Raw genomic sequence first — 57,671 nt, 5'->3', positions numbered from 1 at the left:
ATGGATTTGACTTTTGGTTTAATCTTTTATTAACTCAAAAAAATAGAAAAATGAGTACACACAAATTAGCAACAAACGCATTACATGCAGGGCATGATGTAACACAAAATGGAGGCACAAGAGCAGTCCCTATTTATCAAACATCATCGTATGTTTTTAATAATTCAGAGCATGCTGCAAACCTCTTTTCATTAAAAGAATTAGGTTTTATTTACACACGTTTAAACAATCCAACAAATCAAATTTTACAAGATCGTTTGGCATCTGTAGAAGGTGGTATTGGGGCTGTAGTTTTTGCTTCTGGAACAGCAGCAATTTCAACAGGTTTATTAACGTTATTAAAATATGGAGATCATATTGTAGCTTCTAGTAGTTTATACGGCGGAACGTACAATTTGTTAAGTGTAACTTTATCAAGATTCGGAATTACAACTACGTTTGTAGATGCTTCAAATCCTGATAATTTTGCAGCTGCAGTTCAAGAGAATACAAGAGCATTTTTTGTTGAATCTTTAGGAAATCCTAAATTAGATGTTTTAGATTTAGAAGCAATTGCTGTACATTCTAAAGCAGCAGAAGTTCCTTTTATTGTAGATAATACGGTTGCAACACCAGTTTTATTAAATCCAATAAAGCACGGAGCAGATATTGTAATTCATTCGTTAACAAAATATATTGGCGGACAAGGAACTTCTCTAGGAGGTGCAATTGTAGATGCTGGAACTTTTAATTGGGCAAATGGAAAATTTCCTGAATTTACTGAGCCTTCTGCAGGTTACCATGGTTTAAAATATCATGATGCTTTAGGAGCAGCAGCATTTACTTTTAAACTAATTTTAGAAGGATTACGTGATTTTGGAGGCGCTTTAAGTCCAACAAATGCATTTAACATCATTCAAGGTTTAGAGACTTTACCAATTAGAATAAAGCAACATTCAGAAAATGCATTAGCATTAGCAACTTGGTTAGAAACGCAAGAAGAAGTAACGTGGGTAAATTATCCTGGTTTAAAAAGTAGTAAATACAATGCATTAGCAAAAAAATATTTACTTAAAGGACAAAGTGGAATTGTAACTTTTGGTGCGAAAGGTGGTTTTGAAGCGGCAAAAGTAATTGCAGATACAACAAAAATTTTCTCTTTATTAGCAAACATTGGTGATACAAAATCGTTAATTATTCATCCTGCAAGTACAACACATCAACAATTAGACGAAGCACAACAAGCAAGTGCTGGTGTGAGTCAAGATTTAATTAGATTGTCTGTTGGTATTGAGGATTTAGAAGATTTGAAAGCTGATTTGAAAGCTGCTTTTTTAGAAATATAAATATCATAAAACAGACCTCACAGATTTTTAAAACCTGTGAGGTCTTAAAGAATTAAAGTGAAAAACGAATTACAACATATTAAAATAAAAGATTTTACTACAGAAGCTGATGCATCAATTTCTGAAATGAATTTGAGTTATCAGATTTTTGGAAAAAAATTAGGCACAGCTCCTGTGGTATTAATCAATCATGCATTAACTGGGCATAGTAATGTTGCTGGTAAAGAAGGTTGGTGGCAAGATATTGTTGGTGATAAAAAAACAATAAATACAGAAATTTACACGATTTTATCTTTCAATATTCCAGGAAATGGTTTTGATGGTTTTCTAATTGATAATTATAAAGATTTTATAGCAAGGGATGTTGCCAGAATTTTTTTGGAAGGATTATCAATTTTAAATATAGATAAATTATTTGCATTAATTGGAGGTTCTTTAGGTGGTGGAATTGCTTGGGAAATGGTTGTTTTAAATAATAAAATTACAAAACACTTTTTACCAATTGCAACAGATTGGAAATCTACAGATTGGTTAATTGCAAATTGCCAGATTCAAGAACAGTTTTTGGTAAATTCTAGCAACCCTGTTCATGATGCACGTATGCATGCAATGTTATGTTATAGAACGCCAGAGTCTTTTAAAGAACGTTTTCATCGCTCTAAAAAAGACGATTCAGATATTTTTGATGTGGAAAGTTGGTTGTTGCATCATGGAAAATCATTGCAAGAACGCTATCAATTATCTTCTTATAAATTAATGAATCAATTATTAAAAACGATTGATGTTACTATTGGAGGAAAAAAAGATATTGAAAATCTAGATAAGGTTGATGCTAATATTCACATTATTGGTGTCGATTCAGATTTGTTTTTTACTGCGGAAGAAAACAGAGAAACGCATAAAAAATTGGCGTTAACCAAAGATAACGTTACATATAATGAAATAAATTCGGTTCATGGTCATGATGCTTTTTTAATGGAATATGATCAGTTGCAAAAAATTATTGAACCAATTTTTAATAAAGATTACAGAGAAAAGAAAATGAAAGTATTAAAATTTGGAGGAAAATCTTTAGCCAACGGAAAAGGATTGGAAAATGCAATTGAGATTATTGCAAGTAAATATAAAGCCGGAGAAGAAATTACGGTTGTTGCTTCAGCAAGAGGGAATTCAACAAACGAATTAGAGGCTATTTTAGAAAAGGCAGCATCAAAAAAGGAATATAAATCAGAATTCGAAAAATTTAAAGAATATCAACTAGAACCTAATAAATCAGTTGATTTCTCTCAAGAATTTTTAAAACTAGAAACTATTTTTGAAGGAGTTTCTTTATTGGGTGATTATAGTCAAAAAATTAAAGACAAAGTTTTATCACAAGGAGAATTACTATCTGTAAAATTAGTGGCAAGTTTGTTAGATAAGGGAAATATATCTGCAAATTATGTAGATTCAAGATCTTTAATAATTACTGATGAAAATTTTGGAAATGCACAACCAATTACTGCAGTTTCTAAAGAAAATGTAATTAGTTATTTCAAGAAAAATAACACGACAATAAATATTGTTTCTGGTTTTATTGCATCCAACAAAAAAGGGGAAACAACTACTTTAGGTAGAAATGGAAGTAATTATACAGCTGCTTTATTAGCGAATTATTTAGATGCTGATGAACTACAAAATTATACACATGTTAGTGGAATTTACACTGCAAATCCAGATTTTGTTACAGACGCAAAAAAGATAGAACAATTGTCTTTCTCTGAAGCGAATGAATTGGCAAATTTTGGAGCGACAATTTTACATGCAAAAACAATTATTCCTTTATTAGAGAAGAACATAAATCTTCGAATTTTAAATACATTTAATAAAGAGGATAAAGGAACTTTAATAACATCAGAATCTTCAACAAAAGGAATTAAATCTATTTCTACAATTGATGATGTTGCTTTATTAAATTTTGAAGGTAGAGGTTTGTTTGGGAAGGTAGGAGTAGATGCTAGAATTTTTAAGGCTTTAAGTGATAGAAATATTAGTGTAAGTATTATTGCACAAGGTTCTTCAGAAAGAGGGATTGGGTTGATTATCGATGCTTATAATTCTGAGGAAGCTGTTGCTGCTTTAGAAAAAGAATTTGAAAACGATTTCTATTCACAAGATGTAAATCAGATTTCGGTTGTAAAAAATGTTTCCATAATTTCTATTATTGGCCAAGATTTAAGTGAGTTTCACTTGCCTTATAATGCATTAATCAAAAACCAAATCATACCTATTCTATTCAATAATACTGTTACTGGTAAAAATGTTAGTTTGGTTGTTAAGAGAGATGAATTGCACAAAGCAGTAAATGTAATTCATGGTCAAGTATTTGGAGTAACTAAAAAAATAAATATTGCAATTTTTGGAAAAGGAACTGTTGGAGGAACATTAATTCATCAAATATTAGAAAACACAGCGTCTGTTTTAGAACGTAGAAAAATTCAATTAAATGTTTTTGCAATTGCAGATTCTAAAAAATTATTGCTAAATAAAAACGGAGTTTCAAAGAATTGGGAACAAGATTTAGTAGAAATTGGTAAAGAAAATACGACTATAAATGATATTATTGAGTTTGCAAAATCACATCATTTCGAGAATTTAATTGCTGTAGATAATACAGCAAGTGTGCCTTTTGTTGGAAATTACATTCCGTTAGTAGAAGCGGGTTTCGACTTGGTCTCTTGTAATAAAATTGCCAATACTTTATCTTTCGATTTTTACAAAGAATTAAGAGCAAAGTTAAAAGAATATAAAAAGCAATACTTGTACGAAACTAATGTTGGTGCAGGTTTACCTTTGATAGATACCATTCGTTTATTACATGAATCTGGCGAAAATATTACCAAGATTAGAGGTGTTTTCTCTGGTAGTTTAAGTTATTTATTTAATACTTTTTCTGAAGAAAATAAACTTTTTTCTGAAGTTTTGAAAACTGCAATTGATAATGGTTTAACAGAACCAGATGCAAGAGAAGATTTAGGTGGAAATGATGTTGCTAGAAAATTATTAATTTTAGCAAGAGAATTAGATTTAGAAAATGAGTTTGTAGATGTGAATATTCAGAATTTAATTCCAGCCAATTTAAGAGAAGGTTCAGTTGATAATTTCTTGTCGAATTTAGAATTGATGAACGAAGAATATCAACAGTTAAAAGAAAAACAAGAAGTCAATCATGTTTTAAGATATGTTGGCGAATTAAGTGGAGATTTATCACAAAATAAAGGAAGTTTAGAAGTGAAGTTAGTTTCTATTCCAGAAAGTACACCGCTAGGGTCTTTAAAAAATTCTGATGCTATTTTTGAAATTTATACAGAATCTTATGGGGAACAACCCATTGTAATTCAAGGAGCAGGAGCAGGAGCAAGTGTAACTGCAAGAGGTGTTTTTGGAGATGTTTTAAGATTAGCAAAACATAATAATTAAAAAATAGTATGTAGTTTTCAGCTGGGAGTATTTTTGTCAATAAAAAACTTATAGATAAAAATATAAAAGAGACAATAACTAAGATAAGAACGATGAGTTTTAGCCTTAATTCTCGGTTCTAAAAGCTTTAGCTGCCTTAATTCTAAACAACATATTATGAGCAAACATTTCTAAACACAAGCAATTAGAACACAAACAGAGGGAAGCCAGTTTTCTGAACATTCTACACCTTTATATTTAACATCAAGTTTTGTTTTTGACTATGCAGAAGATATGCGTGCATCCTTCGCAGAAGAAAAAGAACGTAATTTATATAGTCGATTTACAGATCCAAATACAACAGAATTTGTAAATAAAATTATTGCTATGGAAGGAGCAGAAACAGGTTATGCTTTTGTAACTGGAATGTCTGCGATTCTCTCAACGTTTGCAGCTTTGTTAAATGCGGGGGGTCATGTTGTTTCCTGTCGTTCTGTTTTTGGTTCTACACATTCTATGTTTACTAAATTTCTTCCAAAATGGAATATAGAAACGTCTTATTTTAAAGTAAATAAAGTAAATTTGGTAGAGAGTTTAATTCAGCCAAACACAAAGATTTTATATATAGAAACATCAACAAATCCTGCAGCAGATATTTTAGACCTAGAATTGATTGGTGTAATTGCTAAAAAAACATAAATTAATTTTTATTTAGCATATCCAGGTTTCTATGCAGTTTACAGATTAGGTCATCAATTGTTAAAACAAGAAATACCAGTTTTACCAAGAATGATGAGTGAACTTGCTCATTGTGTAACAGGTACAGATATTCCTCCTGAAGCACAAATTGGAAATTATTTTTTTATATATTACGTAACAGGAATTGTTATTGGAGAAACTCCAATGATTAAAGATAATGTAACTATTTTTCAGGTTTTCTAAAAGAACAGAATAAAGACATTAGAATAATTGGTGCATAACCTAAAGATGGTGAAAGAATACCAGGAATTAGAAAATGGCAAGAATAGTATTTACCAGCAATTTTTACTAGAAGTAAAGTAGATGAAGTTTTAGAAGTAAGTAAAGAAGAAGCAAAAGAAATGACTCAAAAATTGGCTTCTGAAGAAGGGAGTTTTGCAGGTATGAGTAGCGGTGGTTCTGTGGCTACAGCTATAAAAGTAGCAGGAAAAATAAATAAAGGCGTAATTGTAGTAATTATTTGAGATAGAGGAGACGATATTTATCATCAACATTATTTGAAAAAGAATAATAAAACAACATTTTAAAAAAGCAATGAAGCATGTTTACTGCTCAAAATATCAACATAATAATTCTGCAAATAAAAAAATAATCCGTTTATTTGCAGTTCAGTTCAGTTCATAATCTTATTGATACGTTATCACGAAAGGCAGAGGGATTAGACCCGTTGAAGCCTTGGCAACCTCTCACTTTTGAGAAAGGTGCTACATTCTACAAGTTTAAAACTTGACAGATAACAGCGAAAAAACACTTTTCCTGATGACATATTGATAATAATATCAAACAATGTCAAAAATTACCAAAGAAATAAAAAATAGAATCCTTGTGCTAGATGGCGCAATGGGAACTATGTTACAAGCTTATAAATTTACTGAAGAAGATTTTAGAGGAGAGCGTTTTAAAGACTATCCAACTCCGTTACAGGGTAATAATGACTTGTTATCAATAACACAACCAGAAGCAATAAAAACCATTCATGGTAAATATTTTGAAGCTGGAGCAGATATTATAGAAACCAATACTTTTTCTGGCACTACGATTGCAATGGCAGATTATCAAATGGAAGGTTTGGTTTATGAACTAAATTATGAATCTGCAAAAATAGCTAAAGAAGTAGCAAATGAATTTACTGAAAAAGAACCGCATAAACCTCGTTTTGTAGCCGGTTCAATCGGGCCAACAAATAGAACAGCAAGTATGTCTCCAGATGTAAATGATCCCGGTTATAGAGCGGTAACTTTTAATGAATTAAGAATTGCTTACAAACAACAAACCGAAGCTTTAATTGATGGAGGCGTAGACTTATTGTTAGTAGAAACAGTATTTGATACTTTAAATGCAAAAGCAGCATTATTCGCTATTGAAGAAGTTAAAGACGAAAGAAAGATTGATATTCCAATAATGTTAAGTGGAACAATTACAGATGCTTCAGGAAGAACATTGTCTGGTCAAACAGCAGAAGCATTTTTAATTTCTGTATCACATATACCTTTATTAACTGTTGGATTTAATTGTGCTTTAGGAGCCAATTTATTACAACCCCATTTAGAAGCAATTGCAAGTAAAACTGACTTTGGAATTTCCGCGCATCCAAATGCTGGGTTGCCAAATGCTTTTGGTGAGTATGATGAAACTCCAGAAGAAATGGGAGAACAAATAGAAGAATATTTAAAAAAAGATTTAATAAATATTATTGGTGGATGTTGTGGTACAAGTCCTGCTCATATTAGCGAGATTGCCAAAATTGCAGCAAAATATAAACCAAGAGCTCATTCTGAAAATGTTTCAGAAATTAATTAGAATGAAAGAAAGAAGATGAAAGTAAAACAAACAAAATACATGAGATTGTCTGGTTTAGAACCATTAATTTTAAACGAAAACAGCAATTTTATAAACGTTGGTGAGCGTACAAACGTAGCAGGTTCTCGGAAGTTTTTACGTCTAATAAAAAACGAGCAATTTGATGAAGCGTTAGATATTGCCAGACATCAAGTAGATGGTGGTGCGCAAATTATTGATATTAATTTTGATGACGGTTTAATTGATGGAAAACAAGCTATGGTTCGTTTTCTAAATTTAATTGCCGCAGAACCAGATATTTGTCGAGTTCCAATTATGATTGATAGCTCTAAATGGGAAATCATAGAAGCAGGTTTACAAGTTGTTCAAGGAAAATGTATTGTAAATTCAATTTCTTTAAAAGAAGGAGTAGCAAAATTTATTTACGAAGCAAAACTTATAAAGCGTTATGGAGCTGCAGTAATTGTAATGGCTTTTGATGAAACCGGGCAAGCAGATAATTACGACCGTCGAATTGAAATAGCAAAACGGTCTTACGATGTTTTAGTAAACAAAGTTGGTTTTGCAAGTGAAGACATTATTTTCGATTTAAATATATTTCCTGTTGCTACTGGAATGGATGAGCATAGAAAAAATGCCGTTGATTTTATTGAAGCAACTCGTTGGGTAAGACAAAATTTGCCAAATGTTTCTGTAAGTGGAGGTGTAAGTAATGTGTCGTTTTCATTTAGAGGAAATGATGGTGTAAGAGAAGCAATGCATTCTGTTTTCTTGTATCATGCAATACAAGCAGGTATGAATATGGGAATTGTAAATCCTGCCTTATTAGAGGTTTATGATGATATTCCTAAAGATTTATTAGAACACGTAGAAGATGTTATTTTAGATAGAAGAGAAGATGCAACAGAACGATTATTAGATTTTGCAGAAAGTGTAAAAGGTTCTAAAAAAGAAAAAGTTGCAGATTTATCTTGGAGAGAAAACCCTTTACAAGATAGAATTACGTATGCATTAGTAAAAGGTATAGATGCTTTTATCATTGAAGATGTAGAAATTGCAAGACAAGAGGCTGCAAAACCAATTGAAGTTATTGAAGGAAATTTAATGGCGGGTATGAATGTAGTTGGAGATTTATTTGGAGCAGGAAAAATGTTTTTGCCACAAGTAGTAAAATCTGCTCGTGTAATGAAAAAAGCGGTAAGCTATTTAAATCCGTTTATTGAAGCCGAAAAAGGTGAAAAACAAAAAGCGTTGGGTAAAGTATTAATGGCAACTGTAAAAGGTGATGTACATGATATTGGTAAAAATATTGTAAGTGTAGTTTTAGGTTGTAATAATTATGAAATTGTTGATTTAGGAGTAATGGTTCCGCCAGAAAAAATTATAGAAACTGCTAAAAAAGAGAACGTAGATATTATAGGTTTAAGTGGTTTAATAACACCATCTTTAGATGAAATGGTGTATTTGGCTAAAGAAATGGAACGTCAAAATTTTGTGGTTCCCTTATTAATTGGAGGAGCAACAACCTCAAAAGCTCATACAGCAGTAAAAATAGATACACAATATAAAAATGCAGTTGTTCATGTAAATGATGCATCGAGAGCAGTTACCGTTGTTAGTGATTTATTAAATCCGAAAACAAGTCATTTATATACAGCAAAATTAAAGAAAGATTATGATGAATTTAGAACCAAGTTTTTAAAACGTGGTAAAGAAAAATCATACATCAGTATCGAAAAAGCGAGGCAAGAAAAATTTAAAATAGATTGGAATACAAGTAATATTGTAAAACCAAAAGAATTAGGTATTCAAACTTTAGAACAAGTTAGTTTAAAAGAAATATTACCATTTATAGATTGGAGCCCTTTTTTTAGAAGTTGGGATTTGCATGGTAAATATCCAAACATTTTAACGGATGAGGTTGTTGGTGAACAAGCTACAATTTTATTTAATGATGCTCAAATAATATTAAAAGATATTATAGCGAAACAACTATTGAAACCAAAAGCAATTTTTGGGTTGTTTGAAGCGAATACAATAAACGATGATGATATTTCGATCCAAAAAAAGGGCGAAGAAATAGTTGTTTTTAGAACACTACGTCAGCAATTAAAAAAACGAGCAGGAAAAACAAGTACTGCATTGTCAGACTTTATTGCGCCTAAAGAAACAGGAATAACCGATTATATGGGTGCTTTTTGTACTGCTATTTTTGGTGCTGATGAATTGGCAAAAAAATATAAAGATAAAGAAGACGATTACAATGCCATTATGGTACAAGCAATTGCAGACCGTTTTGCAGAAGGTCTGGCAGAATATTTACACAAACAAGTAAGAGTAAAGCATTGGGGTTATGGTGTAGATGAAGAATTAACCAATGAAGATTTAATTAAAGAATCGTATAAAGGAATTCGTCCTGCACCAGGTTATCCAGCTTGTCCAGATCATTTAGAAAAAGAAACTATTTGGGATTTGTTAAAAGTTGATGAACAGATAAATGTAGTGCTTACAGAAAGTTTGGCAATGTGGCCAGGAGCTGCAGTTTCTGGATATTATTTTGCAAATGAAGAAGCGAAATATTTTGGTTTGGGTAAAATCACAGATGATCAAGTTACCGATTACTCAAAAAGAAAAGGGATTACAAAAGAGAAAGCAAGGAAATGGTTGCATCCTACTTTAGCAGAAGAGTAAAAATTCCATCTTAATCTTCCTAAAGGGATGAAATATTTTCGGGTAAGTTTGTGCGAGAAATATTAAAGATGAATGAAGTTGCTAAATAAATTGCGTTAGCGATTGAAATGGCATCCTTTTTTGAGGAACGAAAAAAAGATATAAAGGAAAGCGCGACCTTTTTAGGAAACGCCAAAAAAATAAAATATTAACACAAAACAACCCACAACAGTTTCCTTCCTATGGAGGGATTAAGGGAGGCTTATGAAAGTTACAGATCATATTAAAAATGCAAACGGTAAAACGTTATTTTCTTTTGAAGTAATACCACCTCAAAAAGGAAAAAATATTCAAGATTTATATAACAATATAGATCCGTTAATGGAATTTAAACCACCTTTTATAGACGTAACAACTTCGAGAGAAGAGTATGTTTATTTAGATAAAGGAAACGGACTTTTAGATAAGAGAATTACAAGAATGCGTCCAGGAACTGTGGGTATTTGTGCTTCTATTATGCATAAGTATAAAGTAGATGCAATTCCGCATTTATTGTGTGGTGGTTTTACAAAAGAAGAAACCGAATATGTGTTGGTAGATTGTCATTATTTAGGATTAGATAATGTAATGGCGTTGCGTGGGGATTCTATGAAAGATGAAGCTTACTTTAATGCTGCAAAAGGAGGAAATGCTTTTGCGAGTGAGTTAGTAGACCAGATTTCAGATTTAAATAGAGGTAAATATTTACACAATGCTATAAATGTAGAACATCATTCAGATTTTTGTATTGGCGTTGCTGGTTATCCAGAAAAACATATGGAAGCTCCTTCTTTAGTATCCGATTTAAGACGTTTAAAACAAAAGGTAGATGCTGGTGCAGATTATGTAGTAACACAAATGTTTTTTGACAATAACAAATATTTTAATTTTGTAAAAGCAGCCAAAGAAATAGGAATTAATGTGCCAATAATTCCGGGAATTAAACCGCTAGCAGTTAAAAGACATTTACAAGTTTTACCACAAGTTTTTAAAATAGATTTACCCCAAGATTTAATAGATGCGGTAGATGATTGTAAGGATAATAAAGCGGTAAGACAAGTTGGTGTTGAGTTTGCAATACAACAATCTAAAGAATTATTGGCGGCAGGAGTTCCTGTTTTGCATTATTATTCAATGGGTAAAAGTGATAATGTACAAGCAATTGCATCCAAATTATTTTAGTTTATAAAACTTTATGATAACTGTTTTTTTAGTAGAAACTAGAAACTAAAAATAAGAATTCATTAAAAAAGTACATATATAAGCCCCTTACATAATGAATACGTTAATTGTAAGCATAAGTAGTTCTTATAGACTAATAAGAAAAAGTAATTTTTTTAAAATATTGAAAATAAATAAATTGATTACTTTTGTAATTCAAAACTGAAATAACAATTTAAAAATATAGAAAAATGGCATTAGAAATCACAGACGCAAATTTTGAAGAATTAGTATTAAAATCTGACAAACCAGTATTAGTAGACTTTTGGGCTGCTTGGTGTGGACCTTGTAGAATGGTTGGACCAATTGTAGATGAAATTCACACGGAATATGATGGTAAAGCAGTTGTTGGTAAAGTAGATGTTGATGCAAATCAAGAATTTGCAGCAAAATACGGAGTTAGAAATATACCAACTGTTTTAATCTTTAAAAACGGAGAAGTTGTTGATAAGCAAGTAGGAGTTGCTCCTAAAAATGTTTATACAGGTAAAATTGATGCTGCTATATAGTAGCTTTAATATTTTATAATATAGAAAAGGTTTGGCTAACGTCAAACCTTTTTTTATTTTTAGAATCTAAATTTCTGTTCAAAAATGAAGTACTTACATTTAATTATTTTAACGCCATTATTTTTCATCTCTTGTAATAAAAAACAAGAAAAAATAACACTAGAAACAGGAATTTCTTTTGAATTAGCAAAGTACAGAAAACAACAAATTTCTAATGTTGTTTATGAATTAGATTTTAAAATCCCGAAGGAAAAAGCAAAATCAATTTCTTCTAAAATAGTTTTAAATTTTAGTGTAAATAATTTAAAAAATGATGTTTTTCTAGATTTTAATGAGGAAACTTCTAAATTAAAAGGCGTAAAAATAAATGGTGAAAAATCAGCCATTAATCATCAGAAAGAACATGTAATTATTGATAAAACAAAATTGGTTTTAGGTAAAAATTCTATTGAAATATTATTTGACGCTGGTGAAAAATCACTCAATAGAAATGAAGAGTTTTTATATACATTATTAGTGCCAGATAGAGCAAGTACATTATTCCCTTGTTTTGATCAGCCAGATATAAAAGCCAACTATAAATTAAGAATTACTGCGCCAAAAGATTGGGCAGTATTGTGTGGTGCTTTTAAAGAAAGTAGTTTAGAAGTAGATGGTTTTATAGAACATACTTTTAAGGAAACAGATTTAATGAGTACGTATTTGTTTTCTTTTGTTGCTGGTTTGTTTACTGAAGAAACCAAGAATCCAGGAGCGTTTGATATGCGATTCCTGTATAGAGAAAATAATAAAGAGAAGATAACAGAAAGTGTTGATGCCGTATTTGAAATCCATCAAAATTCATTAGATTTTTTAGAAGAATATACACAAGTTAAATTTCCGTTTCAAAAAATGGATTTTGCTGCAATTCCACCTTTTCAATACGGAGGAATGGAACATGTTGGCGCAATTCAATACAGACAATCATCTTTGTTTTTAGATAAAAATGCTACCCAAAGTAGAAAGTTGGGTAGAGCTAAATTAATTGCACATGAAACTTCACACATGTGGTTTGGAGATTTGGTAACTATGAAATGGTTTAATGATGTTTGGATGAAAGAAGTATTTGCTAATTTTATGGCAGATAAGATTATGAACCCTGTTTTTCCTGAAGTAAATCACAATTTGAATTTCATGATGTCTCATTATCCAAGCGCATATTCAGAAGACAGAACAAAAGGCACAAATGCAATTCGTCAATATTTAGGAAATCTTAAAAATGCAGGTTCATTATACGGAAGAATTATTTACAATAAAGCACCAATTATGATGCGTCAGTTAGAATATTTATTAGGCGAAAATGCTTTTAAAGAAGGAATTCGAGAGTATATAAAAACCTATGCAAACTCAAATGCAGATTGGAACGAATTGGTTTCTATTTTAGATAAAAAATCATCTGGCGATATTAAAAATTGGTCTGATGTTTGGGTGAATTCATCTGGAAGACCTGTTTTTACAGAAGAAATTGAATTGAATGAAAAAGGAAATGTAACCAAGTTTATTATTTATCAAAATGCAGAAGACGGTTCTAATAAAATTTGGACTCAATCTTTTAAAATTCAGTTGAAAGACGCAAGAGGTTATGTAAAGAATATCAATATAAAAAATATGGGCAAATCTTTTGATATTACTTCGGCCACAAAAGATTTTAAACCGGGTCAGGTTTTATATAACACAAACGGATTTGGGTATGGCGTTTTTCCTATTTATAAAGATGAAATAAATACGTATAAAAATATAAAGAATGAGGTTTCAAGAGGATATCAATTCATTAATTTATATGAAAATATGCTAAATGATGCTGTACCTCCTTTAGAGGTTTATAAAGTGTATTTAGAAGCTATTAAAGTTGATGAAAATGAACTAATTACTAATTACCTTTCTGGAAGAATTCAAACTATTTTCTGGACTTTTTTAACTGAAGAGCAGCAGAATCAAATTCAAAAGATAACAGAGAGTGAAGTTTTTAATTTGTTAGAAACAGATTTGCCAACAAATATTAAAAAAACCTTGTTTGGCTTATATAAATCAATTTCAATTTCTACGGAAGGAAAAGAAAATTTATATCAAATTTGGAATAAACAGAAATCAATAAAGAATCTCTTTTTAAATGAGAATGACTACACTTCTTTAGCAATTAAATTGGCAATATTTCAACATTCAAAAGTAAAAGAAGTTCTTAAAGAACAACAAACTAGAATATTAAACCCAGATAGATTAGAGCGTTTTAAATGGTTGTTGTCATCTTTATCTTCGGATGAAAACGTGAGAGATAATTTTATGAAATCGCTTTTACAAAAAGAAAACAGAGAAAAAGAATCTTGGGTACAGTCTGCATTGAATAATATTCATCATCCATTAAGACAGAAATCATCAACAAAGCATATAAAATCTATTTTAGAGAAATTAGAAGAGGTTCAATTAACTGGAGATATTTTTTTTCCTAAAGGTTGGTTGGCAAGTTCAATTGGTAACTATTCATCACAAGAAGCGAATGCTGTTTTAAATCAGTTTTTGGAGGATAATCCAGATTATAACCCTATTTTGTTAAAGAAATTATTACAAACTACTGATAATTTAACGAGAGCTCAAAACATTAAAAAGTAGCATGAACTTATCCGAAGTTAAATCATCAGAAATTAAAAATCTAGACATACTTGCAAAACAAGTGGTAGAAGGTTTTATAACTGGAATGCATAAAAGTCCGTTTCATGGTTTTTCTGTAGAATTTTCTGAGCATAAATTATATAATAAAGGAGAAAGTACGCGTCATATCGATTGGAAGCTATTTGCTAAAACAGAAAAGCTATATACCAAAAAATATGAAGAAGAAACTAATTTAAGATGTCATGTTATTATAGATAATTCAGCTTCAATGCATTACCCGATTGTGAAAAATCAATCTGTAAGTAATTTGAATAAAGTTGGGTTTTCTACTGTTGCTGCTGCTTCTTTAATGGAAATTTTAAAAAGACAGAGAGATGCTGTTGGTTTAAGTATTTATTCTGATACATATGAATACTATGCACCAGAAAAAGGAAGTGAACGTCATAGAAAGATGTTATTACATCAATTAGAACAATTGTTAATTTCAGAATCTAAATCTTCTACAGAAACGTATCGGTTTTTACATGAGATAGCAGAAAAGATTCACAGACGTTCTTTAATTTTTCTATTTACAGATATGTTTCAGACTTCAAAAGACGATGAATCACTTTTTGAAGCGTTACATCACCTTAAATTTAACAAGCATGAGGTAGTTTTGTTTCATACTTTTGATGAAAATTCCGAATTAAACTTCAATTTTGACAATGCTCCAAAGAAATTTGTTGATGTAGAAACTGGAGAGGAAATAAATGTATATGCAGAAAATGTACAGCAAAAATACAAGGAAATAGTTGGTGACTACTTTAAAGAATTGAAAAATAAATGTTTACAATATCAAATTGATTATGTTCCTGTAAATATTAACAAAGGATACAATGAAATATTAACAGCTTATTTAATAAGTAGAAAAAAATTTAAATAAAAATTCGTTTTTTGTTTGCAGATACTAAAATGTGTATTATATTTGCAACCGCTAAACGCAACGGTCTGGTAGTTCAGTTGGTTAGAATACCTGCCTGTCACGCAGGGGGTCGCGGGTTCGAGTCCCGTCCAGACCGCAAAAAGCACTTCATTTACGAGGTGCTTTTTTTGGTTTATTACATTATCTTATTTAAATCGATTTAAAAAAGGATATTATAAAATAGAGCTATAAAAGAAATGATAATTTATAGATTTCATAAAACTTTTTAAACTTTTGCAATAATATTTGTTTATTTCAATTAAATCTTTAGATTTGTTGCTCACAACAAAGAGAATACAGATGTTAAGTAACAATTTTACTCGTTTCTTTTTTTACTTTTATTTTTACAATAAAAGGAGAGACTTTGTATCATGTTGTTAAAAAGCATTTAAAATATATAAAGTCTCGAATTTAATTCGAGACTTTTTTTTTGATATAAAATGAAAAATAAAATGATAGCCATACAAGGAGCAGAAGGCTCAAACCACCATAAGGTTGCTCGCGACTTTTATGGAGCTTCAATAGAATTAAAAGAATGCATGTCTTTTGATGTGTTGGTAGATAGTTTATTGGACACATCTACAGATGTAGGTGTTATGGCAATTGAGAATACAATTGCTGGTTCTATTATTCCTAATTATGCTTTAATTGATAATAATAACCTTCATATTATAGGTGAAGAGTATTTAAACATTCATCACCATTTAATGTGTTTAAAAGGTCAAAATATTGAAGATGTAAAAGAAGTTTGGTCGCATCCAATGGCATTATTACAATGTAAAGAATTTTTTAAAAAATATCCTCACATTAAATTAGTTGAAGATGTTGATACTGCAGAAGTTGCTAAAAGAATTTCGAAAGAAAATTTAGTAGGTATTGCAGCAATTGCACCAAAAATTGCAGCAGAAATTTTTGATTTAGCAATTATTGAAGATGAAATTCAGACAATAAAAGAGAATTCAACAAGATTTGTAATTGTACAAACGGAACAACCAAAGTTGAAAGAAAATGTAAATAAAGCATCATTAAAATTTCAGTTAGATCATAAAAGAGGCAGTTTAGCCGCAATTTTAAATGTATTGAGCGATTGTAAAATGAGTTTAACTAAAATACAATCTTTACCAGTTATAGAAACTCCTTGGAAATATTCGTTTTTTGTTGATGCAACTTTTGATGATTATAAAAATTACGAAAAAGCAAAAGTAATTATAGAAATAATGGCAGAAGAATTCAAGGTTTTAGGAACCTATAAAAACGGTAGAAAATGATTAAAGCTGCTAAAAGATTAGATACAGTTAAAGAATACTATTTCTCAAAAAAATTAAGAGAAGTTAGGGCTTTAGCAGCTGCAGGAAAGCCAATTATTAATATGGGAATTGGCTCTCCAGATTTGCTGCCGCCAACAAAAGTGTTGGAAGCAATTCAAGGAAGTTTAAGTGACGCAAGCGCACATAAATATCAATCGTATCAAGGTTTACCAGAATTAAGAAGTGCAATTTCTGACTTTTATAAAAATAAATTTTCTGTAAATTCAAATCCAGAAAATGAAGTTTTGCCTTTAATGGGAAGTAAAGAAGGAATTATGCATATTTCTATGGCTTTTTTAAATGAAGGTGATAAAGTTTTAATTCCAAATCCAGGTTATCCAACATATACTTCAGTTACGAAGTTGGTAGGAGCAGAACCGTTTTTTTATAATTTAAGTGATGAAACTAATTGGCAACCAGATTTTGAAGAATTAGAGAGTCAAGATTTAACAGATGTAAAAATTATGTGGGTGAATTATCCTCATATGCCAACAGGAACAAATGCTACGTTAGAAACGTTTGAAAAACTAGTTGCTTTTGGTGAAAAGTACAATATTTTAATCGTTAATGACAATCCGTATAGCTTTATATTGAATGATAACCCTATCAGTATTTTACAAGTTGAAGGAGCAAAAGACATTGCTTTAGAATTAAACTCGTTAAGTAAAACTTTTAATATGGCAGGTTGGCGAGTAGGTATGGTTCTAGGAAACGCCACGTATATTAATGAAATATTAAAAGTAAAATCTAATATGGATTCTGGTATGTTTTACGGAATTCAAAAAGGAGCAATAGAAGCATTACAATTATCTGATGATTGGTTTCTAGCACAGAATAAAATTTATGAAGAACGTAGAAATCTAATTTGGCAATTAGCAGATAAATTAGATGCTACTTATAATAAAAATTCAACAGGCTTATTTGTTTGGGCAAAAATACCTGAAGGAAAAAAATCTGAAGAAGTTACAGATTCAGTTTTATACGATAATGATATTTTTATCACACCGGGAACTATTTTTGGTTCTCAAGGAGAAGGATACATTCGTTTTTCATTATGTGTAACAACAGATGTAATTAAAGAAGCAATATCAAGATTATAGATTATGAAGAATATATACATGATTGGTATTGGTTTAATTGGAGGTAGTTTTGCTATCGACATTAAAAAGAACAATCCAGAAGTTTTTATTTACGGAATTGATAAAAATGAAAAACATTTAGAGGAAGCTTTAGAATTAGGTGTTATTCAGAAAAAAGCAACTATAGACGATATTGAAAATGCAGACTTGGTAATTGTATCAATTCCGGTAGATGCAACCGTTAAAATGTTGCCAACAATTTTAGACAAAGTTTCAGAAAATGGTTTGGTAGTAGATGCAGGGTCAACAAAAGAAGCAATTTGTAAAGTTGTTGAACATCATCCCAAGAGAAGAAATTTTTTAGCATGTCATCCAATTGCAGGAACAGAAAACTCTGGGCCAACAGCAGCAATTTCTGGCTTATACGTTGGAAAAACGAACATTATTTGCGAAGTAGAAAAGACAACTTTTAAGCTTCAAGAGAAAGCTTTAGAACTTTTTACAGATATTGGAATGCGTATTCGTTACATGGATCCCGTTTCTCATGACAAGCATATTGCGTATGTTTCGCACTTGTCTCACATAAGCGCATTTATGTTGGGTAAAACGGTTATTGATAAAGAGAGAAACGAGCGTGATATTTTCGATATGGCAGGTTCAGGTTTTGCATCAACTGTTCGTTTGGCAAAAAGTTCGCCAGCAATGTGGACACCAATTTTTAAGCAGAATAAAGAAAACGTAATTGAAACATTAGAAGAGTACATCAATAATTTACAGAAATTTAAAGAGTTGATGCAAGATGATAATTTCTCCGAAATTTTTAACGAAATGGAGAATACAAATCACATAAAGCAAATTTTAAACGGCATAAAATAATAAGCCAAAACAAGTAGAAAAATGAAGAATACAAAAGAATTAAGAACATGGTTGGATGATATGAATTTAGATCATCCTCTAGTAATAGCAGGGCCTTGTAGTGCAGAAACCGAAGAACAGGTTTTAAAAATTGCACACGAACTAAAAGATTCTGATGTAAATTACTATCGAGCAGGAATTTGGAAACCAAGAACAAGACCAGGGAATTTTGAAGGTGTTGGAGCTTTAGGTTTAAAATGGTTACAAAAAGTAAAAGAAGAAACAGGTATGAAAACCTGTACAGAAGTTGCCAATGCAGCACATGTAAAACTAGCTTTAGAATATGATGTAGATTTATTATGGATTGGTGCACGTACTGCAGTATCTCCTTTTATTATGCAAGAATTAGCTGATGCGTTGCATGGTACAGATAAAATTGTGTTAGTAAAAAACCCAATAAATCCAGATTTAGCTTTATGGTTAGGTGGAATTGAAAGATTATATACAGCAGATATTAAAAATTTAGGTGCAATTCATAGAGGTTTTTCTACATATGAAAAATCAAAATATAGAAACGTTCCAGAATGGCAAATCGCTATTGAATTTAAAAATAGATTTCCAGATTTACCTTTAATCTGCGACCCATCACATATTACAGGTAACAGAGAAATGATTTTTGACGTTTCACAAACTGCTTTAGATTTAAATTTCGATGGATTAATGATAGAAACTCACTTCGATCCAGATAACGCTTGGAGTGATGCTGCACAGCAAGTTACGCCAACAAAATTGAAGCAAATCATGGAGGACTTAAAAATCAGAAAAGTGACAAACACAGAAGCAGAATACCAAAGTTCTTTAGATAATTTAAGAGCTCAAATAAATGTTGCTGATGACCAATTAGTTGAGTTGTTGGGTAAAAGAATGAAAGTATCTGATCAAATTGGTGCTTTAAAGAAAGATAAAAACGTTGCCGTTTTGCAATCTAAACGTTGGAACGAAATTCTTGGAAACATGATTTTAGAAGGTGAGCAAAAAGGTTTAAGTGAAGAATTTATTTTAAAAATGTTTAAAGCAATTCACCAAGAATCTATCAATCATCAAGAAAAAGTGATTAAGGGGTAGTGTTTGGACGTTTCCTTTCAGGTCAGGCTTTCCACTGTAGTTTTTTATTTTTTTTAAAAAAAATAAAAAAGCTGTCGTTGCAATCCTTAACGTGTAGTGCAATCCTAAAAAGGAAGTTCTTAAAAATTATTATTTGATTTATTACAGACCTCACAGGTTTTTAAAACTGTGAGGTCTTTTTATACGCTGTCACTTCTAGTGAAATTTCATTTTCAGAAATTTTATATCAAGAAATTTTCAGAAAAACACTCGAACTGACATTCTCATATTCAACTAAAATTCTGCATCTTTGTATTAATGAAAGGAATCGTATACAAATCTACTGGAAGTTGGTATCATGTAAAAGCTGATAACGGAGAATTTTACAAATGTAGAATCAAAGGGAAATTCAGAATAAAAGGTATTAAAAGCACCAATCCAATTGCAGTTGGCGATAAAGTTGAATTTGATTTAGAAAAAAAGAACGATGAAGAAACAGGTGTTATAAAAACGATTTTTGATAGAGATAATTTTATTGTTCGTAAATCTGTAAACCTGTCTAAACAAATACATATTATTGCTTCTAATATAGATCAAGTTTTTTTACTCATTACAATTAATAATCCGCCAACGTTTACAACATTTATAGATCGTTTTTTAGTTTCTACAAGAGCATATAGAATAGATACAATTCTTGTTTTTAATAAAATTGATTCTTACGAAATAGAAGAAAGAGCAGGAATTATGTATCTAAAAGATATCTACGAAGCTATTGGTTATAGATGTGTAGAAGTTTCTTCAACTCAAAATAAAAATGTAGACAAAGTCAAAGAAATTATGACTGGTAAAACATCTATGTTTGTTGGTCATTCTGGGGTTGGTAAATCTACTTTAGTAAATGCAATTGAGCCTTCTCTAAATCTAAAGACCAAAGAAATTTCAGACCAGCACAATCAAGGAAAACACACAACTACATTTGCAGAAATGTTCGATTTAAGTTTCGATGCAAGAATTATAGACACACCTGGTATTAAGGGGTTTGGCGTTGTAGATATCGATAAATATGAATTAGGAGATTATTTCCCAGAGTTTTTTGCTTTAAAACAAGATTGTAAGTTCAATAATTGTTTGCATACAAAAGAACCACAATGCGCTGTAAAAGACGCTTTAGAAGAAGGGAAAATTTCTTGGTCTCGTTATAAAAGTTACCTTCAAATTTTAAGTGGAGACGAAGAAAAAGAACATTTTAGAACAGATATCTGGGACGAAGAAGATAATGAGTAAGTAATGAAAATCGTAATTCAAAGAGTATCAAAAGCAAGTGTAACAATCAACCAAAATAAAGTTGCAGAGATTAAAATAGGGCTTTTAGTTTTGTTAGGTATTGTAGCAGAAGATGCCCAAGAAGATATTGATTATTTAGTTCGTAAAATTGCAAACCTTCGCATTTTTAATGATGAAAAGGATGTGATGAACAATTCGCTTTTAGATATTAATGGAGAAGTAATTGTTGTAAGTCAATTTACATTACAAGCATCCACAAAAAAAGGAAACAGACCAAGTTATATAAAAGCAGCAAAACCAGAAATTGCAATTCCTTTGTATAAGAACTTTGTACAGATTTTAGAAAAAGAAATCGGCAAAAAAATACAAACTGGTGAGTTTGGCGCAGATATGAAACTTGAACTTTTAAATGATGGGCCTGTAACTATTATTATCGATTCTAAAAATAAAGAATAATTTAAAAATGCAATATTTTGATGTTCATACACATAAAAATTGTGCAAATGAAAACGTGTTTTCTATCGAAAATAAATACCCAAATTCAACCAATTTTTCAAACACATTTTCAATAGGAATTCATCCTTGGTTTATCAATAAAAAAAGTTTAGAAAACGAATTTTTAATTGTTGAAAATCAGCTTCAAAATAAAAACTGTTTTGCAATTGGAGAATGTGGTTTAGATAAATTAACAGAAACAAATTTTGAACTGCAAAAAGAAGTTTTCATAAAACAAATTAAGCTTTCAGAAAAATACAAGAAACCACTAATTGTACATTGTGTAAAATCGTATCAAGAAATTATTGAAATAAAAAAAGAGTTAAAACCAAATCAAACTTGGGTTTTACATGGTTTCAATAAGAATTTACAAGTTGCTGAAAGTCTATTGAAAAACGGAATTTTAATGTCAATTGGAGCAGCAATCATCAACAATAAAAAATTACAAGAAGTAGTTTCTAAATTAGAATTATCAACAATTTTAATTGAAACGGACGATTCTGAAATAGATACTCAAGAAGTTTATCAGAAAATTGCTGTAATAAAAAGTATTGAAGTTGTTGAACTTCAACAAATAATAAAACAAAATTTTACAAACATATTTGAATTATGAGTTGGTTAGAACGTACAGAGTTATTAGTACAGAAAGAGGGAGTTGACAAACTTAAAAAGGCTAATATTTTAGTTGTAGGATTAGGAGGTGTTGGTTCTTATGCAGCAGAATTTATTGCAAGAGCTGGTGTACATAAAATGACAATTGTAGACGGAGATGTATTTGATGAAACCAATAAAAACAGACAATTACCAGCGTTAGACTCCACTATTGGATTGTCTAAGGCTAAAGTTTTAGCGGCAAGATTAAAAGATATAAATTCAGAAATAGATTTAACTGTTGTAGAAGAGTTTTTATCACCAGACAGTGCTTTTGAAATTGTTTCTAAAGAATATGACTATGTGTTAGATTGTATCGATAGTATTACGCCAAAAGTGAATCTAATAGTTGCAGCAAGAAGAAAGAAAGTTAAAATTATTTCTTCAATGGGTGCTGGAGGAAAACTAGACGCTACAAAAATTAAAGTAAAAGATATTAGTAAAACAAAAAACTGTACCATGGCAAGAGTTTTACGCAAACGACTTAAAGAACGCAAGGTAAATAAAGGTGTTAGAGCGGTATATTCAGATGAAATGCAGATTGCAAAAAGTGTAAAAATGACTGATGGTACTAATTTCAAGAAGTCTTTTTATGGTACAATTAGTTATATGCCGGCTGCTTTCGGGCTTCAAGCAGCTGCTTATGTGATTAATGAAATAATAAAAGATAAAAAAAATAGTTTCCAGGGAAAATAAAAACATATATTTGCACTATAAAAATATTAACTATTAAAAATAATAAAAAATGAAGAAAATAATTTTATCATTAGCTATAGTAGCTTCAGTTTTAACTTCTTGTAAAGAGACTAAAAAAGAAAAAATCGAAGTAAAAGAAGCTGTAGAAGTTGAAGTAAATGTTGCAGAATTAAACAATGTAGATGTTGCTGCCTCTGTTTTAAATTGGAAAGGAAATAAACCAACAGGTTCTCATAACGGTACTGTCGCTTTAAAAAGTGGAGGTTTACTGATTGAAGATGGTAAATTAACACAAGGTCAGTTTATTATTGATATGAATACAATTACCAATTTAGACATGAAAGGTAGTGAAGGAACTGAAAAAATTGTAGGCCATTTAAATTCTGCAGACTTTTTTGATGTAGCTGTGTATCCTTTATCAAAATTTGTAATTACTAAAGTAGAGACAGTAGAAGGTAAGCTTGTTGTAACTGGTAATTTAAATATTAAAGATGTAACCAAAAGTGTAACAATTCCTGCAACTTTATCAACAGAAAATGGAGTTTCAACTTTTAAAAGTGAAGCTTTTAATATCAACAGAGCAGATTTTAATATAAAATATAAATCTAAATCTTTCTTTAAAGACTTAAAAGATAAGTTTGTAGATGATTTAGTTGAAATTTCTTTTGAGGTTAAAACGAAATAAATACTCTAAATAATGAGTAATTAATTAATTAATTAATAAGGTTCAAATTTTATATTTGAACCTTATTTCATACAATTGTTTGCTATCAAACAATTGTATGAAAAAGACACTTCAACTCCTAGTTATTACCCTATTTTTTTACGTTTCTGTAACATCTGCTCAAAAGGTAAATTACGCTGCCTTGCTAATTCCTGCTGAATTAAGAGAAAACGCAAATGCCGTTGTTAGAAATCAATCTATTGAAATTACAATAGAAGATGTAAATAAAATGGTGGTTAAAGAAAGAAGAACAGTAACTGTTTTAAATAAGCTAGGTAACAGGCATGTTGCTATGTATGAAAGTTATGATAATGATACTAGAATAACTAAACTCTTCGCTTTTATTTATGATGGTTTAGGTAAGCAAATAAAAAAGTATAAACAACGAGATTTTACAGATGTAAGTGCTGTAGATGGAGGAACTTTGTATTCGGATTCTAGAGTTAAATACATAGATTATACACCAATTTCTTACCCATATACTGTTGTTTTTGAATCGGAATATAAAACATCTACTACTGGTTTTATTCCTTGGTGGTTTCCTGTAAATGGATATTATGTTTCTGTTGAAAAAGGAAAATATGTAATAAAAAACCCGAAAGGAATTTCATTAAGAAAAAAAGAAACAAACTTTGATGGTTTTCAAATAGAGAGCACAAATTTAGATACCGAAATCTCTTATGTCATTGCAAATCAAAAAGCTTATAAATACGAAAATAATGCAGTTTCTTACCGAGATATTTTACCAAAGGCAATCATCACTTTAGATAAATTTAACCTAAAAGGTGTTTATGGTGAATCTACTAATTGGAATGAGTTCGGTAAATGGATGCATGAAAAACTACTAATTGGAAGAGATGTTTTAGATGCAGCTACAAGAGCTAAAGTACAAGAGTTGGTAAAAGGTGTTAATGAACCTCTAGAAAAGGCGAAATTAGTGTATGAATTTATGCAAAATAAAACGCGTTATATAAGTGTGCAAGTTGGTATTGGTGGTTGGGAGCCAATAGCTGCAAACCAAGTTGATAAAGTAGGATATGGAGATTGTAAAGGATTAACAAACTACACAAAAGCACTATTAGATGCTGTTGGCGTTACTTCTTATTACACAATTGTTTATGCTGATGAAAAAAGAGATATAGATAAAGATTTTTCTTCGATTCAAGGAAATCATGTTATCTTAAACCTACCAAATGAAGGAGATGATGTTTGGCTAGAATGTACAAGTCAAACTATGCCTTTTGGGTTTTTAGGTGATTTTACAGATGATAGAAATGTTTTAGTTGTAAGACCAGAAGGCGGGATTATAAAAAGAACTGCTATTTATAAAAATGAAGTGAATCTTCAAACTACTAAAGGAAGTGTTCAACTAAAAGAAGATGGAAGTTTAAATGCAACGTTAAATATTGTTTCTAAAGGGTTGCAATATGATGATAAGTATAACAATGAATCTTATACAGAAGATGAGTTAACAAAGTATTATAAGTCTAGTGTTTGGAGTTATAATAATAATTTAGAATTACAATCTGTAAAACTAAATAACGACAAAGAAAATATTGTTTTTACTGAAGATTTAAGTGTTTCTATTAAAAGTTATGCAAGTATAAATGCACAAGAGTATTTATTTAGAGTAAATATTTTTAATAAAAACAGTTATGTACCAAAGAGGTACAGAAAAAGGAAGTTACCTCTTAAAATAACCAGAGGTTATAAAGATGTAGACGAATATGAAATTAAAATCCCTGAAGGTTATATCTTAACAGTTTTACCACCAGTAAAAGAGCTTACCACCAAATTTGGAACTTATAAAGTAAGCCTTAAAAAAATAGACGATACTACTTTTACGTATCAGAGATTTATTGCTATTAAAGAAGGAGTATATCCTAAAGAAGACTATAAATTATATAGAAGTTTTAGAAGAAGTATTGCTAAATATGAAAGTTTAAGAATTGCTATTATCAAAAAATAATTAGAAAAATTAATATGAAGAAAATTGTTATTGTACTATTATTGATAAGTCAGATTTCGTTATTTGCACAAGATTATAAATTTGGTAAAGTATCTAAAGAAGAGCTTGAAGAAAAAATGCATCCTTTAGATTCTACCGCAGATGCTGCGTATTTGTATAGGTATAGAAGAACTTATTATAATTATAATGCATCTACAGGTTGGTTTGATGTTGTTACAGAAATACATAATAGAATTAAAATTTATACCAAAGAAGGCTTTAATAAAGCAACCCAAAGTATTGTGTATTATAGACCAGATACAGGGAATAAAGAAAAAATTACATCAATAAAAGGATATACTTTTAATATCGAAAATGGTAAAATAGATAAAGAAAAATTGTCTAAAAAAAGTATTTATGACGAGAAAAAAAATAAGTTTAGAAGTATTAAAAAAATTACAATGCCAAATATTAAAAAAGGTTCTGTAATTGATTTAGAGTATAAAATAATTTCTCCTTATTATACATATGTAGATGATTTACAATTCCAATATGACATACCAGTTAATAATTTAGATTATAAAATAGAAATACCAGAATATTATAAATTTAAAATTGCGACTAAAGGTTAATATTTTATTAACCCTTTAAAGACAACTAAAAATAAAAGTTTTTCTTACATCCAAAAATATAGAGTAGAAAATGGTGGTTATACAGGTCATACAAGTACTGTAAATCATACTTCAAAAGTAGATTATAAAGTAGAATATAATAAATATAACGCTACAAATATTCCGGCATTAAAAGGAAATGAACCTTTTGTTTTTAATATCAATAATCATAGAGGAGGCATGAAATACGAGCTTTCTTCAATAGATTTTGTTGGTAGAAGAACAAAGTATTATACAACTACTTGGCGAGATGTAAGTAAACAAATTTTTAAATCACCCAATTTTGGTTCAGAGATTAATAGAACAAGTTATTATAAAAATGATTTAACTACAATTTTAGCAAATACAACTTCAGATATAGATAAAGTTGGAGCCATTTTTCAATATGTAAAATCTAAAGTAAAGTGGAATGGTAATTATAATAAGTATGTAGATAAAGGTGTTAGAAAAGCTTATAAAGAAGGTGTTGGAAATGTTGCAGATATTAATTTAATGTTAACTTCAATGTTGCGTTCTGCTGGTTTAAATTCAAACCCTGTAATTGTAAGTACTAAAGCAAATGGTGTTCCGTTATTCCCTACTTTAGATGGTTTTAATTATGTGATTTCTATGGTAGAATTTACAGACAATACCTATGTTTTGTTAGATGCTTCAGAGCCATTTAGTTTACCAAATATTTTACCTGTTAGAGCTTTAAATTGGAATGGAAGAAAAGTTACTAAAGATGGGAATTCTTCTTGGGTTAAATTAACTACTTCTAAACTGTCTAAAGAAGATAACAATGTAATGATAAAAATTACAGAAGATTTAAACGTGGCTGGCTTAATTAGAACTAAATATAGCAATTTAAAGGCTTTAAGTTTTAGAAGAGATAATAATCAGATTAAAGAAGAGAGCTTAATTTCTAAATTAGAGAATAATTATGGTATAGAAATAGATAACTATAAATTGAATAATGCCATTAAAATAAACAAACCCATAAGTAGAACTATTAAGTTTAATAGTGAAGATCTAGTAGAAGGTATTAATGAGAAATTATACATAGAGCCTTTGTTATTTTTTACAAAAAAAACAAACCCTTTTAAATTAAAAGAAAGAAAATTCCCTGTAGAATTTGATGCTCCTTTTGTTACAAAAAATACAGTTTCTATTCAAATTCCTGAAGGATATAAAGTAGAAACATTACCAGAATCTTTAGCAATTGGTTTGCCAGAGAATTTAGGTGTATTTAAATATCAAGTAAGTCAAAGAGGTAGTAAAATAAACACCGTTGCAATTTTACAATTTAACAATGCAATTATTGCACCTGTTTATTATGAAGCTTTAAAGGAGTTTTACGGTCAAATGGTAAAAAAACAATCAGAGAAAATTGTTTTAGTAAAAATGTAGCACTAAAATCCAACACAAAACTTTAGAACTGCTATCAAAAGAAAATATTAAATGAAAAAGATTACAATTGTATTACTATTATTTAGTCAGTTATCAATATTTGCACAAAATTATAAGTTTGGTAAAGTATCTAAGGAAGAATTAGAAGAAAAAATGCATCCACTAGATTCTACTGCAAATGCAGCTTATTTGTACAAGAGTAAAGAGGTTTTTATAGAATACTCTGCAAGTGAAGGTTGGTTATTAGTAACTCTCGTTCATGAACGTATTAAGATTTATAAAAAAGAAGCTGCAAATTATGCCTCTGAAGAGATTAGATTATTTAAAAGAGGAGGAACAGATGAAATTATTAATGGATTAAAAGCATACACTTATAATTTAGAAGGGAAAAAAATTAAGAAGGATAAATTACAGAAAAATCAAATATTTGAAAACGAAGTTTCAAAAAACTGGTTTTCTAAAAAATTTACAATGCCAAAAATAAAAGACGGAAGCATTGTAGAATATAAATACAGAAAAACATCTCCATATTTTCAATATGTAGATAAAATTGAACTCCAACATAGTATCCCTATTAAGAAACTAACTGTTTTAGTTAAAATACCAGAATATTATGTTTACAAAACACATAGTAAAGGGTATTTGCAGATGTACTTTAATGAATCTGTAAAAAATAAAAAAATAAATTTCACTTATAGATCTAATGGAGGTAATGTAGGTACAAAGACTACCAAGTATGAAAAGTCAATAGATTTAAAATATAAATACTATGAAATGGATAAAAAAAACATCCCTGCTATTGACATAAGGGAACCATATATTTCTTCCATAAATCAATATAAAAGTAGTGTTAGTTTTGAATTAAGTTCAATATTAATACCTGAATCTAGACCGCAATATTTTGCTAACTCTTGGGAAGGAGTAGCTAAGCGAATCTATAAAACTTCTTCTTTTGGAGAAGAATTAAAAAAATCAAGTTATTATAGAAACGATTTAGAAGGAATCATAAGTGGTAAAACTTCAGAGTCTGAAAAAATGATTGCCATATTTCAATTCGTTAAAAATAAAATGAAGTGGAATGGAATTGAAGGTAAATACACACGTGATGGTGTAAGAAAGGCTTATAAAGAGGAAGTTGGTAATGTTTCAGAAATAAATCTAATACTAACATCAATGTTACGTTTTGCTGGTTTAAATGCAAATCCGGTTTTAGTAAGTACAAGAGATAATGGAGTGCCTATTTTTCCAACAATAACTGGTTTTAATTATGTTATTTCTATGGTTGATTTTGAAGATGGAAGTTATGTTTTATTAGATGCTTCAGAAATTTATAGCTTGCCTAATATATTACCAACAAGGGCTTTAAATTGGAATGGTAGAAAAATAACTAAAAACGGAACTTCTTCATGGGTAAAACTAACGCCCAACATACATGCATTTGAGGAAAATAATATGATGGTAAATATTTCAAAAAATTTAATTGCAGAAGGTTTTATTAGAACAAAGTTCGATAATTCCAAAGCCTTAAATTTTCGAAAAAACTACAATCATATAAAAGAAGAAAGTTTAAAAAGTCTGTTAGAAGAAGAAAGAAATATAGAAATTGTTGACTTTAAAATTCTTAATAAGTACAAAATAGGAAAACCTGTTCTTAGGAATGTAAAATTTAATATCGAAGATTTAATAGAACAAATTAGTGGTAAAATATATATTGAACCTTTATTGTTCTTAACCGAAAATACTAATCCATTTAAATTAGAAGATCGAAAATTTCCTGTGAATTTTACGGCACCCTGGAAAGACAAAAATACAGTTTCTATACAAATTCCAGAAGGCTATAAAGTTGAAACATTACCAGCTCCTTTGGCTATTGGTTTGCCAGATAATATTGGGGTATTTAGATATCAAGTAAAACAAGTTGGAAATAAAATTAGTACTACTTCTATTTTGCAGTTTAATTCTGCAATTATAACTCCAGAATATTATGAAGCATTAAAAGGTTTTTATGGAGAACTTGTAAAAAAACAATCAGAGAAAATAGTTTTAGTAAAAATGTAAATTTATAAGCCCAAAGCGAAAGTTTTGGGTTTTTTTAAGTTTTACGATGGAAACCCAAGCATATTGCCCATACCAACAGTAAATAACCAGCAACCATAAATTGCATGCTCAACAGAAACTAAAAGTGTTGATTTTGTTTTTTTATAAGTAATAGTAAATAGAATTCCGCCTATAAATGTAAGAATCATTACCAAAGTATTCTTGAAAAACAGATGCGCTAATGAAAATAGAATTGCATTGATAATTATGAAAATATTTACATTTTTAAATAGGTTTTTATATCGTTGAAAGAAGAAGGTTCTGTACAAAAGTTCTTGAGGATATACTGAAAAAACAGAATAAAAGAGTAAAATTAAAATCCACATTAATGGTTTGTTCAAGACTACATTAAAGAGGTTTTCTTTTTCAGTATACCAAACAAAGACAGTTGTTATTAACCCTATTACTAGTAGTTTAATCAATGTTGTTTTCCAGAATTCCTTCCAATTAATGTTTTTTTGAATTTGAAGTTTTATCTTTTCAACCTTAAATAAAACATACAAAATATAGGTAAAGCCTAAAACACCAATAATCAATTTTAGTATTGACGAGTATTCAAAAACAAAACTTAAAGGAATTACTATAAATAGTAGTATTAATTCAACGAACTTATAACGTACAGTTTGCATATTTTAAAGATTTATGGCAGTTGTGTTTTTAACTTTTTCTATAGTAAAAATACTATGTGTACTTCCAATATATTTTATAGCGGTTAATTTAGTAACCATAAAATCTCTATATGCGTCCATATCTTTTACGTATATTTTTAGAATATAATCATAATCTCCACTTACATGAAAACATTCAGAAACTTCTTCTAGTTTTAAAATTTCACGTTCAAAAGTAGTAACATATTCTTTAGAGTGTTGTACCAGTTTTATATGACAAAAAACTAAAAAAGATTTCTCTATTTTGTTTTTATTGATGATAGCCACATATTTTTCAATTACATCCTGGTTTTCCAATTTTTTAATACGTTCATAAACGGCCGTAACAGACAAATTTAACTGAAGAGAAAGTTGTTTAGTTGTTTGTTTGCTGTCGTTTTGTAATAAATTGATGAGTTTTTTATCTGTTTTGTCTAACATCTTGCTTGAATATAATCTAAAAAACCATTTATTAAAGAGCTGTTTTAGATTTTAAAATTAATAAATTAATCAAATTTAGAATATTAATCTATAATAGGTAATTTTTGTTGATAAATTTTCTTAATTATTGTTTTTTTGTGATAACTTAAACTTAACTATTATGAAATTTAATCCAGCAGATAATATTCAAGATTTACAATACTTTGGTGAATTCGGAGGTGTAAATCCATCAATTTCAGATTCATCAACCTATACGTTTATTTCGGCAAAAACAATGTTCGATACTTTTGAAGGAAATGCAGATGGTTGTTATTTATATTCACGTCATTCTACGCCAAGTAACTTGTATTTAGGTGAAGCTTTAGCAGCAATGGAAGGTACAGAAACTGCAAATGTTTCAGCTTCAGGAATGGGTGCAATTACACCAGTTTTATTACAATTAGTTGGTGCAGGAGAACATATTGTTTCTAGTAGAACTATTTATGGAGGAACGTATGCTTTCTTAAAAAATTTCACTCCAAGATTAGGAATTGAAACAACGTTTGTAGACATCACAAAATTAGATATTGTAGAAGCTTCAATTACAGAAAAAACCAAGGTTTTGTATTGTGAATCTGTTAGTAATCCACTTTTAGAAGTTGCAGATATTGTTGGTTTATCCGCTTTAGCGAAAAAACACAATTTAAAATTAGTTGTAGATAATACGTTTTCTCCATTGTCAATTTCACCAGCAAAATTAGGTGCAGATGTTGTAATTCATAGTTTAACAAAATTTATAAATGGTTCTTCAGATACCGTTGGTGGCGTCGTTTGTGGAACGCAAGAATTTATAAACGATTTACGAAATGTAAATAGTGGTGCAAGTATGTTGTTGGGTTCTACAATGGATTCTTTAAGAGCATCTTCTGTTTTAAAAAACATGAGAACTTTGCATATTAGAATGAAACAACATAGTTATAATGCAGCTTTTTTAGCTGATAAATTTGAAGCAGATGGATTAAAAACAGTTTACCCAGGTTTAGAATCTCACCCTTCACACAAACTTTTTAAAAGTATGATGAATGCAGAATATGGTTTTGGAGGAATGTTAACAGTAGATGCTGGTTCTATTGAAAAAGCCAACGAATTAATGGAGTTAATGCAGCACAAAAATTTAGGTTATTTGGCTGTAAGTTTAGGTTTTTATAAAACATTATTTTCTGCTCCAGGAAGTTCTACTTCATCGGAAATACCAGAAGATGAGCAGAGAGAAATGGGACTTTCAGATGGATTAATTCGTTTTTCTATAGGTTTAGATAATAATATTGAAAGAACTTATGAAGTAATGAAATCTTGTATGAAAGAAGTTGGGGTTTTGTAGAACAGTATTTTGGGCGTTACCTTTCAGGCCAGGCTTTCGCACTCGCTTTTTTTGTTGAAAAAACAAAAAAGAGCTCAAACAATTGCTCAATCCTTAACGCGTATCGCAAACTCAAAAAAGGAATTTCTTTACAATTTCCAAAATGATTTTCAGACCTCACAGGTTTTAAAAACCTGTGAGGTCTTTTTAAATTCCTTTTAAACGCTCTATAAACTTTCCAAAATCTTCTTTGCTTGGCGGATTTCCATTAAAAGGTAAAATATCCCATTTATCATTTTCAAAGAAGATTGTAAAGTTAAAAACAGAAGTATTTATATCATCAGGATTTAACATCGGATAACGTAAATCTACATATTTGTAAGTGCCAATTTTTTCTCTTTTGGTAATGTTATAATAATCGTTACTAAACCAAGCTAAAGTTTGCAGGTTTTTATCATTCATGTCAATTAAATCATGGTTCTTTTCAACGGTAATTATTTTATCTGCAGTAGCGCTTTTATCAAATAATGAGTAAAAAGTTAGATAATATTTGTCTTTTGTTTCTGCAACAGCATACCAAAGAATATTATTCAAAAGAGAAGGTTGAGCAGAAAATCTGGTATAAGAAATTCCTGCTTTTTCAAAAGATTTCTTAAAAACGGAATCTATATAAATTTTATTTCCAATAGTAAAAAGCATATAAAAAGAACTGATGTAAATTCCAATTTTAGTCCATTTTAATCTTTTAGTATTTGTTCTTTTGAAGAACATAACTACAATTAAACAAATTAAAAAAGGCAAGGTATATAAAGGGTCTACAACAGAAATATTATTGAAAGCCACTCTGTAATCAGAAAAAGGAGCAAATAATTGTGTTCCATAAGGTGTAAAACAATCTAATAGAGGATGCGTAAAAATAGCCCAAAAGAATAACCAAATCCAGTTTTTATTTGTTGTTGGAATTTCATTAATGTATTTAGTATAAATTTTTAATAGAAATTTATTCCAACTGAAAATTTTCTCAATAGATTTAATTTTTTTAGAATTTTCATAAAATTGATGGGTCAACCACCCAAAAACAAAACAACCCAAAATTGCAAACAAAACAGAATGCATAAAACCTCTGTGAAAAGCCATTGCTTGTATTTCATTAGAATATAAAAAGCGTCCTATAAAAACATCTAAATCTGGTATTGTACCTCCAATTGCACCAAAGAGTAAAGCTTTGTTTCCAATCTTTTTACCAAGCACAATTTCGCCACAAGCTGCACCTAAAATAATTTGTGTTAATGAATCCATGAAGGCAAAAGTAAGTGAACATATTCAATTTGCATAACTTCTTCTAAAATCGTAACATTACAAGACCAAAATTTATAGAATGCAAGACGAAAAAAACATATCAGAAATAAAAATTGAAGATCAAAAAATTATAGAAAACAAAGAGTTGAATATTTGGGAAGCATTATTTCCTGTTTTAGCTTTGGTTATAATGTTAGCGTATAATGTTTCTGTATTTGGTGATGATGCTTTAAGTGGTAGTAATCAATTTATATTATTGTTAGGTGGTGCTGTTGCGGCATTTGTTGGTTTTAGAAATAAAGTTTCTTATAAACGCATGATTGAAGAAGTTGCTGAAAATATAAAATCTACAGTAGGTGCAATTTTAATATTATTAATGGTTGGTGCTTTAGCAGGAACTTGGTTAATAAGTGGGATAATTCCTTCGATGATCTATTATGGTTTGCAAGTTTTAAACCCAACAATTTTTCTAGCAGCATGTTTAATAATTTGTGCCGTTATTTCTATTGCAACAGGTAGTTCTTGGACTACATCTGCAACCGTTGGTATTGCGTTAATAGGTATTGGTGAGGCTTTGGGAATATCTCTAGGAATGACCGCAGGAGCTGTTTTATCTGGAGCTTATTTTGGAGATAAAATGTCGCCAATGTCAGATACTACAAATTTAGCACCAGCAATGGCGGGTACTGATTTGTTTACACATATTAAGTACATGGCATATACAACTGTACCAACAATTATTATTACGTTAATTATTTTTATTATTCTTGGATTTACACAAAATTCTACTGGTGAGGCAGATACTAGTGTTTTGTTAGCAGATATAAATAAAGCTTTTAATATTTCTCCTTGGTTATTTCTAGTACCAGTAATTGTTATTGCTTTAATTGTAAAGAAAACACCACCATTAGCAGCATTGTTAGCCGGAACTATTTTAGGTGGAATTTTTGCATTAATCTTTCAACCTGAAGTGGTTGCTCAAGTTGCGGGTGTAGAAAAACTAGATTTTAAATCGGCATACAAAGGAATTTTACAAGCAATTACTGTAAAAACTGCTGTAGCTACAGAAAATGTAGCATTAGCAGATTTATTTACAGCAGGTGGAATGTCAAAAATGTTAGGTACAATTTGGTTGATATTATGTGCAATGGTTTTTGGAGGAATTATGGATGCAATAGGGGCTTTAGCAAGAATTAGTAGTTTTATGTTAAACTTATTCGATTCTGTTTTTGGCTTATTTGCAAGTACGGTTTTTACATGTATAGGTTTAAATTTTACAGCTTCAGATCAGTATTTAGCAATTGTTGTTCCTGGTAAAATGTATGCGAAAGCATATAGAGATAAAGGTTTAGCGCCAGAAAATTTAAGTAGAACTTTAGAGGATTCAGGTACAGTAACCTCTGTTTTAATTCCTTGGAATACTTGTGGAGCATATCATTCTGGAGTATTAGGAGTTTCCGTTTTTGATTATGCTTTTTATGCTATTTTTAACTGGTTAAGTCCTTTTATGACATTAATTTTTGCTGCTTTTAGTATTAAAATTAAGCAATTGGCAACGAAGTAAGTTGGACCTTTTTTTATGGACTTATTAAATATTATTGAAAATAAAATAACTTATTCAGGAACAGAAAAAAATAAAGGTGCATTTTCAAGTTGTAAACCTTTTCAAATTAGAATATCTGATATGAAATATATTGCGATGTCTCCTAGAATGGCTTTAGACGATGAAGAATGTTTTTTAATTTTTGTTGATAAAAAACATAATTTATTTAAATTACCACTTTTTCATACTGAGAACATTTCCGAAGTTGTTAAATATTTTCAGTTAAAAATTATTGGTGAAAATTATAATAAATATTTTAGTTATGAAAGCCATTATGGCAAAGTTGATAAGATAATTTATCCTAATAGATTATTTTTAGAAGATCTGTTTTATAATGATTGGAAGATATTTATAAGAGGTTTGTATTCTTGGATTTTACCAAAATCATTTTTTGGAAATATTATTGATTATGATAATTAGAGCAACGGTTTCTGATGCAAAAGAACTCACGGAAATTGCTTTAAAATCAAAAGCTTTTTGGGGTTATTCTGATGAATTGATAGAAAGTTGGAGAGAAGACTTAACGATTACTTCTAAAATGTTTGATGACTGGAATGTGTATAAATATCTTGTAGATAATGAAATTTCTGGATTCTACATTTTAAACAGAGCAAATATTAGAACTAGTTTTTTAGAGTTTTTATTTGTTTCACCAAAATATATGAAACAAGGAATCGGAACAAAATTACTAAATCACGCAATCGAATATTGTATTGGAGGTAGTTCTGCTATTTTAAATGTGCTTTCAGACCCAAATGCAGAAGCCTTTTATGCAAAACATGGTTTTAAAGTAATTGATAAAAGAGAAAGCTCTATTATAGGTAGGTTCTTACCTGAAATGGAGTTTGAAATTATTGAAAATATGTAAGTTATTTTTTCTTTAAAATATTTAGAAGTATAGAAATCATCAATAAAAACCATGGGCTTCCATGAATCAAAACATCAAACCAATCTGCTGATTTCATCCCTGTTTCTGTAGAAAAAACATTTCCACCTAAAATCCATTGAATTTTACCCCAAATATGTGGCGGATTAAAAGGAGCTAAACCTAAAGTTAAACTTGCTGTTAAAAAGAGTTTCCAGTTGTTTTTAAGTTGATTTTTCATCATTATATAAACCAATTCCAAACCAAACCAAAACGAACAGTAAAATCTCTATACGGATAATTTGGTGCAGAAAAATAATTCTTTTTAGAATAATCAGAAGTTACATTGTCTACTTTTAGATATAAACGCGTTCTTCGCACTTGTGAGTTAAAGAAAATATCAAAAGTAGGATAACCAATTAGTTGGTCATTTTGTACTCTAAATTCAGCTAAAACAGGGTTGTAAGCATTTGCGTAATATTCTGTAAAATATTTAAAAGTAACACCAATATTTACCAACATTGGTTTTCCTTTAAACCAATAATCTTGGTAATACAACGTATTTCTTGTAACCAATTCGGGTACTCTAAAAACAGAACTTCCGCTACTTACATTTTGATACATAACCGTGTTGTCTAAAGCAAATTTACCTACTTTAAATTCTCTATTTGCTTTCACTTTTAAATACGTAATCTGACTCGTAAATTGTTGTGCTTTACTATTCTCATCAAAATAAGTATAGTTGTCAATATTGGTAAAATTTAAAGCAGCATTTACCCATTTAGATTTAAATTCAAAACCTAAATCTCTTGTATTTACGTTGCTAAAGTCGTTTTGCCAATTAAAATCATCATATTTACTTTGATGTAATAAAGTATTGAAATTTGCAGATTTAGAACTAATTAATAAGCTCCCTTTAAAAGCAAAAACACTGTCTTTTTTGTAAACGGCTTCACCTTTTATGAAATTACCAGATAATCTACTATTTCCTGGAGTTAAATTACCTGTCGCGTTTAATTGAAAGTTTTTAATTTTTGCATTCCAATCTGCACCTACAGAAATTGCTTTTCCTTCCAACTTTGTTTTAGAAATGTTACTAGAAGTATTTAAAATAGTATCATAACCATAACTATAATTGGTTAAATTTATCTTCGCTTTAATTTGACCAAGTACATATTTAGAATTAAAATCTAGATTTAATTCATTATTTGTAATTGTGCTCTTTGCTTCATTTTCTATTGCTCCAGATGCACTTTCATTTCCAAAAATAGTAGCTGTACTTGTTGGTTGTGTAAAACTGTAACTTTTAGTTTCTCGGGTAAAAACATGACCAATTTTTAGATTGCTAAAGTCTTTATCTTGAATTGTATCTTTATTAGAAAGTAATTTGAAACTATGGTCAAAATAAATTCTACTTCCATCAAATTGATTTTCCGCATCCGTTAAATTTACATCTAAACGCGCCCTTGTATCAAAATTAGGATCTTCATTTATAAAGTTAGCTAAATCATCTACAGTTAAACCGCCATTTTCTTGATTAAAAAAATCTTGAGAAGTTAAATGGCCACGAATTTCATATTGATTTTCTTTAGTTCTATAATGAAAAGCACCTCTAAAATTACCATTACTTGCTATAGATCTTCTATAAGCGCCTAAAGAACGCAATCCTTTATAAGATAGAGAAACATTTAATCTTTTAGAAAAATTTACCGTAAATAAAGCATCTAAAACTTGTCCTTGCTGCAAACCAGTTCTATATAAGATTTCTGTTGTTGGTGTAGGAACTTCGTAATATTTTATTTCGTCAATATCTAAATAACTAAACTGTTTTGCAGTATAACCAATATCAGGAAAAAGGCTTAAATTATTAAAACTATACCCAAGATTATTAAAAGTTTGTCCTTGGTTATGAAAAGCTAATAACTCAAAATTATCTGTTCTTAAATAGTTAAATTTATACTCTTTTTGAATTGTAAGTGTAGTGTCTATATAAGTAGTATCTCTTTTATGAGAGAAAACTTTATAATCTGTATACTTTGTCTTACCACTTAATTTTACTGTAATTTCACCAGAGTTACTTATAGTATCAGTATCAACTCTATTAAATTCATTTAATTTTTGAGTTGGCTTAATTACTTTTTGCGAAAAAGCAGTATTTAATCCAAATAAAAAGAATGATAGTAGTAAAAAGAGTGATTTGTTCATAGGTTTTTTCTGCAATGACAAATGTAAAATAATTAAACGAAAATAAAAGTTAATAATTATACAGAATACTGTTAATTAAAGAATCTTCATTCTTGGCAATTTAAAACTGAATTTTTTCTTTTCTTTGTACCATGTTGCAATTAAATTATAGTGGTTTTTCTTTGGAAGCAGGAACAGATGAAGCAGGTAGAGGCTGTTTATGCGGACCTGTGGTAGCTGCTGCCGTAATTTTACCCAAAGATTTTAAACACTCTTTTTTGAATGATTCTAAACAACTTTCAGAAAAAAGAAGAGAAGAATTACGTCCGTTTATAGAAGAACACGCAATTGCTTTTGGCGTTTCTTTTGTTTGGCAGCAAGAAGTAGATAAAATAAATGTTTTGCAAGCTTCCATAACAGGAATGCATCGTTCTATAGAAATGCTTAAAATTCAGCCAGAATTTATAATTGTAGATGGAAATAAGTTTAGAAATTACAAAGATATTCCGCACGAAACTATAGTAAAAGGAGATGCTAAATTTATGAGTATTGCTGCAGCTTCTGTTTTAGCAAAGACATACAGAGATGAATATATGAAGAAAATTCATCAAGAATTCCCTATGTATAATTGGCAGAAAAACAAAGGATATCCAACTAAAGAACACCGAAATGCAATTAGAGAATTTGGTGCGACAGATTATCATAGAAAAACTTTTAAATTGTTGCCAGAACAAATAAAATTGAAATTATAAAACAACTATTTTTTTAAATTTTTAGAAGTTATTTCCTGCTTTCCATTAAATCTTTTTTGTAAAAAAAACAAAAGAATACCGTTTCAATCAGTGCTAAACACTTTTGCTAACTTTCAGAATAATAATTTTAGAAACTCATTCATTTATATTAAAATCATCCACAAACTTTTTCTATTTTTACACCTCAATTTTAGATAATGATTAAAAAAACTAGAGCAGAAATTACCAAATGTATCTTACATAAAGTAGCAAATAAATTCAATAGTGGGCAGAATGTTTTTTCTGATGACTTAATTCGCTTCGATCAAGAAAGTTACGATTTAATGAAGAATTTCTTATTAAAACCATTTGGGAGTTTAACACAAAGTTATCGTTTTACAAACCATGCAGATGTGCGTTTAAATGAATTAAATAATTTTGCAACAGAAGTTTTTAAAGAAGAAAGTTCATTTGTAGAATATTCTAAAAGTATTGTAAACCACTTATTTGAGCAATCTAATTCTGCACAAATAAAAACAGGTGATGCAATTGTTGTTTTTATTGAAGGTATAGAATACAAAGATGTATTAACAGAAGCTATAGGAATCTTTAAAATTGAAAATAAAGTAGATTTTTTTCAAACGTATTTAGATGATAATGAAAGTTTTGATGTTGTAGTTCAAAAAGGAATTTCAATAAAAAGAATAGACAAAGGTTGTTTAATTTTAAATACATCAGATGCAGAAGGTACCATTGTTTTATCTGTAGATAATAACAATTACGATGCACAATATTGGGTTAAGAATTTTTTATCTGTAAAATTAGCGGATGATTATAATTCACATACACAGAGTTATTTAGAAATGTGTAAAGAATTTTCTGAAGAAGTAATTAAACCAGAGTTAGGAATGCAGGAGCAAGGAAACTTCCTGGCAAATACTGTAGATTATTTTAAAGAAAACGAAGCGGTAGATTATGCTACTTTTAAAGATGAAGTTTTTGGAGAAGAAAAACATAAAGTACAGTTTGACGAATATAAAAAACACTTCGAGAACTTAAACGATGTTTTAATTAGAAATAATTTTGATGTTTCAGGTGTTGTTTTAAAGAAAGAAAAAAGCAAGCTAAAAACAGAAATTAAATTAGATACAAATATAAATATTAAGTTAGATGTAGATGCGCCAGAAGCAGCTTCAGAGTATTTAGAAAGAGGTTATGACGAAGAGAAAAAAATGAAATTTTATAAAGTGTATTTTAACGAAGAAAAATAAAAAATTACATTTACAAAATAAGAAAACCTGCGAAAGCAGGTTTTCTTATTTTGTAATAAATGCATTAACATCAAACAAAGCTTTAAAATGCTTTAATATTTTTTGTTTTACTTCTTCTAAATCTAATTTTTTTCCTAATTCAGATTCCATAGAAGCAACAGCTTTACCACGAATTCCACACGGAATAATATTATCAAAATACCCTAAATTGGTATTTACGTTTAAAGCAAAACCATGCATGGTTACCCAGCGAGAAGATCGAATTCCCAAGGCGCAAATTTTACGCGCAAAAGGGGTGCCAACATCTAACCAAACACCAGTTTCACCATCACTTCTTTCTCCTTTTAAACCATATTCTGCAATGGTTAAAATAATTGTTTCCTCAAGTAAACGTAAGTATTTATGAATGTCTGTAAAGAAATTTTCTAAATCTAAAATAGGATAACCTACAATTTGTCCCGGACCATGATACGTAATGTCGCCACCACGATTTATTTTGTAAAAGGTAGCTCCTTTTTCTTCTAATTGTTTTTCATTCAAAAGAAGGTTGCTTAAATCTCCGCTTTTACCTAATGTATAAACATGAGGATGCTCAACAAATAAAAAGTGATTTTCTGTTTCTTGAGCAAGGTTTTTTCGTCTATTGTTAATTTTAACCTCAACAATTTCCTGCAATAATTGTGTTTGAAAATCCCAAGTATCCTTGTAATCTTTTATAGATAGGTCTGTTAATAGTATGTTTCTATTCATAATCTCGACTACAAAGATAAATATTTGATTATATTTGAAGACGTATTCTCTAATATATTAAATTAATAATTATGAAGTTAAAACTATATTTATCGTTTATTCTAATCGTTATTTTTTCTTTTTTTGGAGAAATTAATGCTCAAAAACTATGGCATAATTTACATAAACAAGATAATTCTATTCTTGAAAAAGATATTTATCAAAAGAAAAACTACCCAACAAAATATGAATTATTTTCTTTAAATGTTTCAGAATTGAAAAGTAAGTTTGCTTCTAAAAATACTCAAACCGTTATTGAATTACCAAACTCTAAAGGAGAATTATCAAAATTTATAGTAAAAGAAACTTCAAACTTTGATGCAAAATTAACAGCTAAATTTCCAATGATTAGATCCTATTCAGCGCAAGGTATAGATGATCCAACTGCAGTTGCAAAAATTAGTATTGGAGAAGATGGTTTTCATGCAGTAGTATTCTCTGGTATTGAAAAAACCATATATATAGATCCTTATTCAAAAGATAATGAGAATTATATTTTATACAAAAGAGATGATTTAAGTGAAGATAAAGACAACTTTACATGTCAAGTAGAAGAAGAGTTCTCTAAAAGTAGTACTCCTACAGAAAATATAATTGAAAATGCAAATGATGGAAAGTTAAGAACATTTCGTTTAGCTTTAGTTTGTAGCGGAGAGTATGCGCAGTTTCATTTAACAAATCAAAGTGTATCTGCATCTGCTACAGATGAAGTGAAAAAAGCAGCAGTTTTGTCTGCATTGAATACAACAATGACGCGTGTTAATGGTGTGTTTGAAAGAGATTTAGCTGTAAGAATGGTAATTGTAGCAGATAATGAAAAAGTTATCTTTTTAGATGCGGCTTTAGATAATATTACTGATGGTGACCCAAATTTAATGATTAATGAAGTACAAACAATTTGTGATACTGAAATTGGGGATGCAAATTATGATATTGGACATATTTTTAGTATTGGCGGAGATGGTTTAGCAGGTGGCGGAGTTGTATGTAGTTCAGGGCAAAAAGCAAGAGGAGTTACAGGAAGAAGCCAACCAATCGGTGATCCTTATGATATTGATTTTGTTGCCCATGAAATGGGACATCAATTTGGAGCAAATCATACTCAAAATAATTCATGTAATAGAAATGCATCTACAGCAGTAGAACCAGGAAGTGCTTCTACAATAATGGGATATGCCGGTATTTGTTCACCAAATGTTCAGAATCAAAGTGATGATCATTTTCACGCAGTAAGTATTGCAGAAATGTGGAACACCATTCAATCTTCTGCAAATTGTGCTGCGGAAACTAATACAAACAATAATGCACCAACGGCAAACGCTGGAGCTGATTATAGTATTCCTAAATCTACTCCTTTTATTTTAAAAGGAATAGCAACTGATGTGGACGGAACTGCTAGTTTAACCTATAGTTGGGAACAAACAGATAGTGAAATAGCAACAATGCCACCATTATCTACAAATTCTGGCGGACCAATGTTTAGATCATTACCATCTAAAACGTCACTAAATAGATATATGCCAGATTTAGCAACTATAGTTGCGGGTAATACATCTACAACTTGGGAAGTTTTACCTTCGGTTGTAAGAGATTTAAACTTTTCTTTTTTAGTAAGAGATAATAATGCAGGTGGCGGAAGCACCGCTAGAGACAACATGAGTGTTTCAGTAACAGATGCTGATGCTTTTACAGTTTCTACACCAAGTACAGCTGTTTCTTGGGATGTAAGTTCTACACAAACTATAACTTGGAATAAAGGAACAACAGATACGGCGCCAATAAATTGCCAAAATGTAAACATTAAATTATCTGTAGATGGCGGAATTACTTTTCCAATAACAATTAAATCAAACACACCAAACGATGGTTCAGAAGATGTTGTTATACCAAACAATGTAACAACTACTGCAAGAATTATGGTGGAGTCTGCAGATAATATTTTTTATAATGTTAATGGAATAGATTTTACAATTAATTCCACAACACCAACATTTGTAATGACTAATTCTAGTGGAATTCAATCTGCTTGTAATACAGGAAATCAATCTGCAAGTTTTGTTTTAAATTTCGATTTTGTAAATGGTTTTTCAGAAGCAGTTTCATTTACCACAACGAATCAGCCTTCAGGAGCTACTGTTTCTTTTAGTCCAACGACAATTAATGCTGATGGTAATGTAACTATGACAGTTTCTAATTTAGATGGTAAAACTGACCAGGCTTATATAATAAATGTTGAAGGTAAATCTACAAGTGTAACTCAAAATATTAACGTTCAGTTAAATGTTACAACTGCTACTTTTGGTGCCTTAACCTTAACATCGCCAGCAAATAATGCAACAAACGTTAATCTGTCTGAAGAGTTAAAATGGGATGCAGATGGTAATGCTTCAAATTATGATGTTCAAATAGCTTCGGATAATAGTTTTTCAAACATTGTTTCAAGCGGAAATGTTACTACAAATTCTTATATATCTTCTGGTCTCGCAGGAAATACAATGTATTATTGGCGAGTAAAAGCAAAAAATAGTTGTGGAGAGGGTGCATTTTCTGGTTCATTTAGATTTACAACATTAGAACCTTCTTATTGTGTTTCTACTTTTACAGATGAAACAGGTGGTACGGAACACATTACCAATGTTACATTTAATACAATTAATAATACATCTGGAAATGATACTGTTGATGGTTATGAAGATTTTACGTCGGTTAATACCATTGTAAAAAGAGGAGATTCTCACCAAGTTAGTGTAACAATGGATACTGGTGGATTTCAGGATCATTGTTACGTTTTTATAGATTGGAATAAAGATTATGTATTCAATAAAACAACAGAAAGATATGATTTAGGTACAGAATTTGATGATGTAGGTACAAAAACACTTAACATATCTATTCCTAATGATGCTGTTTTAGGAACAACAATCATGAGGGTTGTGGTGGAATATTATGCTGGTGCTGATAATTATGGAGATGGTCCTTGTGACACAGATCATAATACTGAATGGGGAGAAACGGAAGATTATTCAATTACTATTGATAATGTAACTTCTATAAAAGATGAATTTTTTAGTGGATTTAATTTATATCCAAACCCAACGTCAGGTGCATTTACTTTAAATTTAGAAGCCCAAGATACAAATAAGGTTACTGTTCAGTTATATGATGTTAGAGGAAGATTGGTTGATAAAAAAGATTTTTTAAATATAAATACTAATTTTTCTGAAAAGATTTTTTTCAAAAAAGCTTCTGCAGGTTTGTATTTGTTAAAAGTGACAAACGGTAGCAAGCAAACTACACGGAAATTAATAATTAAATAAGAAAAAAATATAGAGTTTTTATAAAAAACTACATTCCAAAAAAGGATGTGGTTTTTTTGTGTTTAATTACCAAAGAAGAATGTGTGTAGAAATCGACCAGGAGTTAAGGTAAATCCTCCGGCAATAACAATAGCACCTATATAAAGAAAAATCATTTTTAGTTTGTGTTTTTTTATTTGTCCTTTTTTAATAGCAATAATTGCAGTTGGTACACTGTATAGTGTTAAGAAGCTAAAAAGATGAATGAATCCGAAATGATTTAAAAATTGAGCACCAACATAAGCAGGCATAAATAATGTGATAATTGCAGTAATCATCATTAAAGACATGTAGATTTTTCCTAGTGATTTATGAAAAGGTGTGCCTTTTTTTACAGCTAAAAGATAAGCACCAATAAAAATACAAGGAACTACAGTTAAAAGATGTACATACATTAAAATTTTATATTCCATAATTTAAAAAATATTTGCCTAAAATTAGGAAATAAAAAAACCGTATCAAAATTTGATACGGTTTTTTGAAAATTATAATTTGTTGAATTTATCCTAAAAAAGGATATTTGTAATCTGAAGGTGAAACTAAAGTTTCTTTAATTAAACGAACAGAAGTCCAACGTAATAAGTTTTGTGCAGAACCAGCTTTGTCATTTGTTCCAGAAGCTCTTGCGCCACCAAAGGGTTGCTGACCAACAACTGCTCCTGATGGTTTGTCATTAATATAGAAGTTTCCAGCAGCGTTTTCTAATGCTTTAGACGCTTTTTCAACAATATATCTATCTGTAGAAAAGATTGCTCCTGTTAATGCATATTCAGAAGTTTCATCAACTAATTTTAAAGTAGCTTCCCATTCAGCATCTTCATATACATAAACCGTCATAACAGGTCCAAATAATTCTGTACACATCGTTGTATATTTCGGAGACTGACTAACAATTACAGTTGGTTCAATAAAGTAACCAACAGATTTATCATGGTTTCCACCAATAATTATTTCTGCATCTTTATCTGTTTTTGCTGCATCTATATAACTTGCAATTTTATCGAAAGAACCTTCGTGAATAACGGCATTTATAAAGTTTGATGGATCTACTGGAGAACCCATTTTTAACTCACTTGCTTGTGCTATTAAATGTTTCTTAACTTCTGGCCAAAGTGACGCAGGAATGTAAGAACGTGAAGCTGCAGAACATTTTTGACCCTGGTATTCAAAAGCACCTCTTGTCATTGCAGTTGCAACCTGTAGAGGATTTGATGAATTGTGTACCCAGATAAAATCTTTTCCACCAGTTTCTCCAACAATTCTTGGGTATGTTTTATACGTATGAATGTTGTTTCCTATTTGTTTCCAAAGGCTTTTAAAAACATGCGTAGAACCTGTAAAGTGTAATCCAGAGAAATCTGGAGACGCTAAAACGGTATCGGTAATCATTACTGGATCTCCGTAAACAACGTTAATTACACCGTCTGGTAAACCAGCTTCTTTAAATAAATCTACAATTACTTGTGCAGAATATGCTTGATGATCAGAAGGTTTCCAGACAACAACATTACCCATTAAAGCAGCTGATGCAGGTAAGTTTGCAGCAATAGAAGTAAAGTTAAAAGGAGAAATTGCATATACAAATCCTTCTAAAGGTCTATATTCAACTCTGTTCCAAACTCCTGGTGAAGATGTTGGCTGATCTTTAAAAATATCAGTCATATATTCTACGTTAAAACGGAAGAAATCAATCATTTCACAAGCAGCATCAATTTCTGCTTGATATACGTTTTTAGATTGTGCAATCATAGTTGCAGCATTCATTCTTGCTCTATAAGGTCCTGCTAATAATTCAGCAGCCTTTAAGAAAATAGCAGCACGCTCCATCCAAGAAACGCTAGACCAAGCCTCTCTTGCAGCTAAAGCTGTAGAAATTGCTGAATCTATGTGCGATTTATCTGCTGTATGATATTGTCCAACAACATGTTTATGGTCATGTGGAGGTGTTATGTTTTTAGTGTTTCCTGTTCTAACTTCTTCACCATTAATATGCATTGGCACATCAATATTACTGTTAAACATTGTTTTGTATGTCGCTAATAATTCTTCTCTTTCTGGAGAACCTGGAGCATACCCTTTTACAGGTTCGTTTATTGCTTTTGGAACGTTAAAAAATCCTCTTGCCATTTTTGTTGTGTTTTTAAATTTTAATCGACTAGTTTTGAGTTTCAAAGTTACGATTTTTGTTTCAATAAATTTAACTGATTTTTGATGTCTTTTCTTGTAGTAAATTCAATAATCATATCAAAAAAAATGGATATCATAAATAATTAAAACATACATGTGTACAGTTACTTATTTGCCTTTGGGAAGTAATGATTTTATTTTAACTTATAATAGAGATGAAATTTCTTGCTGTATAAAGATTTAGTAAATTGCGAAAGAAATTACCATTACAAATATTACGCCAATAACTCCCATAATAAAGTATACTAAATTTAGCATCAGAAACTTAATAAAGGTCTTAAAGAAACCTTGATTGTAGAATTTTTTCATTGCCAAAAAGAGGTATATTAAAAAGATTATTAGAAATATCCAAGTACTTTTTAAGCTTATAAAAAAACTTATTAGAAGAAGTAATGTAACTAGCATAAAAAAAACTGTTTGTGTGTGAAACACAAAAATCAAGTGGTCTACATAAGTATATTTTCTTCGAATATAAAACAGCTTTAAAAAGAGGGTAAATAAAGGTAGTAGAATAAATAATGAAATAGAACCATAGGATATAGATTCGCTAACGAACTTATCATAGCTATCTGTATCTTCCATAATTTTGTTAATTACTTTTGCTCTTTGATAAAAAAATCTATTTTTAAAGTTTTTTTCATATTTTAAAGAATCTAAAGCGTCATCAGTTTTAATTTTTGGATTTTTCTTTTGATAAGAAACAAACTTATCTATTCTAGAACTACCACCAAAAGAAATTTTATTTCCACTTATTTTTTTTCTTTTTGTAGGGTCTTTTGCTTGTTCTTCAATATCTTTTAAAATGTTATTTTTTTGTTTTTCAGTAAGTGGAATTATAGATTCATTCAGCTCTTTTTCAACTAATCTTTTTATAGAATCTGGTTTGATTTCTGCATTATTAAGAGCATCATTTATACTTATTTTTTTTTCAGTACCTTTTGTAATTAAAGATTTGTATTTCTGATAATTCATGTTAAAACCTAACACCAAGAAAAAGATAATTGAAACGGTTATATAAAAACGAAAAGGATTCGAGTATCTGCTTCTTTTACCTTCTTTGTAGTCTTTAGAAACCTTTCCAGGGCTAATAAATAACGGAATTAATGTACGCCAAAACTTTGCGTCAAAATTAAAAAGGCCATTAAAGATTTCATGAATAAAATTACCAAAAGTTACCTTATTTCCTTTGTTTTCTTGTCCACAATCTGGGCAAAACTTTTCTTGTCCGCTAAACGGATGACCACAATTTAAACATTCTGGGTCTTTAATTTTTACAAGATTCTTTTTTGATTTTGTTAGTTTGATATCGCTTTGGTTAATAGTTGAAAAGTTGGTATAATTACCTTAAATTGTTCAAAAGTATCTAAATTTATCATTGTATAAAACCCCTTCATAGCTCCGGTATTAGATTCTAAAAAACAACCAGAACTATATGTGTAATTATCATTTGGCTTTAATATTGGTGTTTGTCCTACAACTCCTTCTCCGCTAACAATTTCCGTACGGTTTAGTGAATCATAAATTTTCCAGAACCTATCTGTTAATTTTACCGTTTCTGTAGAGGTGTTTTCTATAGTTATAAAGTATGCAAAGACATAATACATAGTGTTATTTCTTAAACGTGTACCATTGAATTTCGTTTTTACAGAAATTTTTATGCCTTTTGTAATTTGTTGTATCATTAAAAGTAAATGTAGGTTTTTTCACCTTAAATACAAAAAATAAAATTTGTTTATCTATTTTGATTGTAATAACCACTACCAACTCCAATAACACGTTCGTAAAAACTACCAAAAGGTTTATAGTAAACTATTACAGAATATTCATTTTCAGTTTCGTAAAAAGAGTTGTTTACTTCATTTGTATTTAAATTGTTATTAGCATCTAACGTGGTAAAAGTATAATTGTAGAAACCTTGTTTTAAAAGAAAACTACCTCTGTATGTTTTATCTCTTGGTTGATATTTCATTTTGTTTTCATTAGAGATTTTAAAATCATTAAAAGCACCATAAATATAAACGTCTTTGTCTTTAAAAGGTTCATCTACCAAAACAGAAAAATGCATTTTAGCATAATCAGCCTCTGTATTATTGTTATTTGCCTCTAAAGTTCTAATAACAAATTGCCCATTAATATCTGGGTTATATCTGTATTCTCTATATTTATTATAAGTAAAAGGGTATAAGTAATGATGATAAATGTCTTTCTTTTCAATTTGCACTATGTTTAGAGATTTATTTCTAACCAATTTACTATCGAAGTTTAGATATTCATTACCACCCCAAAAATTTGTTTTGTTTGTATAGGTGTATAAAAGCTGATTTGGTTTAAAAAAAGTAGGTTGTAAGTCTGTAATTTTTTCATTCCAATTATTGTTTTTTAGGATAACAACATTTATTTCTTGACTAGGATTGTTAATTTTTATATTAGGATGATTTACAGAAAACTGAACCGTTTGTTGTGTATTTAATGTTTTGGTATTTCTACTTCTGTCTACAGTTACTCCAATTGTAGCTGCGCTTTCATATAACACAAAACGTCTTGTAAAAACTACTTCATCATCATCATTTAATACAGACAATAGATAATTTCCGCTTTTTGTAATTACAGTGTTTACATTAGGTATTTTTACTGAATAATGTGTGTAATTTTGTAAAGTGTTAAAAGAATTTGTAGCTTCATTTATGTAATTTTGATCAAACCCATTTATATATTGACTAGATATTAAACGACTTGATTTCCAATTATGGGTCATATGTTCAATCTTATATTGGTATTCTTTACTATCGGCTTCTAAATCATCAAAAGTCAATTCTAAAACAGTACCAAGAGGAACAATTGAAGAAAAATTATTTTCTTGAAATGGTCTTAATTGAATTGATTTAATATTCTGCGCGTTTACTGAACAGAATAAAATCATTAAAAGCCAAATAATGTTTCTATACATATTTTTTATAAAAGAGTGTGTTCAAAAATAGTGAAATTTAATTTCTAAAGTTAATAGCAAATACTATTCCCTTTTAAAATACTAAATCGTTTTCACGAATATATTTATTTAGAATTATTATAAATAAGATTAATTTGCCAATATAAAAGTAGATTTATATCTAACATCATCCTCAAAATCTTTATTTTTGCTTGATTTTTTTAGATAACTAAATATTCCAATTTACTATGTCAAAAGACATTCGTATTAAAAAAGGCTTAGATATTAAGCTTGTTGGTGTTGCAGAAAAAACAACTTCTGATATTAAAAGAAGTAGTGTTTATGCAATAAAACCAGAAGATTTTCACGGAATAACACCCAAACTTGTTGCAAAGGAAGGCGCAGAAGTAAAAGCAGGAGATACACTTTTTTATTCAAAAAGTGACGAACGTATTTTATTTCCAAGCCCTGTTTCTGGTAAAGTAGTTGAGGTTATTCGTGGAGCAAGAAGAAAAGTGCTAGCAGTTAAAATTACTGCAGACGCAACACAAGAATATAAAGATTTTGGAGCTAAAGACGCAGGCAGTATGTCCGCAGAAGAAGTGAAAAATTATTTATTTACTTCTGGTTGTTGGCCTTTTATAAAGCAACGTCCTTATGATGTTATTGCAAACCCAAATCAAGCACCAAAAGCTATTTTTGTATCTGCATATGCAAGTGCACCTTTAGCTGCTGATTTAGATTATACTTTAGCTGGTAAAGAAGCAGAGTTGCAAGCGGCTGTTACGGCAATTTCTAAATTAACAGAAGGAAAAGTACATGTTTCTGTTGGTGCAAATTCTAATTCTCCATTTTCAACTTTAAAAAGTATAGCGCTTCATAAAGTTTCAGGACCTCATCCTTCAGGAAATGTAAGTACTCAAATTGCAACTATTAATCCTATTAATAAAGGTGAAGTTGTTTGGGTTATTACACCTCAAGATTTAGTTGTTATTGGTGAGTTACTTTTAACAGGTAAGTTAAATGTAACAAGAACAGTTGCTTTAACGGGTTCTAAATTTAGCAAACCACAATACGTAACTGCTATTGCTGGTGCAGCAATTGAAGATATAACTGCGAGAAATTTAAATAATGATAACACAAGAGTTATTAACGGTAATGCTTTAAGTGGAAAAGAAGTAAATGAAGGTGGTTTCTTAAGTTATTATGATAACCAGATTACTGCAATTCCAGAGGGAGATGATTATGAATTATTTGGTTGGACTAAACCAATTTTTAATAAGATTTCTACTTCTAGAGCATTAACTTTTTCTTGGTTAACTCCAAAGAAAAAATACGATTTAAATACAAATACAAACGGAGAGCACAGAGCATTTGTTGTTACTGGTTCTTACGAAAATGTTTTTCCTTTAGATATTTATCCAATGCAATTGTTAAAAGCATGTATGTATAAAGATTTAGATGAAATGGAGGCTTTAGGAGCTTATGAAATAGCACCAGAAGATTTTGCTTTAACAGAATTTATTTGTGTATCTAAACAACCACATCAGAAGATAATTCGTGAAGGTTTAGATTTAATGAGAGAAGAACTAGGATAAGATTATGGGCTTAAAACAAAATTTACATAATTTAAAAGAAAAATATAAAGGGACAAAAATGGCTCCTGCGTTTAACGCAATCCATACCTTTTTATATTTGCCAAATGAGACGACTCATGGAGGAACTCATATAAAAGCGGCAGACGATTTAAAACGTACAATGAATACTGTAATTATGGCAATGGTGCCATGTTTAATATTCGGTATGTTTAACGCAGGTTTTCAACATAATGTTGCAGTAAATGGTAATTTCGTTTCTGGAATGTCTTTCTTTAGTGGAGACTTTTGGAACTTTGATAATTTACTAATTGGAGCAGCAAAAATATTACCATTAGTACTTATTTCTTACGGTGTTGGTCTTTTAGTCGAATTTATTTTCGCAGTAATAAAAGGACACGAAGTTGAAGAAGGGTATTTAGTAACAGGAATGTTAGTTCCATTAATTGTTCCTATCGATACTCCATTATGGATGTTATCTGTAGCTGTAGTTTTCGGTGTTGTTATCGGAAAAGAAGTTTTTGGAGGAACAGGAATGAATATCTTAAATCCAGCTTTAACAATTAGAGCATTCTTATTCTTTGCATATCCAACTTGGATGTCTGGAGATAAAGTTTGGGTAACAGGAGCAGTGGAAACAACAGGAACAGCAGATGCTATTTCTGGAGAAACCGTTCTAGGAAGTTTAGCTCAAGGTAAAGAAATAGTATATTCTGCATGGGATATGTTTGTAGGCTTTATTCCAGGTTCAGTTGGAGAAACATCTACTTTATTAATCATATTAGGAGGACTTTTCTTAATCTTTTCTAAAATAGGAAGTTGGAGAATCATGTTAAGTGCTGCATTAGGAGCTTTAGCAATGGGTTTAATATTTAACCAAATTGCAGCGGCAGGTATTATTACTGAAAGCAGTAAATTTTATAGCCTAATGAACACACCGTTTTGGCATCACCTACTAATTGGTGGTTTTGCATTTGGAGCTGTTTATATGGCAACAGATCCTGTAACAGCATCACAAACAAATAAAGGAAAATGGATTTACGGTTTCTTAATTGGATTTATCTCAATTATGATTCGTGTATTTAATCCTGCATATCCAGAAGGAGTAATGTTAGCAATATTATTAATGAATGTATTTGCACCAACAATAGACCATTATGTGGTTCAAGGAAATGTAAGTAGAAGAAAGAAACGTTTAAAAGCCAAAACTGCCTAGTTATGTCTAAAAAAACAGATAGTAATTCATATACATTATTATTCGCCACAGGAATGGTGATAATAGTAGGAGCGATACTAGCGTTTTTCGCATCAGCGTTGAAACCAACAATAGATGAGAACAAACGTATAGAAAAGCAACAAAATATATTATACGCAATGGGCGTAAACGAAAACGACGAAACGAGTGCAGTCTTTATATCTAAAGACAAAGTTGCTGAAGTGTTTTCAAAATATATAACAAAGCAACTAGTTATTCAAGGAACAGATGTTTCTGAAGATGAAAATGCTTATTTAATAGATCTTAAGAAAGAACAAACTTTAGCCAAAGAAGGAAAAGTTAGAAGATTGCCTTTGTTTGTAGGAGAGAAAGAGGGTAAAATATTTTACATCGCACCAATTAGAGGTAAAGGTCTTTGGGATGCAGTTTGGGCTTATGTTGCAATGGATGCTAACATGGTGGTTCAAGGAGCGTATTTTGATCACAAAGGAGAAACAGCAGGTTTAGGAGCAAACATTAAACAACGTTACTTTATGGATGATTTTATTGGAGAACATTTGTTAAAAGATGGAAGTTTTAAAGGAATTGCAATTTCTAAATCTAACAACGATCCAAAGAACGAAGACAAAACAGATAACGAAGTAGATGCAATTGCCGGTGCAACAATTACTGGTGATGGAGTTTCAGCAATGATTAAATCAGAGTTGAAAAAATATGTATCATTCTTTAACACTTTAAAAACAAATTAATATGGGACTTTTATCAAAAAAAGACGCAGCATTAATCACAGATCCATTTGCAGATAATAACCCAATTACAATTCAGGTATTAGGTATTTGTTCTGCATTAGCAATTACAGCAGAATTAAAAGCTTCTATTGTTATGGCGGTTTCTGTATTGTTTGTGTTAGGTTTAGGAAACGTGGTAATCTCTTTAATGAGAAACATTATACCTTCAAAAATTAGAATTATTGTACAGCTAATCGTTGTTGCAACATTAGTAATTATTGTTGATTTAGTACTGAAAGCTTTTCAGTATGAATTAAGTAAAACATTAGGAGCTTTTATTGGATTAATTATTACAAACTGTATTATTATGGGGCGTTTTGAAGCTTTTGCTTTGGCAAACGGACCGTGGAAGTCTTTTTTAGACGGAATAGGAAATGCAATTGGTTATGGAGTTATTTTAATCATTGTAGGTTTCTTTAGAGAATTGTTAGGTTCTGGTACTTTATTAGGATTTAAAGTTTTAGGAGATCCTATTGAAAAAACAGGATTATATGCTATTGGATATGAAAATAACGGATTTATGTTATTAGCACCAATGGCATTGATAGTTGTTGGAATTCTTATTTGGATACAACGTAGTAAAAACCCAGCATTAATTGAAGATAACTAGAAAATTATGGAACATTTAGAATTATTTTTCAAGTCGATTTTTATAGATAACATGGTATTTGCTACATTTTTAGGAATGTGTTCTTACCTTGCTGTATCTAAGAAGGTAACTACAGCCGTTGGTTTAGGAGCTGCAGTAATCTTTGTATTAGCAGTAACAGTTCCTTTAAACTGGTTATTAGATCAATACATATTACAACCTGGAGCATTATCTTGGTTAGGTTCAGAATATGCTGAATACGATTTAAGTTTTTTATCATTTATTTTGTTTATTGCAACGATTGCAACAATGGTACAATTGGTAGAAATTATCGTTGAGAAATTCTCACCTTCTTTATACAATTCATTAGGTATTTTCTTACCATTAATTGCCGTTAATTGTGCAATTTTAGGAGGGTCTTTATTTATGCAATCTCGTGAGATTGCTACTTTAGGGTTAGCAACAACGTATGGTATTGGATCTGGAATCGGATGGTTTTTAGCAATTTTAGCAATTGCAGCTATTCGTGAAAAAATTAGATATTCTAACATACCTGCTCCATTAAGAGGTTTGGGAATTACGTTTATTGTAACGGGTTTAATGGCAATTGGGTTTATGAGCTTTGGTGGAATGTTAACTGGTGGTGAAGAAGAGGCTAAAGAAGCTCCTAAAACGGAAGCTGTTAAAGAGATTAAAGAAGAGGTAAAAGCTAAAGAAATGGAGAAAAAAGAATTAGCGAATAACACTAAAGAAATTATAGAATAATATGATGTTAGCGGCAAGTACATTAGGAACAATTGTAGCTACAGTAGCTGCATTCTTGGTAATAACTTTGTTATTAGTTACATTGTTATTATTTGTAAAACAAAAACTATCGCCATCTGGTCCTGTAAAAATTACCATTAATGGAGAAAGAACAATTGAAGTTGCTTCAGGTGCTTCTTTATTAACAACTTTAGGAAACGAAAAAATATTTCTACCATCTGCTTGTGGTGGAGGTGGAACATGTATTCAATGTGAATGTCATGTAAATGAAGGTGGAGGTGAAGCTTTGCCAACAGAAACACCTCACTTTACTCGTAAAGAATTAGCGCATGGTGTGCGTTTATCTTGTCAGGTAAAAGTAAAACAAGACATGGATATTTCTATTCCAGAAGAAATTTTTGGAATTAAGAAATGGGATGCAGTTGTTGTAAGAAATTATAACGTAGCAACTTTTATTAAAGAGTTTGTAGTTGAGATTCCACAAGATATGGGTTACAAAGCAGGAGGATATATTCAAATTGAAATTCCAGCCTGTGAAGTAAACTATGCTGATATGGACATTACAGCGCATCCAGAAGAACACGATGCTCCAGATAAATTTGAAGGAGAATGGGATAAGTTTAACTTAAGACCATTAGTAATGAAAAATACAGAAACTGTAGAGAGAGCATATTCTATGGCTTCTTATCCTGCTGAAGGAAGAGAAATTATGTTAAACGTACGTATTGCAACACCTCCTTTTGATAGAGTAAAAGGTGGATGGATGGATGTGAATCCAGGAATTGCTTCTTCGTATATCTTTAACTTAAAGAAAGGTGATAAATGTGTTATTTCTGGACCTTATGGTGAATTTTTTATCAACGAATCTGAAGCAGAAATGTTATATGTTGGTGGAGGAGCAGGTATGGCGCCGATGCGTTCTCACTTATATCACTTATTCAGAACATTAAAGACTGGTAGAAAAGTTACCTATTGGTATGGAGGACGTTCTAAAGCAGAATTATTCTATATCGAACACTTTAGAGCCTTGGAAAAAGATTTTCCAAACTTTAAATTCTATATTGCTTTATCTGATCCTGCAGAGGCAGATAACTGGACAAAGAAAACAAATATACATGATGAAGCTGGAGATGGTTTTGTAGGTTTTATACACAATTGTGTAATCGAAAACTACTTAAATCACCACGATGCACCAGAAGATTTAGAATTGTATTTCTGTGGACCACCATTAATGAACAATGCAGTTCAGAAAATGGGAGAAGACTTTGGATTAGCTGACGAGAATATTCGTTTTGATGACTTTGGAGGATAGATTTCACTGAAACATTAGATATATAGAAAACCGATTCAGAAATGAATCGGTTTTTTTTGATTTAGAACTTCACATAAGTAACGCTAAACTTCACATTTTTTTGATTTTTAGGTTCTTAAAGTTTTACTTTGATGAATATTTTTTTTGTTAAAAAGGAATAGGTTAATTTCACCCATAACTAAAAAGTAAGTCTTTATGTATTTAAATAAAAACTACTTTTATATTCAAACAAATCTGCGTTTATAAAAAGTATATTATTTTATGAGATTTTTGATAAAGAAACTTACTGTTATTCTTTTTTTGATAACGATTTACACATCTAATGGACAAACAAGGTTATTAGATTCTCTTAAACCAAAATTAACTTCAATAAAAAAACCGATACAGTTTAGAAAAGCGATAGCTTATTTTGAAGAGGCTATTAAAGATAAGAGGTCAGAGTACGATTTTTCTGAAAATCATTTACAATTAGCAGAGAACTGTTTACAGTGGAGCGAACAAAATGAGACGGAAGAATCTATAATAAGAGTAAAATACTATCTTTTTCATTTTTATTATAACCAATATAAAGCAAGTACAGAAACTATTTTTAGAGCCAGAGAACTATTAACCTTTAAAAGGTTTTTAGAAATGGAAGAATCCATGTTTGTTTTCTTTGTTTTAAAATTAGCTTATACTGATTCGAAACAGTATGATAAATTATTAAAGTTGCTACCATTATATTATGATCAACAGAAAAAGTTTGGAAAGCCATTTGGTGAAACTAATGAAGATAAAATTAAAGAAGCTGAACAAGGATTAATTGATTCGTATGGTCACTTATATTATAATATTAAAGATTATAAGCAATCTCAAAGATATTTTAAAATACAGTTAAAATATTTAAAGTCAATAGAATCACATTATAGTATCTCTTATTCAAGATCTTGCTGCGAAAATAATATTGGACTTTCATTTTTGGGCGCAAAGAAAAACGACAGTGCTACGTATTATTTTAATAGTGCTTTAAATACAATACAGACTAAAATAATAGGGCTTAAGAATATAGATACCGCTTATTTAAATCATTTTATAAATGTTATAAACGCTAATAAAGCGACTATAGATATAGAGAATAAAAAGTATGATATTGCACTACCTATTCTATATAAAGTTTTAAAATCGAGTAAAGAAACAAAAGAAGTACACATTCAATTGAGTACTTACTATGATCTTGCTAAGGTGTTTTATCATAAAGAAAAACCTATACTTTCTTTAAAATATTTAGACAGCATATTTAAAATAATTAGGGCATCTAAAAATGACAAAATGATGGTGAATTCGCTGCATTTAAAAGCAAAGAACTTTATGCTACTTGGAAATATTAATGATGCAAATACTATTTTCACAAGACACCAAAACCTTATAGATTCATTAGAACAAGAGAAAATAAACAAAATCTATACAGAAAAAACTATTAAATTAGATGTAGAAAATAAAACAAATCAATTAATAGATATTAAAAAAGAAGTAGTAATAAAAGAACAGATTGGTTTATACCTAAGAATTGGAATTGCGTTACTTCTGCTAATTATGATTGGCATGCTTATTTTTTATAGAAAATATAGAGAAAAATCTAAAATTATTCAAAAGCAAAAGAATGTTGTAGATAAATCATTAATACAAAAAGAAATTTTATTAAAAGAAGTGCATCATAGAGTTAAAAACAATTTGCAATTAATTTCTGGACTTTTAAATTTACAATTACAGAAACATAAGCATTTAGATATTAAAGATATGATGAATGAATCTCAAAATCATATACATTCTATTGCGTTGGCGCATGAAATGTTGTACCACGATGATGATTTATCATTTATATCTATGCAAAAGTACTTAGAAGAACTTGGTGTTAGGTCTTTGTGTTCTTCAGTAGGAGAAAATATAAAATATAAAACGGAAATTGATCCTATTTTACTTCCAATAAATTATGCTACAACGTTAGGTTTAATCTTTAATGAATTACCTCCATTCAATAACTCAACGCAACAAATCTAAAATAATAGATTTGTAAAATGGAAGTAAAAAAACATAGACGACTTACACGCAAAGAAAGAGTTC

General features: G+C 29.9%; 48 protein-coding genes, 1 tRNA gene, 2 pseudogenes and 1 riboswitch. Of the genes and pseudogenes, 39 read left to right on the top strand and 12 right to left on the bottom strand.

What is annotated here, in order from left to right:
* Nucleotides 1–50 precede the first annotated feature (50 nt).
* The 25 genes and pseudogenes from V3V28_RS08345 (at nucleotide 51) to V3V28_RS08225 (ending at nucleotide 29,629) form a co-directional block, all read left to right on the top strand.
* On the top strand, nucleotides 51–1,325 hold the full coding sequence (locus V3V28_RS08345) for an O-acetylhomoserine aminocarboxypropyltransferase/cysteine synthase family protein (protein ID WP_331364568.1): 1,275 nt from the start codon (nucleotides 51–53) through the stop codon (nucleotides 1,323–1,325).
* 57 nt (nucleotides 1,326–1,382) lie between these two features.
* Nucleotides 1,383–4,784: a bifunctional aspartate kinase/homoserine dehydrogenase I gene (gene thrA / locus V3V28_RS08340; protein ID WP_331364567.1), complete on the top strand. Its 3,402-nt coding sequence runs from the start codon at nucleotides 1,383–1,385 to the stop codon at nucleotides 4,782–4,784.
* Nucleotides 4,785–4,967: 183 nt separating this feature from the next.
* Nucleotides 4,968–5,462 (top strand): PLP-dependent transferase, encoded by a 495-nt coding sequence (locus tag V3V28_RS08335; protein ID WP_442957526.1) that lies wholly within the window; start codon nucleotides 4,968–4,970, stop codon nucleotides 5,460–5,462.
* 57 nt (nucleotides 5,463–5,519) lie between these two features.
* Nucleotides 5,520–5,705 (top strand): hypothetical protein, encoded by a 186-nt coding sequence (locus V3V28_RS08330; protein ID WP_331364566.1) that lies wholly within the window; start codon nucleotides 5,520–5,522, stop codon nucleotides 5,703–5,705.
* Nucleotides 5,693–5,986, top strand: a pseudogene (locus tag V3V28_RS08325) (pyridoxal-phosphate dependent enzyme); the annotation flags it as partial. The gene V3V28_RS08330 and the pseudogene V3V28_RS08325, both read left to right, overlap by 13 nt.
* Nucleotides 5,987–6,156: 170 nt before the next feature.
* A riboswitch (SAM riboswitch) is annotated at nucleotides 6,157–6,262 on the top strand.
* Between the two features lie 46 nt (nucleotides 6,263–6,308).
* Nucleotides 6,309–7,322 carry a homocysteine S-methyltransferase family protein gene (locus V3V28_RS08320; protein WP_331364565.1) on the top strand — a complete coding sequence of 338 codons (1,014 nt, stop codon included), beginning with the start codon at nucleotides 6,309–6,311 and terminating at the stop codon, nucleotides 7,320–7,322.
* 15 nt (nucleotides 7,323–7,337) lie between these two features.
* Nucleotides 7,338–10,013 carry a methionine synthase gene (gene metH, locus V3V28_RS08315; RefSeq protein WP_331364564.1) on the top strand — a complete coding sequence of 892 codons (2,676 nt, stop codon included), beginning with the start codon at nucleotides 7,338–7,340 and terminating at the stop codon, nucleotides 10,011–10,013.
* 243 nt (nucleotides 10,014–10,256) lie between these two features.
* Complete coding sequence (metF, locus tag V3V28_RS08310) at nucleotides 10,257–11,213, top strand: methylenetetrahydrofolate reductase [NAD(P)H] (RefSeq protein WP_331364563.1); 957 nt, start codon at nucleotides 10,257–10,259, stop codon at nucleotides 11,211–11,213.
* 230 nt (nucleotides 11,214–11,443) lie between these two features.
* Complete coding sequence (gene trxA, locus V3V28_RS08305; RefSeq protein WP_331364562.1) at nucleotides 11,444–11,761, top strand: thioredoxin; 318 nt, start codon at nucleotides 11,444–11,446, stop codon at nucleotides 11,759–11,761.
* A gap of 84 nt (nucleotides 11,762–11,845) precedes the next feature.
* The gene (locus V3V28_RS08300) at nucleotides 11,846–14,407 is read left to right on the top strand and encodes a M1 family metallopeptidase (RefSeq protein ID WP_331364561.1); all 2,562 of its coding nucleotides are present in this window, start codon (nucleotides 11,846–11,848) and stop codon (nucleotides 14,405–14,407) included.
* Between the two features lies 1 nt (nucleotide 14,408).
* Nucleotides 14,409–15,329, top strand: coding sequence for a DUF58 domain-containing protein (locus V3V28_RS08295; RefSeq protein ID WP_331364560.1), 921 nt, complete (start codon nucleotides 14,409–14,411; stop codon nucleotides 15,327–15,329).
* A 62-nt stretch (nucleotides 15,330–15,391) separates the two neighbouring features.
* A tRNA-Asp gene (locus tag V3V28_RS08290) sits at nucleotides 15,392–15,465 on the top strand.
* A 343-nt stretch (nucleotides 15,466–15,808) separates the two neighbouring features.
* Complete coding sequence (locus V3V28_RS08285) at nucleotides 15,809–16,636, top strand: prephenate dehydratase (protein WP_331364559.1); 828 nt, start codon at nucleotides 15,809–15,811, stop codon at nucleotides 16,634–16,636.
* Nucleotides 16,633–17,775 (top strand): pyridoxal phosphate-dependent aminotransferase, encoded by a 1,143-nt coding sequence (locus V3V28_RS08280; protein WP_331364558.1) that lies wholly within the window; start codon nucleotides 16,633–16,635, stop codon nucleotides 17,773–17,775. Before V3V28_RS08285 ends, V3V28_RS08280 begins: the two co-directional genes overlap by 4 nt.
* Before the next feature lie 3 nt (nucleotides 17,776–17,778).
* Complete coding sequence (locus V3V28_RS08275) at nucleotides 17,779–18,630, top strand: prephenate dehydrogenase (protein ID WP_331364557.1); 852 nt, start codon at nucleotides 17,779–17,781, stop codon at nucleotides 18,628–18,630.
* Nucleotides 18,631–18,651: 21 nt separating this feature from the next.
* Complete coding sequence (locus tag V3V28_RS08270; protein ID WP_331364556.1) at nucleotides 18,652–19,734, top strand: bifunctional 3-deoxy-7-phosphoheptulonate synthase/chorismate mutase type II; 1,083 nt, start codon at nucleotides 18,652–18,654, stop codon at nucleotides 19,732–19,734.
* Nucleotides 19,735–20,031: 297 nt separating this feature from the next.
* Nucleotides 20,032–20,997, top strand: a complete 966-nt coding sequence (gene rsgA / locus V3V28_RS08265) for a ribosome small subunit-dependent GTPase A (protein WP_331364555.1) — start codon at nucleotides 20,032–20,034, stop codon at nucleotides 20,995–20,997.
* Nucleotides 20,998–21,000: 3 nt separating this feature from the next.
* On the top strand, nucleotides 21,001–21,453 hold the full coding sequence (gene dtd, locus V3V28_RS08260; RefSeq protein ID WP_331364554.1) for a D-aminoacyl-tRNA deacylase: 453 nt from the start codon (nucleotides 21,001–21,003) through the stop codon (nucleotides 21,451–21,453).
* A 7-nt stretch (nucleotides 21,454–21,460) separates the two neighbouring features.
* Entirely contained in the window at nucleotides 21,461–22,105 is a 645-nt protein-coding gene (locus V3V28_RS08255; protein ID WP_331364553.1) for a TatD family hydrolase, read from the top strand.
* On the top strand, nucleotides 22,102–22,839 hold the full coding sequence (locus V3V28_RS08250) for a tRNA threonylcarbamoyladenosine dehydratase (protein ID WP_331364552.1): 738 nt from the start codon (nucleotides 22,102–22,104) through the stop codon (nucleotides 22,837–22,839). The genes V3V28_RS08255 and V3V28_RS08250 overlap by 4 nt, the downstream gene beginning before the upstream one ends.
* A gap of 49 nt (nucleotides 22,840–22,888) precedes the next feature.
* Complete coding sequence (locus V3V28_RS08245; protein WP_331364551.1) at nucleotides 22,889–23,524, top strand: YceI family protein; 636 nt, start codon at nucleotides 22,889–22,891, stop codon at nucleotides 23,522–23,524.
* 97 nt (nucleotides 23,525–23,621) lie between these two features.
* The gene (locus V3V28_RS08240; protein WP_331364550.1) at nucleotides 23,622–25,532 is read left to right on the top strand and encodes a DUF3857 domain-containing protein; all 1,911 of its coding nucleotides are present in this window, start codon (nucleotides 23,622–23,624) and stop codon (nucleotides 25,530–25,532) included.
* 14 nt (nucleotides 25,533–25,546) lie between these two features.
* Entirely contained in the window at nucleotides 25,547–26,143 is a 597-nt protein-coding gene (locus V3V28_RS08235; protein WP_331364549.1) for a DUF3857 domain-containing protein, read from the top strand.
* Nucleotides 26,144–26,362: 219 nt separating this feature from the next.
* Entirely contained in the window at nucleotides 26,363–27,571 is a 1,209-nt protein-coding gene (locus V3V28_RS08230) for a transglutaminase-like domain-containing protein (protein WP_331364548.1), read from the top strand.
* A gap of 51 nt (nucleotides 27,572–27,622) precedes the next feature.
* Entirely contained in the window at nucleotides 27,623–29,629 is a 2,007-nt protein-coding gene (locus tag V3V28_RS08225; protein ID WP_331364547.1) for a transglutaminase domain-containing protein, read from the top strand.
* A 41-nt stretch (nucleotides 29,630–29,670) separates the two neighbouring features.
* Here the strand turns inward: V3V28_RS08225 and V3V28_RS08220 are convergent, their stop codons facing one another.
* On the bottom strand, nucleotides 29,671–30,297 hold the full coding sequence (locus V3V28_RS08220; protein WP_331364546.1) for a CPBP family intramembrane glutamic endopeptidase: 627 nt from the start codon (nucleotides 30,295–30,297) through the stop codon (nucleotides 29,671–29,673).
* Nucleotides 30,298–30,300: 3 nt separating this feature from the next.
* Entirely contained in the window at nucleotides 30,301–30,756 is a 456-nt protein-coding gene (locus V3V28_RS08215; RefSeq protein WP_331364545.1) for an Lrp/AsnC family transcriptional regulator, read from the bottom strand.
* A gap of 160 nt (nucleotides 30,757–30,916) precedes the next feature.
* Between V3V28_RS08215 and V3V28_RS08210 the strand changes: the two genes are divergently transcribed.
* Nucleotides 30,917–32,116, top strand: coding sequence for an aminotransferase class I/II-fold pyridoxal phosphate-dependent enzyme (locus V3V28_RS08210; RefSeq protein WP_331364544.1), 1,200 nt, complete (start codon nucleotides 30,917–30,919; stop codon nucleotides 32,114–32,116).
* 186 nt (nucleotides 32,117–32,302) lie between these two features.
* On the opposite strand, the gene V3V28_RS08205 is transcribed toward V3V28_RS08210, so the two are convergent.
* Entirely contained in the window at nucleotides 32,303–33,394 is a 1,092-nt protein-coding gene (locus V3V28_RS08205) for a metal-dependent hydrolase (RefSeq protein ID WP_331364543.1), read from the bottom strand.
* 79 nt (nucleotides 33,395–33,473) lie between these two features.
* Here V3V28_RS08205 and nhaC point away from each other — a divergent pair, with 79 nt between their 5' ends.
* The 3 genes from nhaC to V3V28_RS08190 are packed head-to-tail and all read left to right on the top strand — an operon-like array spanning nucleotide 33,474 to nucleotide 35,865.
* Nucleotides 33,474–34,958: a Na+/H+ antiporter NhaC gene (nhaC, locus tag V3V28_RS08200; RefSeq protein WP_331364542.1), complete on the top strand. Its 1,485-nt coding sequence runs from the start codon at nucleotides 33,474–33,476 to the stop codon at nucleotides 34,956–34,958.
* Between the two features lie 15 nt (nucleotides 34,959–34,973).
* Nucleotides 34,974–35,417 (top strand): hypothetical protein, encoded by a 444-nt coding sequence (locus V3V28_RS08195; protein WP_331364541.1) that lies wholly within the window; start codon nucleotides 34,974–34,976, stop codon nucleotides 35,415–35,417.
* Nucleotides 35,407–35,865 (top strand): GNAT family N-acetyltransferase, encoded by a 459-nt coding sequence (locus tag V3V28_RS08190; protein WP_331364540.1) that lies wholly within the window; start codon nucleotides 35,407–35,409, stop codon nucleotides 35,863–35,865. The genes V3V28_RS08195 and V3V28_RS08190 overlap by 11 nt, the downstream gene beginning before the upstream one ends.
* A 1-nt stretch (nucleotide 35,866) precedes the next feature.
* Here V3V28_RS08190 and V3V28_RS08185 read toward each other — a convergent pair whose 3' ends face one another.
* Together V3V28_RS08185 and V3V28_RS08180 are read right to left on the bottom strand one after the other, a co-directional pair.
* Nucleotides 35,867–36,103 (bottom strand): hypothetical protein, encoded by a 237-nt coding sequence (locus V3V28_RS08185; protein ID WP_331364539.1) that lies wholly within the window; start codon nucleotides 36,101–36,103, stop codon nucleotides 35,867–35,869.
* A 2-nt stretch (nucleotides 36,104–36,105) separates the two neighbouring features.
* Nucleotides 36,106–38,067: a putative porin gene (locus V3V28_RS08180; protein WP_331364538.1), complete on the bottom strand. Its 1,962-nt coding sequence runs from the start codon at nucleotides 38,065–38,067 to the stop codon at nucleotides 36,106–36,108.
* A 131-nt stretch (nucleotides 38,068–38,198) separates the two neighbouring features.
* On the opposite strand from V3V28_RS08180, the gene V3V28_RS08175 reads away from it, so the two are divergent.
* Both V3V28_RS08175 and V3V28_RS08170 read left to right on the top strand, forming a co-directional pair.
* Nucleotides 38,199–38,798, top strand: a complete 600-nt coding sequence (locus V3V28_RS08175) for a ribonuclease HII (RefSeq protein WP_331364537.1) — start codon at nucleotides 38,199–38,201, stop codon at nucleotides 38,796–38,798.
* 197 nt (nucleotides 38,799–38,995) lie between these two features.
* Nucleotides 38,996–40,048, top strand: a complete 1,053-nt coding sequence (locus tag V3V28_RS08170; protein WP_331364536.1) for a nucleoid-associated protein — start codon at nucleotides 38,996–38,998, stop codon at nucleotides 40,046–40,048.
* A 45-nt stretch (nucleotides 40,049–40,093) separates the two neighbouring features.
* On the opposite strand, the gene lipB is transcribed toward V3V28_RS08170, so the two are convergent.
* Nucleotides 40,094–40,798, bottom strand: coding sequence for a lipoyl(octanoyl) transferase LipB (gene lipB / locus V3V28_RS08165; RefSeq protein WP_331364535.1), 705 nt, complete (start codon nucleotides 40,796–40,798; stop codon nucleotides 40,094–40,096).
* Between the two features lie 71 nt (nucleotides 40,799–40,869).
* On the opposite strand from lipB, the gene V3V28_RS08160 reads away from it, so the two are divergent.
* Nucleotides 40,870–44,154, top strand: coding sequence for a reprolysin-like metallopeptidase (locus V3V28_RS08160; protein WP_331364534.1), 3,285 nt, complete (start codon nucleotides 40,870–40,872; stop codon nucleotides 44,152–44,154).
* A 62-nt stretch (nucleotides 44,155–44,216) separates the two neighbouring features.
* On the opposite strand, the gene V3V28_RS08155 is transcribed toward V3V28_RS08160, so the two are convergent.
* From V3V28_RS08155 to V3V28_RS08135, 6 genes and pseudogenes are all read right to left on the bottom strand, one after another.
* Complete coding sequence (locus V3V28_RS08155) at nucleotides 44,217–44,606, bottom strand: DUF2306 domain-containing protein (protein ID WP_331364533.1); 390 nt, start codon at nucleotides 44,604–44,606, stop codon at nucleotides 44,217–44,219.
* Between the two features lie 88 nt (nucleotides 44,607–44,694).
* Entirely contained in the window at nucleotides 44,695–46,320 is a 1,626-nt protein-coding gene (pruA, locus tag V3V28_RS08150) for an L-glutamate gamma-semialdehyde dehydrogenase (protein WP_331364532.1), read from the bottom strand.
* Between the two features lie 240 nt (nucleotides 46,321–46,560).
* Entirely contained in the window at nucleotides 46,561–47,352 is a 792-nt protein-coding gene (locus V3V28_RS08145) for a hypothetical protein (RefSeq protein WP_331364531.1), read from the bottom strand.
* Nucleotides 47,353–47,382: 30 nt separating this feature from the next.
* A pseudogene (locus V3V28_RS14675) lies at nucleotides 47,383–47,529 on the bottom strand (DUF3667 domain-containing protein); the annotation flags it as partial.
* Between the two features lie 146 nt (nucleotides 47,530–47,675).
* Nucleotides 47,676–48,062, bottom strand: coding sequence for a Co2+/Mg2+ efflux protein ApaG (apaG, locus tag V3V28_RS08140; RefSeq protein ID WP_331364530.1), 387 nt, complete (start codon nucleotides 48,060–48,062; stop codon nucleotides 47,676–47,678).
* A gap of 50 nt (nucleotides 48,063–48,112) precedes the next feature.
* A complete protein-coding gene (locus tag V3V28_RS08135; RefSeq protein ID WP_331364529.1) occupies nucleotides 48,113–49,327 on the bottom strand; it encodes a type IX secretion system plug protein in 1,215 nt (404 codons plus the stop codon).
* Nucleotides 49,328–49,554: 227 nt separating this feature from the next.
* Here V3V28_RS08135 and V3V28_RS08130 point away from each other — a divergent pair, with 227 nt between their 5' ends.
* The 7 genes from V3V28_RS08130 (at nucleotide 49,555) to V3V28_RS08100 (ending at nucleotide 57,608) form a co-directional block, all read left to right on the top strand.
* Nucleotides 49,555–50,904: a Na(+)-translocating NADH-quinone reductase subunit A gene (locus V3V28_RS08130; protein WP_331364528.1), complete on the top strand. Its 1,350-nt coding sequence runs from the start codon at nucleotides 49,555–49,557 to the stop codon at nucleotides 50,902–50,904.
* 4 nt (nucleotides 50,905–50,908) lie between these two features.
* Nucleotides 50,909–52,117: an NADH:ubiquinone reductase (Na(+)-transporting) subunit B gene (locus V3V28_RS08125; RefSeq protein ID WP_331364527.1), complete on the top strand. Its 1,209-nt coding sequence runs from the start codon at nucleotides 50,909–50,911 to the stop codon at nucleotides 52,115–52,117.
* A gap of 2 nt (nucleotides 52,118–52,119) precedes the next feature.
* Nucleotides 52,120–52,866: a Na(+)-translocating NADH-quinone reductase subunit C gene (locus V3V28_RS08120; protein ID WP_331364526.1), complete on the top strand. Its 747-nt coding sequence runs from the start codon at nucleotides 52,120–52,122 to the stop codon at nucleotides 52,864–52,866.
* A gap of 1 nt (nucleotide 52,867) precedes the next feature.
* Nucleotides 52,868–53,515 (top strand): NADH:ubiquinone reductase (Na(+)-transporting) subunit D, encoded by a 648-nt coding sequence (locus V3V28_RS08115; RefSeq protein WP_331364525.1) that lies wholly within the window; start codon nucleotides 52,868–52,870, stop codon nucleotides 53,513–53,515.
* Between the two features lie 6 nt (nucleotides 53,516–53,521).
* Nucleotides 53,522–54,259 (top strand): NADH:ubiquinone reductase (Na(+)-transporting) subunit E, encoded by a 738-nt coding sequence (nqrE, locus tag V3V28_RS08110; RefSeq protein ID WP_331364524.1) that lies wholly within the window; start codon nucleotides 53,522–53,524, stop codon nucleotides 54,257–54,259.
* Nucleotide 54,260: 1 nt separating this feature from the next.
* Entirely contained in the window at nucleotides 54,261–55,571 is a 1,311-nt protein-coding gene (nqrF, locus tag V3V28_RS08105; RefSeq protein WP_331364523.1) for an NADH:ubiquinone reductase (Na(+)-transporting) subunit F, read from the top strand.
* 261 nt (nucleotides 55,572–55,832) lie between these two features.
* A complete protein-coding gene (locus tag V3V28_RS08100) occupies nucleotides 55,833–57,608 on the top strand; it encodes a sensor histidine kinase (protein WP_331364522.1) in 1,776 nt (591 codons plus the stop codon).
* Nucleotides 57,609–57,671 lie beyond the last annotated feature (63 nt).

Source organism: Polaribacter sp. (genome assembly GCF_036480315.1).
In the GTDB taxonomy this organism is placed as follows: Bacteria; Bacteroidota; Bacteroidia; order Flavobacteriales; family Flavobacteriaceae; genus Polaribacter.
This window is presented reverse-complemented; position numbering and strand designations above follow the sequence as displayed.

Coding starts and splice junctions, on each gene's coding strand:
- V3V28_RS08145 (WP_331364531.1), bottom strand. CDS start 47,352: ATGAATTATCAGAAATACAAATCTTTAATTACAAAAGGTACTGAAAAA.
- V3V28_RS08100 (WP_331364522.1), top strand. CDS start 55,833: ATGAGATTTTTGATAAAGAAACTTACTGTTATTCTTTTTTTGATAACG.
- V3V28_RS08160 (WP_331364534.1), top strand. CDS start 40,870: ATGAAGTTAAAACTATATTTATCGTTTATTCTAATCGTTATTTTTTCT.
- nqrF (WP_331364523.1), top strand. CDS start 54,261: ATGATGTTAGCGGCAAGTACATTAGGAACAATTGTAGCTACAGTAGCT.
- V3V28_RS08295 (WP_331364560.1), top strand. CDS start 14,409: ATGAACTTATCCGAAGTTAAATCATCAGAAATTAAAAATCTAGACATA.
- V3V28_RS08195 (WP_331364541.1), top strand. CDS start 34,974: ATGGACTTATTAAATATTATTGAAAATAAAATAACTTATTCAGGAACA.
- V3V28_RS08190 (WP_331364540.1), top strand. CDS start 35,407: ATGATAATTAGAGCAACGGTTTCTGATGCAAAAGAACTCACGGAAATT.
- V3V28_RS08180 (WP_331364538.1), bottom strand. CDS start 38,067: ATGAACAAATCACTCTTTTTACTACTATCATTCTTTTTATTTGGATTA.
- V3V28_RS08220 (WP_331364546.1), bottom strand. CDS start 30,297: ATGCAAACTGTACGTTATAAGTTCGTTGAATTAATACTACTATTTATA.
- V3V28_RS08130 (WP_331364528.1), top strand. CDS start 49,555: ATGTCAAAAGACATTCGTATTAAAAAAGGCTTAGATATTAAGCTTGTT.
- V3V28_RS08125 (WP_331364527.1), top strand. CDS start 50,909: ATGGGCTTAAAACAAAATTTACATAATTTAAAAGAAAAATATAAAGGG.
- V3V28_RS08245 (WP_331364551.1), top strand. CDS start 22,889: ATGAAGAAAATAATTTTATCATTAGCTATAGTAGCTTCAGTTTTAACT.
- dtd (WP_331364554.1), top strand. CDS start 21,001: ATGAAAATCGTAATTCAAAGAGTATCAAAAGCAAGTGTAACAATCAAC.
- V3V28_RS08300 (WP_331364561.1), top strand. CDS start 11,846: ATGAAGTACTTACATTTAATTATTTTAACGCCATTATTTTTCATCTCT.
- apaG (WP_331364530.1), bottom strand. CDS start 48,062: ATGATACAACAAATTACAAAAGGCATAAAAATTTCTGTAAAAACGAAA.
- V3V28_RS08250 (WP_331364552.1), top strand. CDS start 22,102: ATGAGTTGGTTAGAACGTACAGAGTTATTAGTACAGAAAGAGGGAGTT.
- V3V28_RS08205 (WP_331364543.1), bottom strand. CDS start 33,394: ATGGATTCATTAACACAAATTATTTTAGGTGCAGCTTGTGGCGAAATT.
- V3V28_RS08170 (WP_331364536.1), top strand. CDS start 38,996: ATGATTAAAAAAACTAGAGCAGAAATTACCAAATGTATCTTACATAAA.
- V3V28_RS08255 (WP_331364553.1), top strand. CDS start 21,461: ATGCAATATTTTGATGTTCATACACATAAAAATTGTGCAAATGAAAAC.
- V3V28_RS08285 (WP_331364559.1), top strand. CDS start 15,809: ATGAAAAATAAAATGATAGCCATACAAGGAGCAGAAGGCTCAAACCAC.
- V3V28_RS08215 (WP_331364545.1), bottom strand. CDS start 30,756: ATGTTAGACAAAACAGATAAAAAACTCATCAATTTATTACAAAACGAC.
- V3V28_RS08175 (WP_331364537.1), top strand. CDS start 38,199: ATGTTGCAATTAAATTATAGTGGTTTTTCTTTGGAAGCAGGAACAGAT.
- V3V28_RS08210 (WP_331364544.1), top strand. CDS start 30,917: ATGAAATTTAATCCAGCAGATAATATTCAAGATTTACAATACTTTGGT.
- V3V28_RS08280 (WP_331364558.1), top strand. CDS start 16,633: ATGATTAAAGCTGCTAAAAGATTAGATACAGTTAAAGAATACTATTTC.
- V3V28_RS08240 (WP_331364550.1), top strand. CDS start 23,622: ATGAAAAAGACACTTCAACTCCTAGTTATTACCCTATTTTTTTACGTT.
- nhaC (WP_331364542.1), top strand. CDS start 33,474: ATGCAAGACGAAAAAAACATATCAGAAATAAAAATTGAAGATCAAAAA.
- V3V28_RS08225 (WP_331364547.1), top strand. CDS start 27,623: ATGAAAAAGATTACAATTGTATTACTATTATTTAGTCAGTTATCAATA.
- V3V28_RS08320 (WP_331364565.1), top strand. CDS start 6,309: ATGTCAAAAATTACCAAAGAAATAAAAAATAGAATCCTTGTGCTAGAT.
- metH (WP_331364564.1), top strand. CDS start 7,338: ATGAAAGTAAAACAAACAAAATACATGAGATTGTCTGGTTTAGAACCA.
- rsgA (WP_331364555.1), top strand. CDS start 20,032: ATGAAAGGAATCGTATACAAATCTACTGGAAGTTGGTATCATGTAAAA.
- V3V28_RS08115 (WP_331364525.1), top strand. CDS start 52,868: ATGGGACTTTTATCAAAAAAAGACGCAGCATTAATCACAGATCCATTT.
- metF (WP_331364563.1), top strand. CDS start 10,257: ATGAAAGTTACAGATCATATTAAAAATGCAAACGGTAAAACGTTATTT.
- V3V28_RS08185 (WP_331364539.1), bottom strand. CDS start 36,103: ATGAAAAATCAACTTAAAAACAACTGGAAACTCTTTTTAACAGCAAGT.
- V3V28_RS08230 (WP_331364548.1), top strand. CDS start 26,363: ATGAAATACGAGCTTTCTTCAATAGATTTTGTTGGTAGAAGAACAAAG.
- V3V28_RS08345 (WP_331364568.1), top strand. CDS start 51: ATGAGTACACACAAATTAGCAACAAACGCATTACATGCAGGGCATGAT.
- lipB (WP_331364535.1), bottom strand. CDS start 40,798: ATGAATAGAAACATACTATTAACAGACCTATCTATAAAAGATTACAAG.
- V3V28_RS08270 (WP_331364556.1), top strand. CDS start 18,652: ATGAAGAATACAAAAGAATTAAGAACATGGTTGGATGATATGAATTTA.
- V3V28_RS08155 (WP_331364533.1), bottom strand. CDS start 44,606: ATGGAATATAAAATTTTAATGTATGTACATCTTTTAACTGTAGTTCCT.
- V3V28_RS08120 (WP_331364526.1), top strand. CDS start 52,120: ATGTCTAAAAAAACAGATAGTAATTCATATACATTATTATTCGCCACA.
- V3V28_RS08275 (WP_331364557.1), top strand. CDS start 17,779: ATGAAGAATATATACATGATTGGTATTGGTTTAATTGGAGGTAGTTTT.
- V3V28_RS08235 (WP_331364549.1), top strand. CDS start 25,547: ATGAAGAAAATTGTTATTGTACTATTATTGATAAGTCAGATTTCGTTA.
- V3V28_RS08135 (WP_331364529.1), bottom strand. CDS start 49,327: ATGTATAGAAACATTATTTGGCTTTTAATGATTTTATTCTGTTCAGTA.
- trxA (WP_331364562.1), top strand. CDS start 11,444: ATGGCATTAGAAATCACAGACGCAAATTTTGAAGAATTAGTATTAAAA.
- nqrE (WP_331364524.1), top strand. CDS start 53,522: ATGGAACATTTAGAATTATTTTTCAAGTCGATTTTTATAGATAACATG.
- pruA (WP_331364532.1), bottom strand. CDS start 46,320: ATGGCAAGAGGATTTTTTAACGTTCCAAAAGCAATAAACGAACCTGTA.